This is a genomic window from Lysinibacillus sp. GJ-1, from assembly GCF_021166035.1.
GTDB classification, from domain to species: domain Bacteria; phylum Bacillota; class Bacilli; order Bacillales_A; family Planococcaceae; genus Lysinibacillus; species Lysinibacillus sphaericus.
This window is the reverse complement of the sequence record NZ_CP088912.1, coordinates 4,379,143-4,436,166: the sequence shown is the minus strand read 5'-3', so window position 1 is coordinate 4,436,166 and position 57,024 is coordinate 4,379,143. Positions and strand designations below refer to the sequence as shown.

Annotated in this window: 65 protein-coding genes, 3 pseudogenes and 2 other annotated features (1 of these 70 only partly in view); of the genes and pseudogenes, 49 read left to right on the top strand and 19 right to left on the bottom strand. The window is 37.7% G+C overall.

The genetic code is table 11. The features are described from left to right. Positions 1–22 precede the first annotated feature (22 nt). The 3 genes from LO754_RS22060 (at position 23) to LO754_RS22050 (ending at position 1,386) form a co-directional block, all read left to right on the top strand. Complete coding sequence (locus LO754_RS22060) at positions 23–463, top strand: VOC family protein (protein WP_025220789.1); 441 nt, start codon at positions 23–25, stop codon at positions 461–463. A 45-nt stretch (positions 464–508) separates the two neighbouring features. Next, positions 509–1,123, top strand: a complete 615-nt coding sequence (locus LO754_RS22055; protein ID WP_231785265.1) for a methyltransferase domain-containing protein — start codon at positions 509–511, stop codon at positions 1,121–1,123. Between the two features lie 104 nt (positions 1,124–1,227). Then, the gene (locus tag LO754_RS22050; protein WP_069508156.1) at positions 1,228–1,386 is read left to right on the top strand and encodes a DUF1540 domain-containing protein; all 159 of its coding nucleotides are present in this window, start codon (positions 1,228–1,230) and stop codon (positions 1,384–1,386) included. Positions 1,387–1,469: 83 nt separating this feature from the next. On the opposite strand, the gene LO754_RS22045 is transcribed toward LO754_RS22050, so the two are convergent. The 4 genes from LO754_RS22045 to LO754_RS23570 form a co-directional block, all read right to left on the bottom strand. Then, entirely contained in the window at positions 1,470–1,724 is a 255-nt protein-coding gene (locus LO754_RS22045; protein WP_024364004.1) for a hypothetical protein, read from the bottom strand. A 154-nt stretch (positions 1,725–1,878) separates the two neighbouring features. After that, the gene (locus LO754_RS22040) at positions 1,879–2,529 is read right to left on the bottom strand and encodes an SIMPL domain-containing protein (protein WP_231785264.1); all 651 of its coding nucleotides are present in this window, start codon (positions 2,527–2,529) and stop codon (positions 1,879–1,881) included. A gap of 33 nt (positions 2,530–2,562) precedes the next feature. Continuing rightward, on the bottom strand, positions 2,563–2,865 hold the full coding sequence (locus tag LO754_RS22035; protein WP_024364002.1) for a YunC family protein: 303 nt from the start codon (positions 2,863–2,865) through the stop codon (positions 2,563–2,565). Positions 2,866–3,094: 229 nt separating this feature from the next. After that, on the bottom strand, positions 3,095–3,217 hold the full coding sequence (locus LO754_RS23570) for a hypothetical protein (RefSeq protein WP_255313814.1): 123 nt from the start codon (positions 3,215–3,217) through the stop codon (positions 3,095–3,097). A 411-nt stretch (positions 3,218–3,628) separates the two neighbouring features. Between LO754_RS23570 and LO754_RS22030 the strand changes: the two genes are divergently transcribed. After that, positions 3,629–4,321: a polysaccharide deacetylase family protein gene (locus LO754_RS22030; protein ID WP_227665478.1), complete on the top strand. Its 693-nt coding sequence runs from the start codon at positions 3,629–3,631 to the stop codon at positions 4,319–4,321. A 74-nt stretch (positions 4,322–4,395) separates the two neighbouring features. Here LO754_RS22030 and LO754_RS22025 read toward each other — a convergent pair whose 3' ends face one another. Next, positions 4,396–4,662: a hypothetical protein gene (locus LO754_RS22025; RefSeq protein ID WP_024364000.1), complete on the bottom strand. Its 267-nt coding sequence runs from the start codon at positions 4,660–4,662 to the stop codon at positions 4,396–4,398. A gap of 109 nt (positions 4,663–4,771) precedes the next feature. Between LO754_RS22025 and LO754_RS22020 the strand changes: the two genes are divergently transcribed. Next, entirely contained in the window at positions 4,772–5,563 is a 792-nt protein-coding gene (locus LO754_RS22020) for a DUF2268 domain-containing putative Zn-dependent protease (RefSeq protein ID WP_231785263.1), read from the top strand. Between the two features lie 46 nt (positions 5,564–5,609). Here the strand turns inward: LO754_RS22020 and LO754_RS22015 are convergent, their stop codons facing one another. The 3 genes from LO754_RS22015 to LO754_RS22005 all read right to left on the bottom strand — a co-directional run bounded on the left by LO754_RS22015 (position 5,610) and on the right by LO754_RS22005 (position 9,330). Continuing rightward, positions 5,610–6,932 (bottom strand): citrate:proton symporter, encoded by a 1,323-nt coding sequence (locus LO754_RS22015; protein ID WP_231785262.1) that lies wholly within the window; start codon positions 6,930–6,932, stop codon positions 5,610–5,612. A gap of 98 nt (positions 6,933–7,030) precedes the next feature. Next, positions 7,031–7,741: a response regulator gene (locus LO754_RS22010; protein ID WP_231785261.1), complete on the bottom strand. Its 711-nt coding sequence runs from the start codon at positions 7,739–7,741 to the stop codon at positions 7,031–7,033. After that, positions 7,738–9,330, bottom strand: coding sequence for a sensor histidine kinase (locus tag LO754_RS22005; RefSeq protein WP_231785260.1), 1,593 nt, complete (start codon positions 9,328–9,330; stop codon positions 7,738–7,740). The genes LO754_RS22010 and LO754_RS22005 overlap by 4 nt, the downstream gene beginning before the upstream one ends. Positions 9,331–9,501: 171 nt before the next feature. Between LO754_RS22005 and LO754_RS22000 the strand changes: the two genes are divergently transcribed. The 4 genes from LO754_RS22000 to LO754_RS21985 all read left to right on the top strand — a co-directional run bounded on the left by LO754_RS22000 (position 9,502) and on the right by LO754_RS21985 (position 13,534). Next, the gene (locus LO754_RS22000; RefSeq protein ID WP_231785259.1) at positions 9,502–10,011 is read left to right on the top strand and encodes a DNA-deoxyinosine glycosylase; all 510 of its coding nucleotides are present in this window, start codon (positions 9,502–9,504) and stop codon (positions 10,009–10,011) included. 83 nt (positions 10,012–10,094) lie between these two features. Continuing rightward, positions 10,095–10,475 carry a hypothetical protein gene (locus LO754_RS21995; protein ID WP_025220782.1) on the top strand — a complete coding sequence of 127 codons (381 nt, stop codon included), beginning with the start codon at positions 10,095–10,097 and terminating at the stop codon, positions 10,473–10,475. Between the two features lie 481 nt (positions 10,476–10,956). Further along, positions 10,957–12,588 (top strand): ribosomal protection-like ABC-F family protein, encoded by a 1,632-nt coding sequence (gene abc-f, locus LO754_RS21990; protein ID WP_024360826.1) that lies wholly within the window; start codon positions 10,957–10,959, stop codon positions 12,586–12,588. Positions 12,589–12,748: 160 nt separating this feature from the next. Continuing rightward, a complete protein-coding gene (locus LO754_RS21985; protein ID WP_231785258.1) occupies positions 12,749–13,534 on the top strand; it encodes a hypothetical protein in 786 nt (261 codons plus the stop codon). Positions 13,535–13,673: 139 nt separating this feature from the next. Here LO754_RS21985 and pdxR read toward each other — a convergent pair whose 3' ends face one another. Next, positions 13,674–15,065: a MocR-like pyridoxine biosynthesis transcription factor PdxR gene (pdxR, locus tag LO754_RS21980; RefSeq protein ID WP_231785257.1), complete on the bottom strand. Its 1,392-nt coding sequence runs from the start codon at positions 15,063–15,065 to the stop codon at positions 13,674–13,676. 114 nt (positions 15,066–15,179) lie between these two features. Here pdxR and LO754_RS21975 point away from each other — a divergent pair, with 114 nt between their 5' ends. Next, positions 15,180–16,139 (top strand): proline dehydrogenase family protein, encoded by a 960-nt coding sequence (locus LO754_RS21975; protein WP_231785256.1) that lies wholly within the window; start codon positions 15,180–15,182, stop codon positions 16,137–16,139. A gap of 186 nt (positions 16,140–16,325) precedes the next feature. On the opposite strand, the gene LO754_RS21970 is transcribed toward LO754_RS21975, so the two are convergent. Further along, on the bottom strand, positions 16,326–16,709 hold the full coding sequence (locus LO754_RS21970; protein WP_024360822.1) for a DUF805 domain-containing protein: 384 nt from the start codon (positions 16,707–16,709) through the stop codon (positions 16,326–16,328). 575 nt (positions 16,710–17,284) lie between these two features. On the opposite strand from LO754_RS21970, the gene LO754_RS21965 reads away from it, so the two are divergent. Continuing rightward, positions 17,285–17,644: a YybH family protein gene (locus LO754_RS21965; protein WP_038510005.1), complete on the top strand. Its 360-nt coding sequence runs from the start codon at positions 17,285–17,287 to the stop codon at positions 17,642–17,644. Positions 17,645–17,698: 54 nt separating this feature from the next. Here LO754_RS21965 and LO754_RS21960 read toward each other — a convergent pair whose 3' ends face one another. Beyond that, complete coding sequence (locus LO754_RS21960) at positions 17,699–18,154, bottom strand: GNAT family N-acetyltransferase (RefSeq protein ID WP_108030782.1); 456 nt, start codon at positions 18,152–18,154, stop codon at positions 17,699–17,701. Between the two features lie 93 nt (positions 18,155–18,247). Between LO754_RS21960 and LO754_RS21955 the strand changes: the two genes are divergently transcribed. From LO754_RS21955 to LO754_RS21900, 12 genes are all read left to right on the top strand, one after another. Then, positions 18,248–19,066 carry an alpha/beta fold hydrolase gene (locus tag LO754_RS21955; RefSeq protein ID WP_231785255.1) on the top strand — a complete coding sequence of 273 codons (819 nt, stop codon included), beginning with the start codon at positions 18,248–18,250 and terminating at the stop codon, positions 19,064–19,066. Positions 19,067–19,109: 43 nt separating this feature from the next. After that, complete coding sequence (locus LO754_RS21950; protein WP_229387957.1) at positions 19,110–19,679, top strand: nucleotidyltransferase family protein; 570 nt, start codon at positions 19,110–19,112, stop codon at positions 19,677–19,679. Between the two features lie 20 nt (positions 19,680–19,699). Next, positions 19,700–20,176: a DinB family protein gene (locus LO754_RS21945; RefSeq protein ID WP_231785254.1), complete on the top strand. Its 477-nt coding sequence runs from the start codon at positions 19,700–19,702 to the stop codon at positions 20,174–20,176. Further along, on the top strand, positions 20,167–21,000 hold the full coding sequence (locus tag LO754_RS21940) for an AraC family transcriptional regulator (protein ID WP_231785253.1): 834 nt from the start codon (positions 20,167–20,169) through the stop codon (positions 20,998–21,000). Before LO754_RS21945 ends, LO754_RS21940 begins: the two co-directional genes overlap by 10 nt. A 306-nt stretch (positions 21,001–21,306) precedes the next feature. Then, positions 21,307–22,287 carry an ABC transporter substrate-binding protein gene (locus tag LO754_RS21935; RefSeq protein WP_305068876.1) on the top strand — a complete coding sequence of 327 codons (981 nt, stop codon included), beginning with the start codon at positions 21,307–21,309 and terminating at the stop codon, positions 22,285–22,287. A gap of 91 nt (positions 22,288–22,378) precedes the next feature. Then, positions 22,379–23,386: a FecCD family ABC transporter permease gene (locus LO754_RS21930; RefSeq protein WP_025220772.1), complete on the top strand. Its 1,008-nt coding sequence runs from the start codon at positions 22,379–22,381 to the stop codon at positions 23,384–23,386. A gap of 28 nt (positions 23,387–23,414) precedes the next feature. Beyond that, a complete protein-coding gene (locus tag LO754_RS21925) occupies positions 23,415–24,410 on the top strand; it encodes an iron ABC transporter permease (RefSeq protein ID WP_255702688.1) in 996 nt (331 codons plus the stop codon). A gap of 30 nt (positions 24,411–24,440) precedes the next feature. After that, positions 24,441–25,223 (top strand): ABC transporter ATP-binding protein, encoded by a 783-nt coding sequence (locus tag LO754_RS21920; protein ID WP_029747439.1) that lies wholly within the window; start codon positions 24,441–24,443, stop codon positions 25,221–25,223. Continuing rightward, entirely contained in the window at positions 25,220–25,999 is a 780-nt protein-coding gene (locus LO754_RS21915; RefSeq protein ID WP_231785252.1) for an alpha/beta hydrolase-fold protein, read from the top strand. Before LO754_RS21920 ends, LO754_RS21915 begins: the two co-directional genes overlap by 4 nt. A gap of 90 nt (positions 26,000–26,089) precedes the next feature. Continuing rightward, entirely contained in the window at positions 26,090–26,557 is a 468-nt protein-coding gene (locus LO754_RS21910) for a GNAT family N-acetyltransferase (RefSeq protein ID WP_231785251.1), read from the top strand. Between the two features lie 6 nt (positions 26,558–26,563). After that, the gene (locus LO754_RS21905; protein WP_231785250.1) at positions 26,564–27,238 is read left to right on the top strand and encodes a hypothetical protein; all 675 of its coding nucleotides are present in this window, start codon (positions 26,564–26,566) and stop codon (positions 27,236–27,238) included. Between the two features lie 70 nt (positions 27,239–27,308). Continuing rightward, on the top strand, positions 27,309–27,821 hold the full coding sequence (locus LO754_RS21900) for a YfiT family bacillithiol transferase (protein WP_024364614.1): 513 nt from the start codon (positions 27,309–27,311) through the stop codon (positions 27,819–27,821). An 85-nt stretch (positions 27,822–27,906) separates the two neighbouring features. Here the strand turns inward: LO754_RS21900 and LO754_RS21895 are convergent, their stop codons facing one another. Together LO754_RS21895 and LO754_RS21890 are read right to left on the bottom strand one after the other, a co-directional pair. Beyond that, positions 27,907–28,536 (bottom strand): exosporium glycoprotein BclB-related protein, encoded by a 630-nt coding sequence (locus LO754_RS21895; RefSeq protein ID WP_024364613.1) that lies wholly within the window; start codon positions 28,534–28,536, stop codon positions 27,907–27,909. A gap of 306 nt (positions 28,537–28,842) precedes the next feature. Next, positions 28,843–29,859 (bottom strand): hypothetical protein, encoded by a 1,017-nt coding sequence (locus tag LO754_RS21890; protein ID WP_231785249.1) that lies wholly within the window; start codon positions 29,857–29,859, stop codon positions 28,843–28,845. A 221-nt stretch (positions 29,860–30,080) separates the two neighbouring features. On the opposite strand from LO754_RS21890, the gene LO754_RS21885 reads away from it, so the two are divergent. The 4 genes from LO754_RS21885 (at position 30,081) to LO754_RS21870 (ending at position 32,464) form a co-directional block, all read left to right on the top strand. Then, on the top strand, positions 30,081–30,719 hold the full coding sequence (locus tag LO754_RS21885; RefSeq protein WP_024364611.1) for a BMQ_0737 family morphogenetic spore coat protein: 639 nt from the start codon (positions 30,081–30,083) through the stop codon (positions 30,717–30,719). 92 nt (positions 30,720–30,811) lie between these two features. Beyond that, the gene (locus LO754_RS21880) at positions 30,812–31,387 is read left to right on the top strand and encodes a hypothetical protein (RefSeq protein WP_025220764.1); all 576 of its coding nucleotides are present in this window, start codon (positions 30,812–30,814) and stop codon (positions 31,385–31,387) included. Beyond that, positions 31,380–31,682: a hypothetical protein gene (locus LO754_RS21875; protein WP_231785248.1), complete on the top strand. Its 303-nt coding sequence runs from the start codon at positions 31,380–31,382 to the stop codon at positions 31,680–31,682. The genes LO754_RS21880 and LO754_RS21875 overlap by 8 nt, the downstream gene beginning before the upstream one ends. Before the next feature lie 14 nt (positions 31,683–31,696). Further along, a complete protein-coding gene (locus LO754_RS21870; protein ID WP_108030793.1) occupies positions 31,697–32,464 on the top strand; it encodes a V-type ATP synthase subunit I domain-containing protein in 768 nt (255 codons plus the stop codon). A 253-nt stretch (positions 32,465–32,717) separates the two neighbouring features. Here LO754_RS21870 and rpmG read toward each other — a convergent pair whose 3' ends face one another. Further along, complete coding sequence (rpmG, locus tag LO754_RS21865; protein ID WP_004231780.1) at positions 32,718–32,867, bottom strand: 50S ribosomal protein L33; 150 nt, start codon at positions 32,865–32,867, stop codon at positions 32,718–32,720. 174 nt (positions 32,868–33,041) lie between these two features. Between rpmG and LO754_RS21860 the strand changes: the two genes are divergently transcribed. After that, positions 33,042–34,235, top strand: a complete 1,194-nt coding sequence (locus tag LO754_RS21860; RefSeq protein WP_024364607.1) for a GTP-binding protein — start codon at positions 33,042–33,044, stop codon at positions 34,233–34,235. 278 nt (positions 34,236–34,513) lie between these two features. Here the strand turns inward: LO754_RS21860 and LO754_RS21855 are convergent, their stop codons facing one another. Both LO754_RS21855 and LO754_RS21850 read right to left on the bottom strand, forming a co-directional pair. Beyond that, entirely contained in the window at positions 34,514–35,056 is a 543-nt protein-coding gene (locus LO754_RS21855) for an isoprenylcysteine carboxyl methyltransferase family protein (RefSeq protein ID WP_108030794.1), read from the bottom strand. Between the two features lies 1 nt (position 35,057). Beyond that, positions 35,058–36,140, bottom strand: coding sequence for a type III polyketide synthase (locus LO754_RS21850; RefSeq protein WP_229387939.1), 1,083 nt, complete (start codon positions 36,138–36,140; stop codon positions 35,058–35,060). 382 nt (positions 36,141–36,522) lie between these two features. Here LO754_RS21850 and rsgA point away from each other — a divergent pair, with 382 nt between their 5' ends. The 4 genes from rsgA (at position 36,523) to metG (ending at position 40,893) form a co-directional block, all read left to right on the top strand. After that, positions 36,523–37,593: a ribosome small subunit-dependent GTPase A gene (gene rsgA, locus LO754_RS21845; protein WP_231785247.1), complete on the top strand. Its 1,071-nt coding sequence runs from the start codon at positions 36,523–36,525 to the stop codon at positions 37,591–37,593. A 70-nt stretch (positions 37,594–37,663) separates the two neighbouring features. Next, on the top strand, positions 37,664–38,089 hold the full coding sequence (gene fosM, locus LO754_RS21840) for a FosM family fosfomycin resistance protein (protein ID WP_024364603.1): 426 nt from the start codon (positions 37,664–37,666) through the stop codon (positions 38,087–38,089). Between the two features lie 15 nt (positions 38,090–38,104). Then, positions 38,105–38,758 carry an HAD hydrolase-like protein gene (locus LO754_RS21835; protein WP_108030797.1) on the top strand — a complete coding sequence of 218 codons (654 nt, stop codon included), beginning with the start codon at positions 38,105–38,107 and terminating at the stop codon, positions 38,756–38,758. A 93-nt stretch (positions 38,759–38,851) separates the two neighbouring features. Beyond that, positions 38,852–39,112 (top strand) — a binding site (T-box leader). A gap of 146 nt (positions 39,113–39,258) precedes the next feature. After that, positions 39,259–40,893: a methionine--tRNA ligase gene (gene metG / locus LO754_RS21830; protein ID WP_231785246.1), complete on the top strand. Its 1,635-nt coding sequence runs from the start codon at positions 39,259–39,261 to the stop codon at positions 40,891–40,893. A gap of 199 nt (positions 40,894–41,092) precedes the next feature. Here metG and LO754_RS21825 read toward each other — a convergent pair whose 3' ends face one another. Next, the gene (locus LO754_RS21825) at positions 41,093–42,664 is read right to left on the bottom strand and encodes a 2-isopropylmalate synthase (RefSeq protein WP_231785245.1); all 1,572 of its coding nucleotides are present in this window, start codon (positions 42,662–42,664) and stop codon (positions 41,093–41,095) included. Positions 42,665–42,727: 63 nt separating this feature from the next. Then, positions 42,728–43,010: a binding site (T-box leader), on the bottom strand. A 199-nt stretch (positions 43,011–43,209) separates the two neighbouring features. On the opposite strand from LO754_RS21825, the gene LO754_RS21820 reads away from it, so the two are divergent. Further along, a complete protein-coding gene (locus LO754_RS21820; protein WP_231785244.1) occupies positions 43,210–43,965 on the top strand; it encodes an HAD family hydrolase in 756 nt (251 codons plus the stop codon). A gap of 85 nt (positions 43,966–44,050) precedes the next feature. Here LO754_RS21820 and LO754_RS21815 read toward each other — a convergent pair whose 3' ends face one another. Then, positions 44,051–45,745 (bottom strand): methyl-accepting chemotaxis protein, encoded by a 1,695-nt coding sequence (locus LO754_RS21815; RefSeq protein ID WP_024364598.1) that lies wholly within the window; start codon positions 45,743–45,745, stop codon positions 44,051–44,053. A gap of 318 nt (positions 45,746–46,063) precedes the next feature. Between LO754_RS21815 and LO754_RS21810 the strand changes: the two genes are divergently transcribed. The 6 genes and pseudogenes from LO754_RS21810 to LO754_RS21785 all read left to right on the top strand — a co-directional run bounded on the left by LO754_RS21810 (position 46,064) and on the right by LO754_RS21785 (position 49,897). Next, complete coding sequence (locus tag LO754_RS21810; RefSeq protein ID WP_231785243.1) at positions 46,064–46,552, top strand: DUF1648 domain-containing protein; 489 nt, start codon at positions 46,064–46,066, stop codon at positions 46,550–46,552. A 101-nt stretch (positions 46,553–46,653) separates the two neighbouring features. Beyond that, positions 46,654–47,058, top strand: a pseudogene (locus tag LO754_RS21805) (GNAT family N-acetyltransferase). A gap of 556 nt (positions 47,059–47,614) precedes the next feature. Beyond that, positions 47,615–48,049: a DUF1801 domain-containing protein gene (locus LO754_RS21800; protein WP_024364595.1), complete on the top strand. Its 435-nt coding sequence runs from the start codon at positions 47,615–47,617 to the stop codon at positions 48,047–48,049. Continuing rightward, positions 48,046–48,423: a VOC family protein gene (locus tag LO754_RS21795; protein WP_025220755.1), complete on the top strand. Its 378-nt coding sequence runs from the start codon at positions 48,046–48,048 to the stop codon at positions 48,421–48,423. Before LO754_RS21800 ends, LO754_RS21795 begins: the two co-directional genes overlap by 4 nt. A gap of 18 nt (positions 48,424–48,441) precedes the next feature. Continuing rightward, positions 48,442–48,894, top strand: coding sequence for a nucleoside deaminase (locus tag LO754_RS21790; RefSeq protein ID WP_024364593.1), 453 nt, complete (start codon positions 48,442–48,444; stop codon positions 48,892–48,894). Positions 48,895–48,916: 22 nt separating this feature from the next. Continuing rightward, the gene (locus tag LO754_RS21785; protein WP_231785242.1) at positions 48,917–49,897 is read left to right on the top strand and encodes a GNAT family N-acetyltransferase; all 981 of its coding nucleotides are present in this window, start codon (positions 48,917–48,919) and stop codon (positions 49,895–49,897) included. 66 nt (positions 49,898–49,963) lie between these two features. Here LO754_RS21785 and LO754_RS21780 read toward each other — a convergent pair whose 3' ends face one another. Then, complete coding sequence (locus LO754_RS21780; RefSeq protein WP_024364591.1) at positions 49,964–50,401, bottom strand: RrF2 family transcriptional regulator; 438 nt, start codon at positions 50,399–50,401, stop codon at positions 49,964–49,966. A gap of 193 nt (positions 50,402–50,594) precedes the next feature. Between LO754_RS21780 and hmpA the strand changes: the two are divergent. The 10 genes and pseudogenes from hmpA to LO754_RS21730 all read left to right on the top strand — a co-directional run. Further along, positions 50,595–51,756 (top strand): annotated as a pseudogene (gene hmpA / locus LO754_RS21775) (NO-inducible flavohemoprotein). Between the two features lie 197 nt (positions 51,757–51,953). Next, positions 51,954–52,213, top strand: a pseudogene (locus LO754_RS21770) (metal-sensitive transcriptional regulator). Positions 52,214–52,257: 44 nt separating this feature from the next. Then, a complete protein-coding gene (locus tag LO754_RS21765; protein WP_024364588.1) occupies positions 52,258–52,599 on the top strand; it encodes a rhodanese-like domain-containing protein in 342 nt (113 codons plus the stop codon). Between the two features lie 12 nt (positions 52,600–52,611). Further along, positions 52,612–52,908, top strand: a complete 297-nt coding sequence (locus tag LO754_RS21760; RefSeq protein ID WP_231785241.1) for a rhodanese-like domain-containing protein — start codon at positions 52,612–52,614, stop codon at positions 52,906–52,908. Between the two features lie 77 nt (positions 52,909–52,985). After that, a complete protein-coding gene (locus LO754_RS21755) occupies positions 52,986–53,540 on the top strand; it encodes a sulfurtransferase TusA family protein (protein WP_231785240.1) in 555 nt (184 codons plus the stop codon). Between the two features lie 16 nt (positions 53,541–53,556). Then, positions 53,557–53,952 carry a DsrE/DsrF/DrsH-like family protein gene (locus LO754_RS21750; RefSeq protein WP_069508050.1) on the top strand — a complete coding sequence of 132 codons (396 nt, stop codon included), beginning with the start codon at positions 53,557–53,559 and terminating at the stop codon, positions 53,950–53,952. Positions 53,953–54,112: 160 nt separating this feature from the next. Further along, entirely contained in the window at positions 54,113–55,240 is a 1,128-nt protein-coding gene (locus LO754_RS21745) for an MBL fold metallo-hydrolase (protein ID WP_025220750.1), read from the top strand. A gap of 47 nt (positions 55,241–55,287) precedes the next feature. Next, positions 55,288–55,515, top strand: a complete 228-nt coding sequence (locus LO754_RS21740) for a sulfurtransferase TusA family protein (protein ID WP_024364583.1) — start codon at positions 55,288–55,290, stop codon at positions 55,513–55,515. A gap of 143 nt (positions 55,516–55,658) precedes the next feature. Continuing rightward, the gene (locus tag LO754_RS21735) at positions 55,659–56,435 is read left to right on the top strand and encodes a sulfite exporter TauE/SafE family protein (RefSeq protein ID WP_024364582.1); all 777 of its coding nucleotides are present in this window, start codon (positions 55,659–55,661) and stop codon (positions 56,433–56,435) included. A gap of 10 nt (positions 56,436–56,445) precedes the next feature. Beyond that, positions 56,446–57,024 carry the 5' portion of a DsbA family oxidoreductase gene (locus tag LO754_RS21730; protein ID WP_025220749.1) on the top strand. It continues 129 nt past the right edge of the window, so only the first 579 of its 708 coding nucleotides appear in the window; its start codon is at positions 56,446–56,448; its stop codon lies beyond the right edge, outside the window.

The following is a 57,024-nucleotide window of genomic DNA, read 5'->3' as shown; positions in this document are numbered from 1 at the left end:
ATTGAGAAAAGGGGGTTATTGCATGAATCGTTTAAATTTAATTACATTGGGTGTAAAAAGTATGGTTGAGTCGCTTGCATTTTATCGTGAAGGGCTTGGTTTTGAGGTGGTTGTCTATGGAGATGAAACAAATCCTGATGTGATTTTCTTCAATAATGGAGGAACAAAAATTTCTCTATTTCCTATAGAACGATTAGCAAAGGATATAAATGAAGAAAACCCACCAAAAGCAGGCACCGACTTTACGGGCTTTACGCTTGCCTATAATGGAAAATCTAAAGAAGAAGTCGATGCAATCTTTTCCCTAGCAAAAAAAGCTGGAGCAAACATTGTCAAAGAGCCTGAAACGGTGTTTTGGGGAGGGTATAGCGGTTATTTCCAAGATCCCAACGGTTATTATTGGGAAGTTGCATATGGAGATACGTGGGAATTTGATGAAACGGATATGTTAATTATTAAATAATAAATAGTGTGCGTAAAATTTAACTAGTTGGACAGAGGGGTTGAGATGGTGCAGCAACCATTTTGGGAGAAAGAGTACTTAGCAGATACGCATTTCGCTTTTGGTAATCCTAGTGAGGAAGTAGTGGAATGGGCAAAAAAATTACCAGCGGATGCACGCATTTTAGATATAGGATGTGGCGATGGTAGACATGCCGTTTATTTAGCACAGCTGGGGTTTAAGGTAGAAGCCATTGATATTTCAGAGGCAGGTATTGCTAAAATAAATAGATACAAAGCGTCGCACCAGCTACATAATTTACAGGCAGATGTTCAAGATATTACTACATATCAGTTTAGTGATACGTATGATTGCATCATTTCACATGGCCTATTTCATTTTTTAGCGCGCGAAGATTGGCATCGCATTATTCAGTTAATGCAAGATTATACCAAGATAGAGGGCATCAATATTATTACTGTATTTACAGACGAAGTTGACATTCCAGAAGATTTAGCACCGTTTGTCAAAGGCATATGTCAAGAAGGTGAGATTAGAGAATTATACGAGCAATGGTCCATTGCATTTTATCGCTCCTATCAATTTGAAGATCAGCATGAAAATAATATAAGACATTGTCACGCAGCCAATAAACTAGTCGCTATAAAAAGAGCATTGTAAATACAGTGATAGTTTTACTTTAGGTTAATTTTGGGTTTATTTCTTAGCTGAAGTATTGAATACACCAATTTTGTTAAGGATAACAAAAGAGGAGGTGTGATACGATGGCACAACAGATTTTATGTGAAGTCAATAACTGCACGTATTGGGGCTCTGGAAACAAATGTACGGCAGAAGCTATTTACGTTGTTAGTCAAAAGGGTCAGCAGGCATCCAATAGTGAAGAAACAGATTGCAAAACATTTACACCTGAAGAGCATTAAGGACGGTAGAAGCCGGGGCACAAGAGAAAAAGTGTTAGATTGATTGAGGTCATTCTAACACTTTTTGCGATGGCGAAAATTTTCTAATGTCGTAATTGGTACATATCTATTTTGTCTCTCTTGAACAATAGGGTATGTGCATTTTTTACTTTTTCCTCTACATAATCCAATGAATAATTGCCAAATGCATCCGTTAAGTCACCAATGGCGCGCGATAAATTATCAATCACAGGAATTAATGTATCAAGCTCCATTGGTTCTTTCCTAGTGTTCATTTCATCCATAATTTCATGAGCAAGATGTTGAATTATTCGCAGGCGTTTGTTTTCAGCTTGCATCATATCCTCCTTTAAACAGCAACTTTTTACACTCAATAAATATATGAAGGTCGTTTACAGTTCATGAGTGATTACTTTCGCTTGAACGTATATGGCACACATAACAAGACAAGGAAAAAGCCAGACTTCATCAAATGGAGTCTGGCTTTGTTTTTTAGTATTGTAATGTAACGCGAACAGCTGCACTAATGGTTAGTTGACCTTGCTCAATGGGGGTTGTCATAGATGAATCAGCCATTGCCATTGATTTATAAAGCACAGGGGCATGATCGTTTTCTTCGATGATTTCAATCGGTTGTGGCTGTACAGATAAGTGCATCGTTTGAGCGATTGTTTTCGCCTTCATTTGTGCATTATGAAGTGCTAAGCTGAGAGCCTGCTGATAGTATTCATCCGCATGCTCAATTTTAAATTGGATGGAGGAAATCTGATTTGCACCATTTTCGACAGCTGTATCAATAACAGCTCCTACTAGATTGGTATCAGGTATTTTTACCGTGATAGCATTTACTACTTCATAGCCTTTAAACATTTGTTTACCTTCTACACAATCATAAATAGGTGTAATCGTATAGGCGGCGGTCTGAATGTTTTCTCTTGGGATAGATAACGCCAAAAGAGCATGAATAACACGATTCATAGAGCTAGCATTTTGGTGCTGCGCTTGTTGTACACTTTCGCCTTGTGTCGTGACCTCTATTTGAAGCTGGACATAACTAGCGTTAGCGACTACTTTTCCATTTCCGCTAACAGTCATTATTCGCGATGTGTGGGGTACTTGTGCCTGGGCATGTGTGTAATACATTTGAATCCCACCTCCCGACTGGTTTCTAGCATGTTAAATCATTTTTAACAATGCTTCTACACCAGTCATTCCTGCAAATATACCTAGTTGCTCCGCTTCAAATGTAACAGATTCAAGAGGGGCGGTTAATAGCTCATCTATCGTCTTCACGCCAACCGCTCGACCTGCCACAATTTTTCGATCTAATAAGCGACTATTTAAAAGACCGACATCTAATGCACCACACATGATGTAGCCTGTATCATTAGATATAGTTAATAACGTTGTTTTTGGTAAATGCACAATCACAGCAGTGAAAAAATGACCTTTAATCATAATAGGTTCAATTGTCACCATGAACATCACTCCTTTTCTCTCTATACATATGGCAATAGATAAAAAGGTGTTCAATATTTCTACTAAAATTCTAAAGCGAAAAAAATCCACTGCGCTTTTGCGTGCACGAAGTAAGCCGCAACCTTCGCTAGCGTGAGGACTGTTGCGTCTTACGTAGGGTGCATTTTTGCAGAAAGCTACGTGGATTTTAATTTCTCAATAGATAAATTGTGTCAGTGTCAGGCACTGATTATTTTGTATATGAAAGCATAGCTGTTTGTTTTATATTTTTTAGCGCTAATTTAGCCTCATCTTGCGTAGTGTACTCGAACATACGGAATGTATCTTGCTCAAAAACAGTAATAACCCACATTGTAAAATCCCCTTTGTTGTCAATTTGTAGTATAACAGTTGTGTTATTTTGAATAATTGTTATATATCAGTTATGCCCTTTATTTTACACTGATTTTCAAAAAAATAAAGGGCTAAATGAAAGGTTTCACATTTCGTTCAAAATTTGACGTTGCGTAAATGAAAATTATTTAAAAATAAAGGTGGGCGAAATAAATTTAAGTAAAAAACTGTGAATGATGAAGAAATTGTTTGTTAATTGGTTTTTTAACATATCTTTTTAAAGGGTTTAAGTAAAAACAGGTAGCACCTCAATAGTATAATTTAGCGGCTTTCGTAAATAGTAAGATGAGCTGAAATATGCGAATGAAACATGGGAGGTGATACTGTGATACGTAAAAATGTATTGTTTTTGACGGTTTGCTTATTATTCATGTCGATATGTTTAACAGACATGCGTACCTCTGCAGAAAAAGGACGTAGTGAATATGAGAAGACTGGTGAAGTTGTTTGGGATATAGATACAAAGGATAAAATCGTTGCCTTAACTTTTGACGATGGTCCACATCCAAAATACACCGCAAAAATACTAGATACTTTAGCTAAGTATGAAGCAAAGGCTACATTTTTTATTATTGGTCAAAATGCAGAAAAGTATCCAGAGCTTGTTTCACGAACTTATAAAGAGGGGCATGAATTAGCCAATCATACGTACTCTCACCCGTATAAAGTTTCAATTCCTGATTTACAGGAAGAACTAAGGCAGACAAACCAGATGATTTATAGTATTACTGGCTTTTCTCCTGTTTTATTCCGTCCTGTGGGTGGCAATTATACTGAAAAGATGATCAATACTGCTGTAAACAACGGTTATAAAGTAGTCATGTGGTCTTGGCATCAAGATACACAGGATTGGAAAGAGCCAGGGGCGAATAAAATCGTCCAAAAGGTGTTAGGGGGAACAAAACCAGGAGATGTGATTTTGTTTCATGATGGAGGCGGCAACCGCACTCAAACGATTAAAGCCCTAGAAGAAATCATACCAACCTTAAAAAAACAGGGCTATACATTTGTAACAGTATCAGAATTAATTGAAAAAAAGCAGCAACAAGAGAAAATTCAATAAAAAATAAGCCATTTCATTATATTGAAATGGCTTATTTTTCTCTATAAGAAGCGGATATTCTAGGTATTTATAGATTAGAAAAATAATAAAGGTGCCAACGCAATACCAGCAATTGCTCCAAATGCAAAACCAATGCCAAGTCCAGCACCAAATCCTGGTCTAAATCCCCAACCCCAAAGACCTAAGCCGTATCCTCTATATTGTCTATCAGGTAGAACCCATACCTGTTTTCTATCCACTTTCGTTATTTTTCCAACATGAACATTGCCAGATGTATCAGTAATTCTTACACGTTTACCGTGATATTTACAGCAAAGATTATAACAATCAGTTGGATTCACAAGAATCTCCTCCTTTCTACGTCCTTACAAGTTAATATATGCCGTTGCATACATTTATCACTAGCCGATTGTCTATTGGAAACATAAGCTATCGTAAGGGGGTGCGTGAATGTCGGTAATATCAACAGATGATTGGCTACATGAGTTCAAAACTAGTCGAAAATTGATGCATAGTAGAGAGTTTGAAGATTTACAATGTACGATTCTTTGTAGCCGATTACTAGACCATTTTAAAGATGGAACGCCACAACAAATCCAATTTGAACTACAACAACAAGGGTTGTTTCGAGCGCATGAAAATATCGATATAAAAAGCCTGCAAGCGCAAAATGCTTGGCAAATTATACGAGAGGAATTGTTCTATTTAAAGAAGAAATGGAGCGGGCATGATATACCCATCTATATTTTTCCTCTAACACAGGAGCAAAGTGTCACAAATAAAAATGGAGTTGCCTATCCAGATGCTCTATTTTTATTTTTAGGAGAATTAGAAAGGCAAGAGTTACAGGCGTTATTTGCACATGAGTATAATCATGTTTGTCGACTGCACTACTTAAACAAATCATTAGAGGAAGTAACGCTATTAGATTCATTAATTATAGAGGGCTTAGCTGAATGTGCAGTGGAGGAATTATACGGTGCCAAATGGTTAGCGCCTTGGTTGAAAGATTATTCTACGGACAAAATGTTAGCTATATGGAAGACATACTTTTTGCCTAACATGAATGTTAAAGGTTTAGATCATCATATTGAGTTTTTATATGGTGGGAGGCTTCCTTCACATATAGGATACTGTATTGGTTATGAAATGGTCCGAACATATATACAAAAGCATGCATCAAATAAGTTACATGAAAAACATTCTGAAGAAATACTTAAGGGTTCTATATTTTCGGTATAACTAAAAACCAGTTGTCGATACAAATCGACAACTGGTTACTGCTAATTTAAATGGTAATAATCCCTATTGCTATTGCAATGCCTAGTAAAACAATGCTTAAACCCCACATCCAAAAGAAAGAGTATTTTAGGTGTTTTCCCATCTCTAAACCAGATAAGCCTAAAGCTAACCAGACAGCAGGGGCAAGTGGTGAAACAAACGTACCAACAATATTACCAATAATCATGGCATATGCAGTGGAGAGAGAGTCAATACCAAAAGATAAACCAATCTGTTCAACTACAGGAAGCAAGGCGAAATAATAGGCATCCGTACTTAATAATAAATCAAAGGGTACACCTAATATACCGATAATAATATGCAAATAAGATGATAGTCCTGCCGGTAAAATATTGACAGCATTATTGGCAATAGCATTTAACATGCCTGTGCCATTTAGTATGCCCAAAAATAAGCCCGCTGCAATAATAATCGACGCCATCGTTAACGCATTCGGAGCATGTGTCCGCACGCGCTCCATTTGTTCTTTAGGTGTACGATAATTAATGGGCAGAGCAATAGCTACCCCGATTAAAAAGGCTAATGCTGCCGGTACAATACCCGCGACTAAAACCCCGATTACCATGACAGCAATTACTGCATTCACCCACAATAGTTTTGGTCGTCGTAAAGATTGGTCTACTTCGGATGACACAACACCTTGTGTAATATGTTGGTCGTCATGCGTAAAATCAAGTGTGCCGTATTGCTTCAGAATACGGTGCTTTTCTCTAAAGCCAAGGTATAAGGCTAAAGCTAACATTAATAGAACACCAATGATTTGAATGGGTATTAACGGATACCATAGTTCAGTGATATCCACCTCTAACACGGAAGCCACCCGCCCTAATGGACCTCCCCAAGGAACCATGTTCACCACTGCTGCAGCTCCAGCAATTAATAAAAGTAACAAGTATGGATTCATGCGTAAGCGTAAATATAAAGGCAATAGTGCTGGAATCGTAATTAAAAATGTAGAAGCACCAGACCCGTCTAGTTGAGCCACAACAGCAATTAGTACAGTTACAATAGCAACGACAACAATACGCCCCTTTGTAAGCGCAATCATTTTGTTGATCAATGGCTCAAATAATCCAACGTCCTGCATAATACCAAAGAAGATAATAGCAAAGATAAACATTACCGCTACGTTCATCACAGAACTTAGTCCGGAACTAAAGAATTCCCCTAATTCCTCGAAACGAAAGCCAGCGATAAAAGTAGCGATTATCGGTGGAATAACCATTGCAACAAGCGGCGAGACACGCCCACTTATTAATAAGGCAATAATGACGATAATGGTGATGAAACCAAGGATACTTAAGCTCAAAAAAACCCCTCCCTTTAATTGAGTATTCTGACTACTAAAAGGTAGCATGCTGTAAATAGGGAGGGAATAATATGGTCATAAGTTAGATAAGATACATACTATTCATTTTGTTCATAAGTTCCATAGTATATATATTTTCTTTCAGGTCTACCAATTGTTCCGTATATCGGTTTGATGTACAAAAACTGTTCACCAACTAAGTATTCTAAATAGCGGCGGGCAGTTGAACGACTAGAACCGATGATTTCACTCAATTGTGAGGCTGTAAGTTCCTTGGTTTTTATTTTTTCGAAGACCTCTTTAACTGCCTGTAATGTGTGTAAATCAATGCCTTTTACAAAGGTATCTTCTGTAGCAGTAGATTCACGATAAAATATGGAATCAAGGTCAACTTGCGTGAAGTTTGATGTGTGTTGAAATAAATGAAATGTATGCAAATATTTTTTAAACGCTTGATGAAGTCGTTGTTGTTCAAAAGGTTTAATTAAGTAATCTAAAATGCCTAAATCTATGACATCTTTTATTAAATCTCTTTCTGTTGCAGCAGAAATAACGATTATGTTGATGGCAGGATAATGATGCCGTATATGGTGTACTAAAGAGCTCCCTTCGACATCAGGAATATACAAATCGGTTAAAATAATCGCTGGTAAGTTGGTGGATTGTTTTAGCTTTTCAATCGTTTCTTGCCCAGTCCGTAAATTTTCAGTAACGGTAAAACCACCTATTGTATGAACATAATCTGCATGAATGTTTGCTACTCTAAAGTCATCTTCTATAATCCATACACTTGTGCAGGATGTTGTCATAAGCGCTTACCTCCTTTAGGAACGATTATTAAAAAGCACGCTCCTGATAAATCTCCAGCATCTAATAAAATATCTCCATTTATTTTTTCGAGAGCTTTTTTGCTGATTGTTAAGCCATGTCCTCGATCTAAGCCTTCCTTTGTTGAAAAACCTTTCGCAAAAATTTTATCGGTCAGCTTGTGGTCAATACCGGGGCCTTTATCTTGAATCTCCAATAAATAATGATTTTTATAATCGTTAATAGATAATTGAATTATTTTATCGGAGGACGGCAAGTTTTTTAAAGATTCAATAGCGTTTTGAAGAACATTGCCAAGTGCTGTAAGAATAGCATCCTCCTGAAGTTTAGATAATTTCATAGATGGGGGAATTTCCTTCAGCTCGAGTTTAATGCCCAGTTCCGTTGCTTCTGCCAGCTTCCCTTGAATTAATGCTAGGAGTAGAGGGGATGTGCCATTATTATTTAGAAAAGCTTGATGTTTAAGATGAATATTTCGTTGTTCTTTAATGTACTCAATTGCCTGATTGTAATGTTTAGAAAATAGCAAACCTAGAATAATATGAAGCTTATTCGCAAATTCATGTGTATAGGCGCGTTGCATATTGGCATACTGTTTGACTTGTTTCAGTTCATCAATAATTTTTTGGATGTCTACTTTTTTTCTAAATGTATATAAAGAACCTATTTTCCTTTTCTTTTCCACTAAAGGCGCTTTATTTAAGATGATAATATGTTCATTGAGTGTTAGCTCTAAGTTATGAATATGTTGTTCTGCAACGATTTTAGGTGTGAAAATGTGCTCGATTTTAGTTCCCATCCATGCTGAAATGGATTGATTGTGAGTAGAATCTAGCATTCCGTATGCACTTTTATTAATAGTGGTAATTTGATTTAAATGATCGACAGCAATAATCCCTTCTTCCGTCGTTTCTAAAATCACTTTGTTTTGTTGATATAATTTAGCAATTTGGATTGGTTCCATATTAAATAATAATTTTTTAATATAAAGAGAGATGGCGATTGCCCCAAGTATACCTATGAAAAGAATAATAATTGTGTAATTGAGCCACTTCATAAGATGGTCTTTGATGATTGTATCGATATGCGCGGTTAAAAAACCGACAGAAACAACACCGATAATGTTTTCGTCTATCATAATAGGGGCTTTACCTCGGATTGATTCACCTAAGGAACCAACCGTTTTAGAAATATAGGCTTGTTTATTTAGTAATGCAGCATCATTGTCCCCACCGACCATGGGATGTCCTATTCGATCTTTTGCGGGATGGGAATAACGAACACCTTGTGCATTGCCAACTACGATAAATGCTGCATTTATCTCCTCTCTTAAAGGTTCGACGATTGGTTGGATAATGTCACTTGGATTTTCATGCTCGAATGCTGTAATAATCTCCTCCATAGAAGCGATTGTTTTAGCAATATTCAATGCTTCCACGCCTATTTGCTTTTCTGTTGTATCTCGTATATGTTCTTGCAATAGATACATAAAGAGCCCACATATCATTAAAATTAAAATCGACATTAAAAAAATCATTTTAACTGTTAGAGACTGGAATAAACTTCTCATATTTCACCTCTAGATAGTTTTCGTTTGCCATCTTGTAAAAAGAGCGTATTTGGGAATAGAATAGCATACACCAAATAAAGAGTTCGAGTCATTTTATAGTGGCTAAATTAATCATAAAAAGAATTTTGCTGTAAATACTTAGCGTTACAATAAAAGCAAGGAGTGATGGCTATGTCAAATGAAGTGAAAAATGTACTGCCACCTGTTGTTGATGCTTCAACAAAGGTGCTTATTGTTGGCTCAATGCCAGGAAAGCTCTCATTAGAGAAACAGCAATATTATGGCAATCCGCGCAATCACTTTTGGGCTATTATTGGGCAAATTGTAAAGAGAACAATACCGGAAGATTATAAAATGCGAATAGAGTTGCTAAAGGAAAATGGGATTGGTCTTTGGGATACCATCGAATCGTGTGAGCGCAAGGGTAGCTTAGATGCCGCCATTCGCAATGAAAAATCAAATGATTTTAAAACGCTTTTTAAACAGTATCCAAATATAGAACTTGTGCTTTTTAATGGTGGGAAAGCTTTTGAAGTGTTTAAAAAGCATATTGGTGTTGAGGTTTTAGATGGACGAGCCTATCAAAAGATGCCATCGACTAGCCCAATCCCTGGAAAAAATATAAAATCCTTCGACGAAAAGTTAGCGGATTGGCGAGTGATGCAATCGTATTTAACGTAAACGAGGTCATATGGTAGGCTAATTGCTCAAGCGACTTTCGCCCCCTTACATATAGTGAAATATGTAAAAGGGGGGAGTTTGTATTGAATTTATATCCAAATAATAATTATGGGGAAAATTTCAGAGGTCCGAGTTGGAATGTTCCAGGTATTCCGCCAGTTGGACCACCACCAAATATGGGCCAACCACCAAACTTTGGACCACCGTCTTCTGGGCAAATGCCAATGAGTGCTCCACCAAACTTTGCTCCACCTATGCCCGCGTGGCATGGTGGCTCAAATGGCATTCAATCGTGTTTATTTAGAAACACGTATTTATGGATGAACAACGGAAGAAGTTTTTGGTTTTTCCCTACGGTCATAGGTAGGGAATTTATTGCGGGATTCCGATGGAGTAATAGATATGGATGGCGTTTCCGTACATTAACAAGAGACCATATTCTTTCGTTTGAATGTTTTAGATAATGGATTTAAATCGTAGGGATTCGAATGGAGCATGTAGAAAACTGCCGAAATTTAAGTGGGCATTGTGCCATAGCGATTTTCTAAAAGGCGCGAGATGAAAATACGAAGCGAATGTATTCTGTTTTTAAGTAATTGATGTTACAATAATTGTAACTAAACATGAAGGGACGATGGGTGGCTAATGATTAACTAATCTTATTTTTTGCACATGAAATGTATATTTCAATGAATCAAAAATAGGATTAGTCTGCCCATTTTCCATAAAGTGCACGATTGTAGGCTCAAACGCCTGCTATTGTTGAACGTATACTAAAAATGCAAATTACCGTACGAACGCGCTTGGTGTGGCATTTTTAGTATTGGAGCTTCTCATAATAAGGCTCAAACATTGAGCTTTTTTGTGTTTGATATTTCGCGACTAATCCTTCCAAAATAATTGGAGGGATTTTTTTGTCCCTCTATATAGAGAGGAACGGATGAAATGAAAGAACTTTTAAAAATACAGAATGTACAGTATGAGGTAGGAGACATACGGATTTTTGAACAGGTGACGGCAACAGTAAAACAAGGCGAAGTCATTGGTATTATAGGAAAGAATGGAGCTGGCAAATCGACATTATTACAGCTTATTCAAGGCATCCTAACTCCTACGGCAGGACAGCTAGTGCCGTTGCAGCATGTTAAAATGGCCTATGTGGAACAAGAGCAAGCAACTATCGACAGTTGGGAAGTAAGCGCAGAAGAAGCGGATTTACTTGCCAAATGGCATGTACCAAACATCGAGTTTGCAGCATTAAGCGGTGGAGAAAAGTTGAAAAGGCGACTAGCAAGAGGTTTTTCACAACATGCGCAATTACTACTGTTGGATGAACCGACAAATCATTTAGATGAAACAAGTACAGCGATGCTTATCGCTCAAGTAAAAAAATATGATGGTACAATTATTGTTGTTTCTCATGATCGTTATTTTTTAGACGAAGTTGCCACTAAAATATGGTCTTTGGAAGATGGTAAACTGCTCGAACATAGCGGGCATTATACAAGTTATATAGCGGCTAGAGAGCAACAAAGGCTAGCGCAACAACGCGCCTATGATAAGCAGCAAAAGAATATTGAACGGATTGAAGCGCAGATGAACGAGCTATCCTCTTGGTCGCAAAAGGCACATGCACAATCGACCAAGCAGGAGAGCTTTAAAGAGTTTTACCGAGTAAAAGCAAAACGAATGGATGCACAAGTAAAATCAAAGAAAAAGCGCTTGGAAAAAGAGTTAGCAAAGAACAAAGTTGAGCCGCCTAAGCAAGAAGAGGAAGTGCGGTTTTCAGTAGAGACAAACCAGCGAGTAGGCAAACGATTTTTAGAATGTAAGCATGTAACAAAATCTTTTGGTCAGCGTCTTATATTTCAAGATCTAACAATGACAATACAATTTGGTGATAAAATTGCCATTACAGGTCCAAATGGTAGTGGCAAAACGACTTTATTGAAGGTGCTGACAGGACAAGAAAAAGCAGATGGTGATTTGTGGATTTCACCGGCAGCTACTATCGGCTATTTAACGCAGGATGTATTCGATTTGCCATTGAATCTTACACCAGAGCAATATTTTCACAAGGAGACATTCGAGGAAAGAGGGAAAGTCCGCAATGTCATGAAACATTTAGGGTTTACTGCAAGTCATTGGACAGCACCTATTGGCAATATGAGTATGGGCGAGCGTGTGAAGTGTAAGTTGATGGCGTATATTTTAGAAGAAAAGAATGTTCTAATTTTAGATGAGCCAACGAATCATCTTGATTTGCCTTCAAGAGAGCAATTAGAGAAAACGTTGGAGCTATATACAGGTACATTGCTCGTTGTGTCGCATGACCGCTATTTTATTGAGAAAACAACAAATATTGTGTGGCAGCTTGAAAATAAAGGAATCGTGAAAAAATGGAGAGAGAGCATACCACAGCAACAAAATGATACAAGTGCACAACGGCTAAAGTTAGAAAATGAAAGACAAGAAATACTTGGCAAACTTAGCTTTCTAACCGCCAAAGATAAGGAATATGCTGTGCTTGATCGGAAATTTAATGAGTTGACGAAGCAAATTAATGAACTCCGCTAGTTTGACGTTTAAGACAGCAAAAAGTGGGGAACATTAACGTAATTTCAGTAAACAATTGCTCGCTTTTATAAGTTGGAGACTCTTATGAATGTCATAAATCTTCGGGCACACTCGAAAAATTAGGACGTAATAGATAAAAAGCAAATATTGAGGTGTCTAGATGAAAAAATTATTTTTTATAACTATACTAACGATTAGTATCATTAGCGCATGTACTGAAAGAGATACGAATAGTAAGCAAGATACACAACAAGACCATCAATGGAACGAAAATAAACTTTGTATTTCTGAAACAACATCTAAAGACACAGTCTCTTCTTTAACGCAGGCAGAAGCATTGAAAACAATAAAGGAGCAACTTGGAACAAAACTAGCCATTGTTTTGCCAACGAATGTTCCACTAACGGAAGGAGCTTTTTTAACCGCAACAACTAAAAGTGAAGAACAACAAACTGAAGTTCTATTTCTAGAAAGTAAAGAGTATCTTCCGGTTAATGATGTAAAGCTAAAAAATGCAACGGCCGCAACTGCGATTGCCAAACTTACTGTAAAGCTCTATGACAGTATAGATGAGGCAAGCGAACAGATTGCTTATGAAGAATTTAGTAAAAATGGAGGGCAACAAGTTCCGCTTGGCTTCAATATGACTGGTTATCAGGATGCAGGCGCAGGCTCGTTATGGATTGGTTGGAATGAAGGAAGATGGGCAATAGCAACTCATACCCGAACAGATAATCCAGAAGCTGGAGTAGAGCTGGCAAAACAAGCAGTACAATATTTAGAATCCCATACACTTCCAATCCCACACGAACACGGTATGGTACATTTAGATGTTTATAAAACAGGAAACTTAATCGTATGGCAGGATGGAAAGCTTGTCTATACGCTTGATTCCATTAAGGACCCGATGAAGGCACTTGCAATGGCAACAGCTTTTAAGCAATAATAAGTAACCCCTGAGCGCAAGTACGCTTAGGGGTTTTTAATGACTTATTAGCTTTTGTAATAGCCATGTTAATTATGCATTTTACCAATTCAAATGCGACAAGTTATGCGAACTTGGTGTTAAGAGCATTCATTTCTTTTTACTTATGAAAGATTGCACGAAATAAACGCGTTATGCCTTCTTGTATTTCATCTTTCTTTAAATGTCCGAATCCTAAAATAATTTGATTGTTATGTTTCCCTTTTCTAATGGAATGATCTTCTACGGGATATACTTTCACACCAAATTGCTCGATTTTTTGGAGTAATGCGCTTGAGAAATGAATGTTTTGCATTTCTACAACGAGGTGCAATCCAGTGGAATAGCCTAAAATTTTTATTTTATTTGAAAAAGTTGTATGTAAACAATCGATAAGAAAATCTCTATTATTCTTATAATACTTTTTCATTTTTGCAATATGTCGTTCTAAGTAACCCTCTTTAATAAAACGAGCAAGAATAAGCTGATCTATCGAAGGTGTGTGTAAGTCAGAAAACCATTTAAGCTGACGGCATTTTTCAACAAGGTCTATTGGGAGAACCAAATAACCAATTCTTAATGCGGGTGAAAGAATTTTACTAAAAGATCCAATGTAAAGCACACGATGGGGGTCTAATCCTTGCAATGAACTTACAGGAGGACCTTCATACCTAAATTCACTATCATAATCGTCCTCTACCAAATAACATTCTTTGTGCCTTGCATAGTTTATTAATTGAATTCTGCGTTGGATTGGTAAAGTACCCCCTAATGGAAACTGATGAGATGGGGTAATAAAGATGAATTTTGGCTGTCGATCTTGAGGTAGTAAGGCTGTTCGCATACCGCATTGATCGACAGGAATAGCATAAATAGAAGCTCCAGAAGATTTAAATATCGTTTGAATATCATTTGTAATGGGGTCTTCCATAATCGCTACATCATTTGCTAACAAAAATAATCGAGTGATAACAGTCAATGCTTGTGTAGCACCTGAGGTGATAACAATTTGATCTGGATGACAGTCAACACCCCTCGTTCTTAGTAAATAGTTGGCTAATTCTTCTCTTAATTCATATCGACCTTCGGGTTGATCGTAACCAAAAATGGCAGGATTCGTATCGTTCCAGATATTATGGGATAATTTAGCCCATGTTTTCCGGGGAAATAAGTCTAACGCAGGTATGCCCGAACGAAAATCAATTTTTGGTGCTGTTGTTTTGTCTTCTATCTTTTTTTGAACAGTTTCTTTGCTAGATAGAGTTAAGTGGGCGCCATCTGCAACAAATGTACCTGAGCCTCTATGGGAAACTAAAAACCCTTCTGCCACGAGTTGCTCATACGCTTCTAATATGACATTTCTGGAAACATTTAATTCAGAACAAAGTTTACGTGTTGAAGCCAATCTCTCCCCGCCTTGTAATGTTCCATTTAAAATTTTTTCACGAATTTGTCGATAGACCTGTTTATTTAATGGTATATCTAACGCTCTATTTATAGGTATCCATAACATGTTTGCTTTACTCCTTCTTAAAATTGGTACCGTCAAAATGTATAATAAGTGGCTCTATTTTTACCAATATTACCATGATAGAGTAATTTTAAATAATACACAGGAGATGAATAGATGAAAAAACCACAAGAGTTAGTTATGGAAGCATTGAAGTCGGCTGCAAGAAATAATCAAATGAAAGATGCATTTCAACAATCGAAAGAGCTGTATCCATTATTGTTGAAAGCCGCAAAAAGATATGTGGCAGGGGAAGTTAGAGCAGACGCCATTGCTGTAGCAGAAAATTTATTAGCGAAAGATTATCAAGTTTCACTGGAGTTTATAGGCGAAAATACTGTGCATCTTGAGGAATGTCAAAAGGCTGTGAAGGAATTTATGACGCTAATTGATGAAATGGGTACGCTGTCTTTGAAGCAAACCGTATCGTTTGATTTGTCGCATATAGGGCTGTCTATAGACAAGGAAATTGCTTATAAACACTTGCTTCAACTTGTTCAGCATGCTAATACGCATGGCATTATTTTAATGGTTAGTATGGAGGAATCTTCAAAGACAGATGCTATTCTCGACATTTATAAAAAGATAGCGGCGCAATACGACAATATCGGAATAACCGTACAAGCTCATTTATACCGCACTGAAATGGATTTACAAGAGCTTGTTCAATATCCTGGAAAGATACGAATAGTCAAAGGGGCATTTCAAGAGCCAAGTACTATTGCGATGGAGAGGTCAGAAGCATTGAATCGTCGCTATCTACAATTTATAGATCAGTTAATTAAGTGGAATCATCCTTTTTCAATAGCAACCCATGATGAAGCCCTTATACAAGAGATGGAACAACGTCACTATTTTCAACAATCAAATGTAGAAATCGAGATGCTTTATGGCATTCGTCCAGATTTAATTCGAAGTTTACAGCGAAAGGGATATAACTGTAAGGTATATCTGCCATATGGGCAAGAGTGGTATTTATACTTGTGTCATCGTCTTGCTGAAAACCCAGAAAACTTATATTTAGCAGTAACAGATATGTTAAGTACATCATTACTAGATAGCAATGAAGGCTATTGATGAAAGAAAATTATTCCAGAGGGTGTTTTGAAAGTTGAAACATAGGAGAAAAGTGCATTGAATGGATGGAATTTTACAATGACGTTATAGAATAATATGTATCGTTAAACGCCCGTGCAACCGCAAGGACGCTCATATGTTCATAGAATATTATGTTTTGCAAGTATGTTTAGACTATGTAGATACTCACACACTATATGAAGAATCCGACTGTAAAGGTTTTTGGCTTGGACCCCAACGATTTGTCTGTGGCTGACTATCAAGCACTGTAAATACAAATAGTACGATTGCTCCAAAGGGGATGAAAATGATTAAAATCCATGCTCCACTGCGCCCTATATCATGAAGACGGCGGACCGTCACAGACAAACTAGGAATCATAAAGATTATTCCAAACAACGTGCTGAGTATTCCCACCTCTGGTGAAAATTTGAGATTTAGCATCTCTTCAATCATTACTATTACAAATGAAATAATAATTCCGAAAAGGTAGTACATCCAATATTCTTGTCGTCGAGCGCGACCACTAAAATTGAATGTGTTCTTCAAGGCATGTACAAACCACTTCATCAAAATGTCTCCTTACTAGAAATCTAAAATAGTTTATATTTAAGAGAGAAGGATGTATAGAAAATTTAATTGATTCATCTAACATAGACTTTTCACTTAAGAAAGGGGTGTTGTTCCCAAAGGTTGTTAATCATTATTTTTAATGGTTGAAATTCAATAAATCAACTTCTTTCTTAATCTTAATAATGCTTGTTATGAAATAGGTTGCATTTTTTCCTTAATATGTATTATATGTTATACTAAATACAATATAAGTCAATTAGAATAATGTTGAAGAACTACTAGAATACCATGTATCTATTACAGTAGATACATGGTTAGAAAACCGTTTCTAGTGCTCATGTTTTTCTTTGCTATATAGTAAAATGGTTATTTAGAAGTAGATGGTGATAGTAAAATTGAGCTTAAACTAGTTTAAGGCGAAGATGTACATGAAAACAGAGAACGAAGAATAAAAGTGAGTTTTAGTATCAACAGTAAAAAATTGTTGAATGAATAATTCTTGAACAAGTAACTACTTTGTCAGAACACAACTCAGTTATACCCTACACAACTTCGCAGAAGGAGGTATAAAAATGGGCTATCAACAAGCTTTATCACGTTATATTGACGCAACAAATACACATGATTTTAACAACGTCAAAGCATTATTACATCCACAGGCGGTTTATTGGTTTACGGATCGAACATGCACGTCGCTAGAAGAAATAGAAGCTTATTTCAAGCATGCATGGCATGTTATTCAAGATGAGGTTTATCGTGCAACCAATGTACAATGGCTTACTGCTGATGAAAATGCCGCTACATGTATCTATACATACCATTATGAAGGCTATCACAACGGCACATTTGTATCAGGTAGCGGGAGAGCAACGAATGTTTTTACTGTTATGAATAATGAGTGGAAACTTATTCACGAACATTTAAGTAGCTAAGGTGACCTTAAAACCACTTGAATTAGTAGCAATGACAATTGCCTAGCACCCTTTTTAATCTAGCTTTGCCGCATAAATGCGAGAGCTTTCTCCCCAAGGGTGATAGCCAGTACCGATATAGGAAAAGCCATAGCGCTCATATAGACCGATATGATCTGTACAAAGATAGAGCTGTGGAAAACCATGTTGCTTTGCATCCTTTTTAGCTTGCTCTAATAGCAATGCACCATAGGCATGACCACGATGGCTTTCCTCAATATACACCGCACAGACCCAAGGATATAAATCCATCCGACTTATAAAGTCATTGGTAATTAAACCAGCACAGCCGATGATTTCATCATTATTCATTAATACATACCACTGTGGGAGCGGTACCTGTGCATCGATGCAATGGGCAATACAATCCTCATAGAGCATCATATTTTCCTCACTTGCCCATTTGCTCTGAATATAACGGGTCGCCATTTCAGCATAGCTTGGCTCCTTGCGTATGGAAATAATCTTCATTTTCGCCACCCCTTTGAAAAGTTAATAGATACGGTTATTATTGTAATTAATGGAAACATCAATAAGCAATAATAACTTGGGGAGGCTATAAACTTGCAGCAAGAAATCTATCAATGGGGACACGCCCAACATCCCACTTTAGTTTTTTTTCACGGTCTTGGTAGTACAGGTCTAGCATTTGGCGAACTAGCAAATTATTTACCAGCACATCATATCGTATCATTTGATTTACCTGGACATGGGTATGCATCAGCCTTGACAGAAGAAGCGGCTTATCTCCCATCAAATGTAATAGCATTAATCGAAAAGATGCTAACACAAAAGTTAGGTAATAAAAAATTTTATCTTATCGGACATTCTTTAGGTGCAGATTTGGCTTTACATTACGCAGCTACTTTTCCAAAGCAAATAGCTGGTCTTATTTTATTAGATGGTGGCTATTTAAGTTCACAAGATATGGGGATGACAGTAGAAATGGAGTTGCAGAACATTGAAAGTTTCTGTAACGATGTTAGATTCTCCTCTTGGGATGAATTTTTTCAATCGGAAAAAGAGGAGCTTTCGCGCTGGTCTGCTGAACTGGAAGCTGCTCCGCGTGCACAAGTAAAAGCATTGGATGGCGAAATTAGATTAGCTCTTTCCACGTTTACAGCACAATCGCTAATTAAAGGGCTTGATGCTGAACCCATTCGTCACAAACTTCAGCATGTGAAGTGTCCAACTTTATTGGTAAGTGCTACAAAACCTATTGAACTGGAACAAGTAAGAAATAAAAGTATAGCGGATTTCCAAGCAAAAGTAAGCAATGTTCAGGTAGAGCCTGTCCCGAATGCAGGGCATGATATTTTCCGCGATGCACCTGAGAAGGTAGCAGAAAAAATAACTGCATGGCTTGCTAATAATAATGGCTAAAGAATAATCGAAGCTGTACATTTAAAATAGGGGTTTAAATTACATGAAAAGGTTACGAACAGAAAGAGATTTAATAACGTTGATTGAATCTGATACGTGGATGATGGAAATTTTGCGCTGTGTGGAACAACAACAGTTACCCGACAGTTGGGTTTGTGCTGGCTTTATTCGTTCCAAGGTGTGGGATTATTTACATGACTATCAAGACAGAACGCCCTTAGCGGATATTGATGTTATTTATTTTGATAAGCAGCTAATTTCAGAAGAACAAGAGAAGCAATATGAACAGCGTTTATTGGAACTTTTACCAAAAGAACCGTGGTCTGTGAAAAATCAGGCGAGAATGCATATCGTAAACGCTAGTGAACCTTATCAATCTTCCGTTGATGGCATGGCACATTTTCCAGAAATCCCAACAGCGATTGGTGTAAGGCTTACAAAAGGTGTACTGGAATTGGCTGCACCTTATGGCATACAGCATTTACTGTCGGGTATTGTGGCACCGACCCCTTTTTTTTATAAACATACACATTTACATGAGATTTATCAAAAGAGAATTTATAATAAACAGTGGCAATCTAACTGGCCAAAACTATTTATAACGACACGATAGGCTAAAGGGGCGAAAAGAGATTGCAACAAGAAAAAAAGCAAATACTTATGCATTATGAAAAATCTATATTGTGGTTAGAGCACCTGTTAGATGTTACGGAGCAACAGTGGCGCATGCCAATCCAGCAAGGGAAGTGGACAGTAGCAGAGGTTATTGGACATCTAATTCCTTGGGATCAATTTGTATTAAACGAACGTTTGCCCTTTTTATTTTCAAGAAATCAGCTACCAAAGGGGACAAATGTAGAACAGATGAATGCTCAAGCTGCAAGTAGTAGCCGCTTACAAAGCAAAGCGCAAATAGTGCAGACATTGTTGAAGTGTCGGCGTTTACTGTTACAAGCGCTTCACGATTTACCGGATCAACAGTGGCAACAAAGTTTTAAGATTGGTTGCTCTGAACTTACACTTTACAGCTATTTTGCTGGATTGGTAGAACATGATCAGCATCATTTTTTACAAGTACAAAGTGTGCTAGGTGAAAAGCAATGGATATAAATATAAATCAAATCATTGATTATTATGCACAAGCAACTGTCAATTTTGTTGATATTTTCACAAATACAATGAAACCAGGACGAAAGGATACAGGACGTACTACTGCGCCTGGGAAATGTGGTTTAGTTTTCCCATTAGCTGGAAGTGCGTCTTTTAGTTTTAATGGGACACCTTATGCGATGGTGCCTGGAATGGTTGTCCATGCAGGACCACAAATGCCAATTGAAATTCAAGCGACTGGCGATAAGATATGGGAGTACGCAGTGGTTCATTATATACCATCAAAAGACATGGTGCCTTTCGCATTAGCCAATCAGCATTTTGCCATTCATACTGGAGATTATTCAAATATTATTAATCTTGTACAACAGTTAAAAGAAAGCTATGCCATGCCAGGGAGTATGGCGATTTTGAAATCTAAGGCAATATTTATGAATTTAGTGGAAGCTATCTTAATTTCAGCAAAGATGAAGATTCTTGACTCGGCAAATGAAATGATGGAACAAGTCGTTCAATACATACACGAGTACTATGCGAGACCACTATCGGTATCCAATATTGCGCAAGCATTCGGTGTCGAGCGTCGAAGATTAGCTTATCTTTTTGAACAACATACGGGCATGAATCCAAGTAGCTATTTAACAGAATATCGCATACGGCGGGCAAAAGACTTGCTAAGATATTGCAATTTTACGGTGGCAGAAATTGCTGAATGTGTAGGCTATGTTGATAGCTTTTATTTTAGTCGGGTATTTAAAAAAAACACAGGCATGTCTCCAACAGCATTTCGAAAATTAATGATGGAAGAAGCCAAATATGTATAAAGCAGACGAGGGAAACCGCCAATAAAAGCACATGAATCGCCAGTACACCTGCGCGCAACAAAAGTGTTAGATTGATTGCAGTCAATCTAACACTTTTTCTTTTTTAGTGCAGGCTTTTTGATAATTATTTTCGGCAAAAGTCCATATAGAAAACGAAATTGTCCATTCACAACTATTTTTCTCTTTGGTAGGATAGAACACGTAAATGATAATGACTATCAATTAATTAGTGGATTGCTATTGACTTATTAATGAAAATGATTATCATTATCGTTGATAGATGACCATGATGAGGAGAGATTTAATGTGAATAAATATATCAAAATGTGTGCGCCTGCACTTTTAGCACTATCCCTTGCTGCTTGTAATACCGATAAAGCGGCAGAGTCTACAGCAGTAAAAAATGAAGCGGTTACAAGTTCTACAGAAACACAAACAGAACAAGCAACAACACAGAACATTACATATTTAGGCGAAACGTATGAACTACCAGCAAAGGTAGAAAATATTGTAGCGGCAAGTTTAGAGTCTATGGAAGATGCTGCAATGCTGGGTATTAAACCAGTGGGTGTACTCGATATTGGTGGCAAAATTCCATCCTATCTTACAAAGGAATTAGCAGGAGCCCAACTTGTAGGCAATAAAATGGAGCCAAATGCAGAGGACATTTTAGCACTGGATCCTGACGTTATTATTGGGACATCCAAGTTCCCAGAAGAAACGGCGGAAAAGCTCAATAAAATTCAAACAATGATTCCTTACTCGCATATTTCAACAAATTGGAAGGAAAACTTAACATTGCTCGCACAGCTTACTGGGAAAGAAGAGGATGCTAAAAAAATCATTGCAGACTATGAAACGAAGGTTGCCGATGCTCAAATGAAATCAAAAGAGCAACTAGCAGACAAACAGGTGTTAATTGTTCGTTTGCGTGGTGGCGTTATGTATATCTATCCTGCGGGTGTTTACTTAAATCCTGTGCTTTATGAAGACTTAGGGGCACCAGTTCCTGAAATCGTAACAACGACGAAGGCACAAGCGGAACTTTCACTTGAAACGTTAGCGGATATCAACCCGGATGCAATTTTCCTGCAATTTGAGGAATCTGAAAATACAGATGCTCCGAAAGCATTAGAAGATCTGCAAAAAAAACCAATCTTTGCAAGCCTAAAGGCAACTAAAAATGAACAAATTTTTGTTAATGCCATTGAGCCTCTAGCTCAAGGTGGTACTGCTTGGTCTAAAGTGAAATTCCTAGATGTTGCAACGGAGAAATTACTTAAATAGATGAAATAGGCTGGTAGTAGAATTGGTGGAATCACCGGGCTATTACCAGCCTTTTCATAAGATAACGAATAAATAGAAAAAGGTGTCGCAGTTGAAAAAAACAAACATAGTATCATTTTCTATATTGGTAGCTTCACCTTTCCTCATTGCGATTGTGGCTTTAATGTCTATTATGTACGGGACAAAGGATATTAGTGCCTTAACAGTGTGGCAAGCCATAACAGTATTTGATCCTGCAAATATTGACCACCAAATTATAAGGACTAGCCGTATGCCTAGAATGTGCGCCGTATTGCTAGTAGGTGCGTTTTTAGCAGTAGCGGGTGCAGTTATGCAAGGTATTACTCGAAACTATTTAGCATCGCCATCCTTAATGGGCGTTAACGATGGTTCAGCCTTTGTTATTACATTAGCCATTGTATTCTTTCCTGGACTCCCAAACTATCAAATGATATTGCTATCGATGCTCGGCTCAGCATTAGGTGCTGGCATTGTTTTCGGCTTCGGTTCCCTTATTCGAGATGGGCTATCGCCAGTTCGATTAGCCATTATAGGGACGGTTATAGGGACATTTTTAAGTAGTATAGCGACAGCGATTGCAATGTATTTCCAAGTATCACAAACGGTTAGCGCTTGGTATAACACAAAGGTACATATGGTCGACAATAGTATGCTCTTACTATCCATTCCTTTTGGCTTAATTGGTCTAATGCTGGCGTTATTTTCGGCAAGGGCTATTACAATCACCGCATTAGGTGATGATATTGCTATAGGTCTCGGACAAAAAACAAAAGCAGTAAAAATGGTTAGTATGCTCGCCGTCGTATGTTTAACAGGAACTGCAGTTGCACTTGTAGGAAAAATTGCTTTTGTTGGGCTTGTTATTCCACACATTACACGTTTTCTTGTTGGCGTGGATTACCGTTTTATTATCCCATGTGCAGCACTAATAGGTGCATTCTTCTTAGCCCTTTGCGATGTGCTCAGTCGTTTCGTTAATTATCCATTCGAAACGCCCATTGGTGTATTAACTGCACTGGTCGGTGTTCCATTCTTCTTATATTTAGTTCGTAAGCACGGAGGTGAAAAGCGTGCATAGTAGAGCTTCCCGTGTAGTCATTACGGTCATCACTATACTTCTTTTATTAATTTTAGGGACAAGCTATCTCCATTTGACAAATGGTGTTTTTGATATGTCCGTAATGGATGTACTAAAAACACTCTTGCGAATTGAACCCAACCCGAAATTTGATCTTGTTATTTTTGAATTTCGTCTCCCACGAATAGTCATCGCGGCACTTGTTGGGGTAGGGCTAGGAATGGCGGGAGTCGTGTTACAGGGTATTACACGCAATGGCTTAGCAGACCCTGGAATTTTAGGCATTAATGCTGGCGCGGGTGCAGCAGTTGTTATTTTTATGTTTTTCTTTCAGTTACGTGTGGTCACAGCGGATATCAGTAGCTGGTTATCCATTTTAATGATGCCGATTTTTGGTTTTGTTGGTGGTACGATGGACGCGGCTTTAATTTTCTCCTTTGCGATGAAAAATGGTCATTTAGATATGCAACGTTTGATTTTAACAGGGATTGCTATTAATAGTGGTTTTGGCGCGTTATCGCTGTTTCTATCATTAAAAATGAATGCACAAGATTATGAGTCTGCTGCCGTTTGGATGGCTGGTTCTATCTACAATGCCAATTGGATTTTTGTCGTGTCGATGTTGCCATGGCTCCTATTGTTAGGTTTTTATGTTTATCGAAAATCGTATTTACTCGATTATTTTCAATTGGAAGAAGACAGTATTACGAGCTTAGGCATAGCGCTGGAAAAGGAAAAAATGAAGTTATTATTGGCGAGTGTCGGCTTAGTGAGTGCCTGTGTATCCGTTTCGGGGAGTATAGGCTTTATAGGGTTAATGGCGCCACATATTGCAAAACAGCTTGTCGGTATTCAACATCGTTATGTTATGCCGGTAAGTGCGCTTATAGGGGCTTGTTTACTAGTGCTAGCAGACTTTATTGGTAAGACGGTGTTTGCACCTTCGGAGTTGGCTGTAGGCATTGTTGTGTCCATTATTGGTATACCTTACTTTTTGTATTTGTTAGTAAAGTCAAAAGCTTAGGGGGGAAATCGTGTGCAAACTGCATTTAGAATGGAAAATTTATCTTCAGGTTATGAGCATGTCCGTGTATTTGAAGGGTTGAATTTAACGATAGAAGAGGGCAAAGTGACAACGATAATAGGACCAAATGGTTGTGGCAAATCAACATTATTGAAAACAATTGGGCGCATTTTAAAGAAGCAACAGGGAATCGTTTATTTGCAGGAACAAAATATGCAAAATTTATCGACCAAAGAAATTGCAAAAAAGTTAGCGATCTTATCCCAAACACCAATTGCTCCAGGACAGTTAAAGGTAGAGGAGCTAATTGCATACGGTCGTTATCCACATCGTCATAATGTCAATCGTTTAACGAAGAAGGATGAAAAAATGATTGAGTGGGCCTTAACAGTTACAAATACATTGGAGTATCGCAGTCGTGAGCTCGCACAACTTTCAGGAGGACAAAGACAGCGTGTCTGGTTAGCAATGGCATTGGCGCAAGAAACGAGTATTTTGTTGCTAGACGAGCCCACGACTTATTTGGATATGGCACATCAGCTAGAAGTGCTTGATATCGTAAAAAATTTAAATGAACAACATGGCTGTACGATTGTGATGGTTTTACATGATATTAACCATGCAGCGCGCTATTCAGACCATTTAATCGCTATGCGTCAAGGTGTTGTAGTGGAAACAGGTACTCCGCAGGAAATTTTATGCGCGGATGTGATGCGCAAGGTGTTTAATATTTCTGCGAGAATTATGGAAGATCCAGCAACAAACACCCCTGTATGTTATGGCTATGATGTGTTAAAGGAGGGAGACAAATGATTGTTGGACAAGTAGACAGTGTATCTGATTTTTTTTGCTATGAAATGACGTCGATGTTTACAGATTATACGTATTCGATAAATGTTTATGTCCCTCAAGGGCAAGCACCTAAAGAAGGCTTTCCTATAATCTATGTATTAGATGGTTCGTCCTATTTCCAGTACGTGAAGGAAGCCATCCGTCTACAAAGTCGTAACGCACCTAAAACGGGAGTATTACCTGCCATTGTTGTCGGTATCGGTCATCTAGCTGATATGCATGAACGCCGTTTCTACGACTTTACAGCACCTGCAAAAACGTATAGTTATCCTGCCAGATTTAAAGGCAAAGGTTATCATCAGCATGGAGGGGCAGAAAACTTTAGTCGCTTTTTACAGGAGGAATTAAAGCCGCGACTTTCTGCACAATTTCATGTAAATGAACAGCAACAAACATTATTTGGTCATTCGTTAGCAGGTTATTTCGCACTATGGCAATTATTAAATAATAGAGGTAGTTACCAACATTATATCGCTATTAGCCCCTCAATCTGGTGGAATGAACATGAGTTGTTTGCTAGAGTAAAGGCTTTTATGGAAGTGCATCAACATGTGAAGGAAACCATATTTATTGGCGTAGGAGAATTGGAAACGTTTATGGTAGAAGATGCGCGACAAATAGCGGATCAGTTAGAGAAAGTAATGGACATAGTCTTTTATGAGGCATTAAGCGAAAACCATGCATCTGTAGTCCCTACTGTTATGAGTAGAGCCATACGTTTTGTGCATAAAAATTAAATTTACAGCCGCATTATCTTAGGTAATGCGGTTTACTTTTGGATAAAAATACAATAATATGTATTTAAAATCAAAAAAGGTGTGATATAAGTGGGCGTTATTTTAGCAGATAGTCAACATGCACACATAGTGCATAAAGTCATGATGCAAGCTTTTAAAGAATATGAACATGCAACACCGCCGTCTAGCGCATTAAGCGAAACAGTTAGCTCAATTGAACTGGCACTACAAAATGGCGAGCAAGCTTTTATTAGTTATATGGAAAATGAACCTGTCGGGATGGTTCGATTTACATTGAATGATGAGGGGATATATTTCTTCCGATTATCTGTAGTTCCGGAAAAGCAAGGTCAAGGTTTGGCCAAGATGTTAATAGCTGAAGTTGAAAATTATGCGCGTGCTCAAGGCAAAAGTGTAAGCGAATGTAAAGTCCGTATGAGTGTACCACGGAATATTGCGTTGTATCGTGCATTGGGATATGTTATTACGAAAGAAACGATGGCAGAAAATCTTAACGGTATTTCTCTTCCTGTTGTAACAATGGAGAAGACACTGTAGGGGGGCATGTATTTGAAAAAAAGAATAGGCTGTTTGCATGCACATCATTCAAATATAGACTACATAGAGCAAGCATTTAATGGTTTTCAAGAGATAGAGCTAGTGCACTTTGTTGACCCGGGACTCATTCAGCATGTGACAAAGGGTGCTGATCATTTGTCCTTAAAGGTAAAAGAGCAATTGGAGTGGATAGCAAGCTGTAATATCGATGTCATTTTGATTACATGTACAAATTACATTGCATTGTTAAAAGAAGAGCAACTGTTATTATCTATACCGATTATAAAAATGGATGAACCTTTTTTTCAAATGATATGTGAAGAGACACAGCCCCAATTTATTCTTTTTACAAACCCTGCAACGGTAGATGGAACGATGGAGAGACTTTACCAATATGCGAAGCGCCATAAGAAGGCCATCAATGTGCAGGTGAAGGTACTAGACAATACATTTGACCTCATTATGCAAGGGAATAAGGCAGCGTATAACAATGCAATTATCCAATATTTCCGGGAAATAATGAATGATGGGCTGCGGATTGCTGTTGCACAGCTTTCGATGGTTGAGGCTGCACAACAATTTGAAGAGGAGTTCGGTGTAGCCATTACACACCCATTGCTATCGTTAGTGGAATTTTGGAGACTCGTTGATACAAAATGTGCAAATCCCGATAAAAAATAAAATGAAAATGAAATGAAACTTTTAAATTGGTAGTATAATGAATTTAGAAATAGAAACGGGGGCGAGCTAAATGAACGATTTACGCTATCCAATTGGACAATTTCGATTTCCAGAAGTAGTGACCGCACAGCATGTACAGAAATGGATTGATGATGTCCGTCTATTGCCGAGGCAATTAGCGGAAGCATTAAGTGGAGCAAGTGAACAATCATTAGCAAAATCCTATCGAGAGAACGGTTGGACAGTCACGCAATTAGTCCATCATCTAGCGGATAGTCATATGAATAGTTTTATTCGCTTTAAGTTAGCTTTAACTGAAGATACACCGACAATTAAGCCCTATAACGAAGAACATTGGGCAATGCTCCCTGATTCAGATATGCCAGTTGCGACTTCCTACAAGTTGCTAGAAAGTTTACACGAACGTTGGGTCTATTTGCTGACAAGTTTAACCGATGAGCAATTACAAAGTGCATTTCACCATCCAGACAACGGGGTCATGACGCTTGAAAAAGCACTCGCTCTGTATGCATGGCATGGAAAGCATCATCTTGCGCATATACACAATGCTCTTGCAAAATAGATAAAATAGGCGACTTTTTCTCACGTTTGAGAGAAAGTCGCCTCTTAATTTTTTTGTTAATGCATGCTACTAAACATGTATCAAATTATACAATTGTTATACCTGCACTTGCAGTACCAGTTAATACTTGTGCAACAGCTACACCAGTTGTAGTGATTGAGTACACCATTATTAGTTTGTCACCAGCAGAAACTGCTACCGGTGCAAAACTGCCTGAACCAAACGCTGTAGCACCTAATGCTATTGCTCCTGTAAATGCTGGAGCTAAGTTAACTGTAGCATCTGTAGCAGTATAAGTCGTACTTCCAGCAGGTGCACGATAGATTGTCGCAGTAACTGTAGTAGAGCCCACTAGAGCAATGGCAACTGTAGCAGAGAATGATGCAGATAAACCTGTAATACTACCAGCACGTGGTACTGTAAATGCTTCTGTTACAACGCCTGATAAGTCAAGCGTGTTACCTACAAGCGTTACACCAGGAACTGCAGTACCGAATCCGATAAGGGATGGTGTAGCGATTAGCCCAGTAACTAAAGAAGTTAACACAACAGGTGTAACCCCAGAAGAGAATGGAATAATGGAACCGCCTGTAGCTGGTTGTGATGGTGTGATACATGCAGCATCAACCGCTAAAAATGGACCTAATGCATGACATTCCATACCTCTAGATGAGCAACCACATCCGCTATTAGACATAGGATCATTTAAGAACATATTTACACCTCCTTTCTTCATTATTCTATTCATAGAGGAATAGAGTAAAAGGGCTATTAACTACATACATAAAGCTATTTTTATCTTCATTAAAAACTAAAGAAAGGTTTTAGGACGTAACATGATAGTCTATCGTCTATTTGATAAATGTCACAGCTAAAAATACGCAACCATCAATGTAAATGAGGGGAATGTGGACATGAAAAAGTCCAATAGGTATTGTGAATACTTATTGGACCGTTTCATATAGGAATTGTAATGGCTATTTTCATGGTATTGAATGGTTTTTCCTCCGAGGCGTTCAAACTAATTACGTCTACGAAATAGATTGAAAAATAAAGAATTTTTTTCTTTTTTCTGGTCTACTTCTATTACTTCTTCTATTGCTTCTTCTACCATTACCTTTTCAACAATTTCTAGTTGGTTGCTAGCTTCTTCATTCTTTGCTATAAGCGGCGTATGTTCTTCTATAACTAAATCATGGTTGTCGAATGTTTCAGCTTCCGTAGCAGGAGGCATAGTTGGAGTATCTACCGTTGCCTGAACTAATGACGAAGATTCTGTTAGCACCAAGTCATTAGCTATGGGCGCTGTTAAACTATTTGTTTCCAAGATGCTTACAGGGACTCCCTGTGTATCTGCTGCATTTTTAAAGTGAAAAGTCGATTCTGCTGTAGTGTTTCGATATAAACCGTTGTAAATATGACTTGGATGGGTATTAATTGATTGAAAATAATGTTGGTTAAAATGACGTTCTTCATGTTTTTTATCGGAATTAGGATTAGGTGGAAGATGCATGCCGGTGTTTATATTTGTTGCTTTGCCAGCCAAACTTTGAAGAAATTGATAAGTTGGTTCGGTCGTAGTTAATGATGGTTGTACAGCTGTTTGAGCTATTTCTTCTAAAAGCTTTTTTGTAGGGTTGGCAATATTTTTTAACGAGTTTTCATCAATATTCGTAAAATGAGTATCTATTGGCGGTGATGCTCCATTGTTATCAACCGTTATTATTTTATTTAATACGGCTAAAATTTCCTGATTCATTTCTTCTATTGTTTGATTAAGGGATTGTATCTGAATCGAAAGCTGCTTTACTTGTTCCTCGTATTCTTTAATTTGTAAGCTTTGCTTATCATCAATTGTTTCAGTTAAGCCCTCTATATGAGCGATTTGCGTTTTCAGCTCCTCAAACTCATTCTTCACAAATAGATAATCTTCAATTGATGTACCCGCTTTTAAAGTAGTTAACGTCTCTCTATAGGAATCAATTTTTTCTTTCAATTTTTCAATGTCTTGAGTGGAGTACAACTTCGAATCTTCCATTGCATTTCACCCCTTTCAGTCCATTAGTATTTTATTAAAAAACTCTACTTTCTGTTACAAAACCATGTAAACAGCCAAGAAGAAAGCAATGGTTCTATTCACTACACGACAACACCTCTCTTGAATAAATATCCTGTAAATTATTTGTTAGCCCATGCACTTAACGCTAAAAAACATATGCTACAAACGAAAGATAAAAAACTTATGGAGGTGTCAAAAGGATGCAAGATAATATGCCATCCCAGGCGCGCGAACTAATTTGTATAAATGTCGATAAGGTATATGACTGGATTGTAAAGGAAATGTCATTTGATATTTCGCCAACAGGTGCCATTACTTTCCCTGGTATAACACCAACGACAGTTTTAACAGGTGCAACTGTTACGTGTAGAGTAATTCCGGCTGCGACAAACCCAATCGTGATTCTTAATCGTGAGAATCGCCAATTCTCTATTGATGGATCAACAGTTTGTCTGCAACACTTGAATATTCAAAAGAACTTCATTCTTACAATTGTAGTTACTTTACCAAATGGTACTGTGTTTACAAGCAGTGAGATTCCGGTATCACGTTGTGAACAAGTTACATTATGTGCACCTAAAGGAACAGATGTTGAAATTCTTTATACAGATTTAGATTGCTTCGTGTGCACAACAGGTACGCTTACTGCTGGTACTGGAACAATTACATTTTCTGCGTTAACAATTACAGTAGCAGTATGTCAAAGTATTCAATCTACGTTCCCAGTTACTGTAGAGTTCTTAGCAAACTACTGCGAACCAAGAGCAGATTTACCATTCTCATGCCCAACTGCGGTTCGTCCAAAACAATGTTCCGTTATTTTCCCAACAATGGGGTAATGGTGCTAACACATAAGAAGTTGTCATAACATAAAGAGAGGATTATCCTCTCTTTTTTATTTTGGTTACTTATTATATAGGCAAGTCTAATTATGAGTATTCATCATGAGTCTGTGCAAGAAAAAATAAGGAAGCTGAAAGAACAAACAACATTATATGTCGATGAAATGAAAAGACTGGTGAAAGAGCTCGACCAGAAAAAGGAAGTAAGTAGCGTTAGTTATTTCACAACGTCACTTAATATTTCATATGATGCTGATCAAGAAAGCCTATGTCTTGGCTCTTATCATATTCGCAATATCGGTAATCAACCACTAACAAATCCGTATATTTGTATAAAGCTGCCTGATGATTCTCCTTTTTCATTTTCAGGAAGGTATGTTTATGAGCATTTTAATCAAAATTTAAAAGTTTCCGGTAGCTGGGAACGAATACATGATACTTCTAACAAAACAGAATTTTGGCTTAAACCAATAGGGAAACCAACAATTGAGCCAAATGAGACGATTTCATTTACTAATTTCCAAATTAAATGGTCCCATCATTTATCTTATGCAGGTACAATAACGGGATTTACATATTGTGATGAGCTACAAGACGGTGTCTTAGTAATAAATCCTATTAATCTTAATGGAATGAGCAGTGTAAAGGAGGGGCAAGATGAGTGAATTAGAGGAACAAAAATTAGAGGTAGGGCTTGAGCAAATCGTACGTCAATATATGAAGGATCGGCTGATAAATGTCTCAGACTTTATACAGGAGGAAGATAATAGTTTTGCTTTTCTAGAAAAAAACACGTTGCAACTATTGCTTGCCTCCTTGCTATCCGGGGACAAGAGAGTACTAGTAGAGAATGGCAATGGGCAATTTGAATTGAGTATTGTAAAGCAGCTAGATGAAATGATTGAGGAAACGAAAGTGCAGTTTGAGGAAGTAATGGATCTTTTGAAAAAGCTATCGTGATAGGAGGTACTAACGTGGATAATCAAAGCGTTAAAAATAACGATCCTATACAGCTACAGCAAATGATTATTTTTTTAAGAGCAGAGCTTGCGAAATATAAAAATGAAATAAATCGACTTAGAGATAGCGATTATTATTCACTCGTACTAAGACTAGAGCGAGAAAATGTCCGACTAACAAGACAAAATAAAGAACTTTCAATGGATCGTATGAAGTTAAAGAGAACGTTTGAAAGGGAGTCAAAGACCTATGAAGAAGATAGACAAAAAAGAGAGAGTCAACGACAAAAACATATTGCCTCGATAGACCTACTGTTAAAAGAAATAGAGCGCTTACGTACAGAAAATAAACAGTTACAGTATACAAGGAAGCAGACCCATCAGGATATAGCAGTAGATGATAAGCGTGCTATAGAGAATCTCGAAATACAGTTAAGTACATTTACGAAAGAACTCAATGCAAAAGTGAATTCGATAATGGATACTTTACAGCAAGATGACACAACTAATGTCTATGATTATTTAGTTAAAGAACTAGCAGAGAGAAACGATGAAATCCATAAATTGTCCATAGAGTTAATGGAAATAAAAAATAAAAAAACAAGTGCGGAAGCCGTATCGAATGAAAAAACCCTATCCGAGTTAAACGCTAAGATTGAAAAAATAATAGCTCAATCGATTGATTTTGAAGAGCAACTAGAAAAGAAAGTACGTATACTGGATGACTTAGAGCAACAATTAAACCAGCTCGTTATAGAAATCAATGCCAATCAATCGATGTAAAATAAGTGCTGGCATCATTTAAGCGGTATGTGGAATCAGGATGGATGTATCCTCTTATGTAAAATCAAAAAATATAGGGGCTCACTAGTAGTTGATTATGGAGGACATAGAAGTGCTACTCAAAATACTCAAATGGAAGCCGCAACTAACGTGAATCAGCGAGTTGCGGCTTATTGTGTGCCTGCGTACGAACATCATGGCACAGCCTGAAGCTATTTTTTCTATAAATGTTACGCAAAATTAAGCGCTGTTATTATTTTGTTTCTCGGTGTAATGTAACACGCTTCAAACGGGGTGAATATTTCTTTAATTCCAGTCTTTCAGGATTATTTCGTTTGTTTTTAGTTGTAATGTAATTTTTATCGCCTGTTTCAGTGCAGGCTAAAGTAACTTGAACACGCATATTATCGACTCCTTTTAAATCGTAATTATTACGCTTTAGATAATATATTGTTTACATACTAATGTCAATGTTTTGCGTTACAAAAAGTTATGCATTGCATTTTTATATTTTTTATGATTAAATTACAAACTATAAATAGTAATCATTACGATTTAGAATGATGGAGGTTATAAAATGACAAATAAAATTCCAGTGACTGTATTAAGTGGTTATTTAGGTTCGGGTAAAACGACGATAATGAATCATGTGTTACAAAATGAAAAAAACATGCGTGTAGCTGTTATTGTCAATGATATGAGTGAAATTAATATTGATGCAGAGTTGATTGCAAATGGTAGCGGTATTTCTCGGACAGAGGAAAAATTCGTAGAGCTTTCCAATGGCTGTATTTGTTGCACACTACGTGAGGATTTACTACAAGAAGTAGAGCGTCTCGCAAAGTTAGGGAATATTGATTATATTTTAATTGAGTCGACAGGTATTAGTGAACCAATACCAGTTGCACAAACCTTTAGTTATTTAGACGAGGAGCTCGGTATTGATTTAACGAAGTTCTGCAAACTCGATACAATGGTAACTGTAGTCGATGCTAATCGTTTTTGGCATGATTTTCAGTCAGGTGAAAGTCTATTGGAACGTAAGGAAGCAGTTGGTGAATTAGATGAACGCGATGTAGCAGATTTATTAATTGACCAGATTGAATTTTGTGATGTTTTAGTGCTGAACAAGTGTGATCTCGTAACAGAAGAAGAGCTTGAAAGACTAGAACGTATTTTGCGAGCACTACAACCTGAGGCAAAGCTTATTCGTACCGTTAATGGGGTAATAGAGCCAAGCGAAATTTTAAATACAGGAAGATTCGATTTTGAGAGAGTATCAGAATCGGCAGGCTGGTTAAAAGAGCTAGAACTTGGTCATGAAAATCATACACCGGAGACAGAAGAGTACGGTATTGCTTCATTCACTTATAAGCGTAAAATCCCTTTCCATCCAATGCGCTTTGTAGAGTGGTGTGATAACATGCCAGAATCAATTGTCCGTGCCAAAGGTATTATTTGGAGTGCGAGGCATCAAGATGTGGCATTATTACTGTCACAAGCAGGTTCGTCTGCGAAAATTGAACCTGTTTCTTATTGGGTAGCAGCTTTACCTACAGCACAGCAACAGGATGTCTTTTTACAAAGCCCAGAGGTATTGGACGATTGGGATGAAGAATTCGGTGACCGTATGACACAGTTAGTCATTATAGGAATAGACTTAGATCAAGAAGAAATTACAAAAGAGCTTGATGCATGCCTTTTGACAACGAATGAGTTTGCGGAGCCTTGGGAACAGCTAGAGGACCCTTTTAATTGGGAGTGGAGTTAAAGAGGCTAAATAGTGGGTTGCCTGTTCAGCTTACTTTTAATGATAGGAGTTAACGAGCTATAAGGTTTAATCAAAGTGAAGGGTTGCTCGACGCCTATGGAATAGCAAGAGACTTAAGCCACGCCCGCAAAAAAGCGAGCAACCCGTAACGGCAATCAACTTGCACATAGAAAATAACTAGGAGACTCGGCGCTTGCCTATGAAAAGCTTAGTGTTCGTGCTCGCTGGATTTAGTAATAATGCATGGAATTACTGTAGGAGAAACTGGATCTACCACATTACTTTTGTGGTAGATCCTTTTTAAATACATGATTATAGTCAGTCGCATCTCGTAATGCCTTTTCTTCTATTGGGATTCTTACTGATAGCATTGTAATGTTTAAGAGTGTAAAGCAAAATGCTGTAAAATAAGCTTGAAACATAATAGGCAACAGCAGAATTTCTAAACTAACAACGGCATAATTAGGGTGACGCATAAATGTATAGGGTCCCTTTCTGACAACTTCTGCACCTGGTAAAATTAAAATTTTCGTATTCCAAAAAGGTCCTAATGACCGGATACACCAAATACGTAAAGCTTGCACTAAGAGGAATAATAAGAAAAGTAACGGAAATAAGGGCGATGGTCCAAAATTATTGGAAACAACTTCAACAATCAAAAATAGAAAAAAACTAACATGCATGGCAACCATATAGGAATAATGTGATTCACCTACTTCATAGGCACCTTTTGCAAGCATCCATTTTTCATGGCGTTTGGCTATAAAAACCTCTGTTAATCTTTGTAGAATTACAAGAATTAAAATAAAGTAAAATAGCATACTACTCCCTCCATTTAAGTAATACAGCTTCCGCACAGAATCCAGGGCCGAGGGCGACAAGCAACCCAATATCATCTATCTGCCCTTCGTTTAACATAAATTGTTCGAGTACATATAATACGGTAGGCGAGGACATATTACCGTGATTGCGTAATATTTCCCGAGAAATGTCGGTTTTTTGTTGAGAAAGATAGAGCGCATCCTCATAGGCTTTTAACACCTTTTTCCCTCCAGGATGTGCAATAAAATGATCGAGCTGTTCGCTGAAAAGGTGTTGTTCGACTAAAAATTGTTCAATGAAAGGACCTAGCCAATTCGTAATAATCGCTGGAATACTTTTTTGGAAAACGACATGAAGCCCGTTATTTTTTATATTCCAGCCCATCACATTTTCTGAATCAGGCATCCACTTCGAGCCAGTTGTAACAATCGAAGGAACTGCTTTCTTCGTCTGTATTGCTGCATCGTCTCCGCAAACAAGTATGCAAGCTGCACCATCTGCGAATAAGGATGCACCGATTAAATTACTTTTTGAAAAATCGTTTTGTTGAAAGGTTAAGCTACAAAGTTCAACACATACAACAAGCACCTTTGCTTGAGGATGTGCTTTGCAATAATCATAGGCACGACTTATGCCAGCTGCACCACCTGCACAACCTAACCCCCATAGAGGAATACGTTTTAATCGATCTGAAAAAGGTAGTTGATTCATAATTCTAGCATCGATGCTTGGTGTAGAGATGCCCGTACTACTTACGAAAATAATGGCATCTATTTCGTTAGGAGAAATCGGTGCTTCTAAAAATGATTCATTTTGTAAACAAGCTTGAATGACCTCAACGCTATATTGCGTTGCTAACGCTATATACAGATTGTTTCGCTCTTCGAAAGTATGCTCATTGCGGTGCCATTCGGCTGGTACACAGAAATGGCGAGTCTGAATGCCACCATTATCGAATACTTTTAAATAACGCTCTAATTTGGGGATTTTTTCGTAAAATAGTTCTTTTGTTAATGCCTCTGCATTCGCTTGCTGCAATGTGTAAGGTGGTTGATATGTACTTATCGAAATAATTTTTGACAATTCAACATCTCCTTCGTAAATAGGGGTCTTGTACATTATATGCAGATAGGAAGGGCATACATGCTTCATATAGATCAATTTGACAATTTTGAAAAAATTAGATATATTGGAAACATCTAAATTGGAAGTAGGTGATGTGACATGATGAATAGAGCCGTTTTTAACGAACTGCATTTCGGTTTGTTCAATTTCACACGCCTAAAATATACAATTTGACCTTGCTTTGTAGCGTGAAATACTACGATGTGGCAATGGCTATTTGTGTATTCCCTTAAACGTGCCTGTGAAACTTTGTAACTGCCGAAATGCAGTTGCAAAGTTTTTTTATGTTTGTAACGCATTAAGAGGCGTAATGGATAGACACATTTAGGAGGAATAACAATTGAATTTAACAACTTTAGGTTTTTCAACATATTTTCAAGAGCAATACACTGCATTTAAAGAGCAAACAAAGTTAGCAAATTGCGTACCTGCAAGGGTTGCTTTGGAGCATAAACATTCATACCGTGTGTTAGCTGAAGATGGAGAATGGTTAGCGACCATCGCTGGGCATTATGCGTATACATCGCTCGCGAGAGAAGACTATCCAGCAGTTGGGGATTGGGTACTAGTGGAGAAGATGGCGGGAGAAGAAAAGGCAATTATTCATAAATTATTTACCCGCAAGTCCGTTTTTTCTCGCAAGGTTGCAGGATTAGAAATTAAAGAACAAATTGTCGCGTCAAATGTGGATATCGTTCTTCTTGTCATGAGTTTAAATGCCGATTTTAATATTCGCCGTTTAGAACGCTATTTAGTAGCCGCTTGGGATTCAGGGGCTAAGCCGGTAGTTGTACTGACCAAGGCCTATTTATGTGAGGATATACCGAGCATGGTACGTGAGGTTGAGCAGGTCGCATTTGGAGTAGATATTTTTGTTACTAGTGCACGTTCAGGTGAAGGGATAGAAGCTATTCGCATGCTCTTTACGGACGGGGTGACGGGTGCACTGCTCGGTTCATCGGGTGCGGGAAAATCTACTTTAATGAATGCATTAAATGGAGAAGAGCTTATGAAAGTTTCAGCTATACGGGAAGATGATGCGAAAGGTCGCCATACAACAACACATCGGGAATTAATTGTACTGCCGAGTGGCGGTTGCTTAATTGATACGCCAGGGATGCGTGAATTGCAATTATGGGATCAAAGTGAAAGTCTATCTTCTAGTTTCCGTGATATTGAAGAATTTGCGACAGCATGTCGTTACAGGGATTGCACCCACCATAAAGAGCCGCATTGCGCCGTACAGCAAGCCATTTTAGATGGAACGCTTGAACCATCACGCTTACAAAGCTATTTTAAATTGCAAAAAGAACTTGCTTTTATTGAGCGGAAAACGAATGTGCAAGCAAAACTGAATGAGCAACGCAAATGGAAGCAAATTGCGAAAGGGTTAAAGAAGGGAAAGAAATAGTCGAGAAACGTTAAGGAGCAACTTCGCAATGACTGCGGAGTTGCTATCTAATTGTTTGAGGAGATGTATTATGGCTATACAAACTATTAATCATTTTTTATTTTCTGTTTCAGATCTAGCGCAATCTATAGCATTTTACCAAAATATTTTTGATGCGAAGCTTTTGGTGAAAGGGAGAAGCACAGCCTATTTTGATGTAAATGGGCTATGGCTTGCGTTAAATGAGGAAGCGGATATTCCACGTAACGAAATTCACCAATCCTATACACATATTGCTTTCTCTATCGATGCAAAAGATTTCGATACGATCTATGAAAAGCTTGTACATTATAAAGTCAATATTTTAGAGGGTAGGGTAAGAGATGAGCAAGATAAACAATCTATCTATTTCACTGATCCCGATGGTCATAAATTTGAATTCCATACAGGTACTTTGCAGGATCGCTTAGCTTACTATAAAAAAGAAAAACCGCATATGGAGTTTTTCAATGATTAAAAAAGGAGTGGTAATATGAAAAAAGCAATTATTTTTGATATGGATGGCACATTATTTCAAACAAATCTTATTTTAGAGCCGGCTCTTTCTGCGACATTCGATGTGCTACGTACAAAGGGATTATGGCAGGGGGAGACACCCATTGCCCAATATCGTGAAATTATGGGGGTTACATTGCCTGTTGTATGGGAAACATTATGCCCTATGCACACATTAGAGGTGCGTGAAGCTAGTAATGTTTTATTTCATGAAAAGCTTATCGAGCTAATACGAAACGGCAAAGGCGCATTGTATCCAAATGCAGAGCAAACACTCGCTACTTTAGCAAACGACTATCATTTATACATAGCGAGCAACGGACAAAAAGAGTACTTGCAAGCAATTGTTGAAACATATAAGCTGAACCGTTTTATAGAAGGAACATATAGTATTCAATCTATTCCAAGTGGTCATAAATCTGATTTAGTAAGAAGTGTAATCGAAGCAAACGCCATTCAAGCTGGCACTGTTGTCGGAGATCGTTCGTCGGATATCCAAGCAGCACGAGATAATCAGCTATTTTCAATTGGTGTACGCTTTGATTTTGCTCAAGAATCCGAGTTACAAAAGGCACATATTGTGATAGATAATCTACAGGAAATACCATCTGCACTAGCGACTATTTTATAAAAATGTATCATTGTTCTTCATCCATCTATAGCAAGCTCGTAATGTTTACGTTGCATTCCATAAGGGGAAAGAGTAAAATAGTGCCAAACTATAATAAAAGCGTTGAGAAGGAAAAGTAAATTGGACAAGCATTTAATAGAGAGCCTCTGTTGGTGGAAATGAGGTAAATGAACCCTTTTGAAAATGACCTTTGAGCTTCGTACCGAAAGCTTTTTGCGAGTAGATTACGACGAGGTGGGCACTCGTTACAACAGCGGCAGTATCTCTTATATAAATGCAAGACGTACTGATTAAGGCAAATAGTGTAAGCTATTTGTAAATATAGGTGGTAACACGGGTATACTCGTCCTAATCAGTCATGATTAGGGCGTTTTTTTTATCTTCAAAAAGCGTTAGCTATTAAAAATTAGGAGAAAATTCTAATAAGGGACGAATGAAGATAGGAAAAACATGTTATCCGCATAACAAGAAATTTGGAAGATTGAGGGGAGTAACTTAAGATGACAATTGTAATTGGAGGAGCGTGGCCTTACGCGAATGGTTCATTGCATTTAGGGCATATCGCTGCATTATTACCAGGTGATATTTTGGCTAGATATTACCGACAAAAAGGTGAGCAAGTATTGTATGTTTCAGGAAGTGATTGTAATGGTACGCCGATTTCAATTCGAGCTGCACAGGAAAATACGACGACAGAAGCAATCGCAAACCATTACCATAACGAATTTACACAATGTTTTCATGACTTAGGATTTACGTATGATTTGTATACAAGAACGGATGCAAAGCACCACCATGATGCGGTACAGTCTATTTTTTTACAACTGCTAGCAAATAATTATTTATACAAAAAGAAGATTGAACATACTTATTGTGAAACGGATAAGCAGTTTTTACCTGATCGCTTTGTAGAAGGTATTTGTCCAAATTGCGGAGCGAAGGCACGTGGAGATCAATGTGATAATTGTTCACAAATTTTAGATCCACTCGAATTAATCGATAAGCGTTGCAAAATTTGTGGCAATGAGCCTGTTATCCGAGAAACAGAACATTTTTATTTTACTTTTAGTCAATTTCAAGGAAGACTTGAAACGTTTTTAGCTGAAGCCAAAGCAGATAAACGCTGGCGAGACAATGCACTAGGCTTAACTGAACGTTACTTAGCGGAAGGCGTACCAGATCGTGCTGTTACCCGTGATTTACCGAACGGAGTTGACGTACCCGTTCCAGGCTTTGAAGGAAAGAAAATTTATGTGTGGATTGAAGCGGTAGCAGGATATTTAACAGCTAGTATGGAATGGGCAAAACAACACAATAGAGCACTTGAAGATTTGTGGAATGAAGAAACCATTGCTTACTATGTGCATGGCAAAGATAATATTCCATTCCATACAGTTATTTGGCCAGCGATTTTGATGGGGATTGGGGCAAAAGCATTGCCAACACATATTGTCTCAAATGAATATTTAACATTGGAAAAACGAAAATTATCTACGAGTCAAAATTGGGCCTTGTGGGTGCCATATATTTTAAGTCGCTATGATGCAGATTCGATACGATATTTTTTAACAATGAATGCGCCGGAAAACCGAGATACTGATTTTTCTTGGCGAGAATTTATTTATAGTCACAATGGAGAATTGCTAGGAGCTTACGGCAACTTTGTCAATCGCACGTTGAAGTTTATTGAGAAGTCATTTGATGGTCAAGTGCCTCAGATGGATGTCGATGGGTCTGTAAGGAAACAAACGATTCAATTGTTTAGTGATGTCGGTGTGGCGATTGAAGCGGGGCATTTTAAACAAGCGTTAGAGGGGATTTTTGCATATATTCGCGCAGCCAACCGCTATTTTGACGAACAGCAACCATGGTTACAAGTAAAGGACAATTTGGAAGATTGCCATCAAACGCTCGCAACATGTGTTTATATGATTGCAAATTTAGGTCAAGTACTACAGCCATTTTTACCGTTCTCTACAGAGAAAATTCGGAACATGTTAGGCATAACCGAATTGCTGTGGCATGAGCAAGTAGAGCTACCTAAAAGCATTACCGAAGTAACACCGTTATTTGAACGGCTTGATGTAGGGCTAATTGAAGAAGAATACCAAAAGTTAGTAAATGACAGTCAATAAAATTGTTTAAGTGACTGGAATTGTATGAGTGACTGGCACTGTACTTTCCGCGGGCACACGATAAGCCGCCATATCCTCGCTAATGCGCGGTTATGGCGGCTTATGTTCTGTGCGGATTCCACTGAAGTCTCCACGGATTTTTCTTTAAAACATATGTGAATTGTATGAGAATTGTATGAGTGCCTGACACCTAAACAATTTAGTTCGTAACGGGTGTTAGGTTCGCTACAACAATGCTGTTGATAGCATTGATATAAGCCATTGCACTTGCTTTTAAAATATCTGTATCTGCCGCTTTTGCAATATATTTCGCGCCTTCGTGTTCAATTGTAATTTTTACTTTACCAAGCGCTTCTTTACCACGAGATACGCTGTTAATATTATATTCCACAAGTTTTACATCTATTTGTACAATATCTGCAATGGCAGAATACAAGGCGTCAATCGGGCCTGAACCGACTGCACTAGCTTTTAATACTTCGCCACCTTTGCGAATTTTTACACTAGCAGAAGGGAAGCTTGCATTGCTGACGACTTGTAAATCGACAATGTCAAAAAATTGCTCACTATAATGAGTCGCATTGGCATGATTTGCGTCATGCTTTTCATAATAACTTTCTACAATGACATATAAGTCGTGGTCGTAAACTTCTTTTTTAGCATCAGCTAATTTTAGGAAGCCGTCAAAGATACCTTCAAATTCTTCATTCGCTAGATTTGAAAAGCCTAACTTCTCCAGTGCATTTTTTACTGCATGGCGTCCTGAACGAGCCGTTAAAACAAGTTCCATATCATCCAGACCTACATCTTCGGGATGGACAATTTCATAGGCATCGCGAGATTTAAGCAGACCATCTTGATGAATACCTGAAGAGTGGGCAAATGCATTGTCTCCAGTAATGGCTTTGTTCACTTGTACATCTAAGCCCATAAAGCTAGAAACAAGGCGTGATGTGTTCATAATTTCTTTTGTGTTAATGCGCGTAGTTGCATTGTAGATAGAGCTGCGTGTTTTCAATGCCATGACAACTTCTTCGAGTGCGGCATTTCCTGCACGTTCTCCGATACCATTGATGGTACATTCGACTTTGTCTGCCCCGTTTTTAATAGCAGCAAGTGTGTTAGCTGTTGCCATTCCAAGGTCATTATGACAGTGGACACTTAGTAAAACACTGTCATTTAGATTTTTCATGCGGTCATTCAGCTTGTAAATCATAGCGCCAAATTCCTCAGGTTCAGCAAATCCAACAGTGTCCGGCACGTTAATCATCGTTGCGCCAGCCTTCATCACTGCCTCAATTGTTTTCCATAGGTATTCAAATTCTGAGCGAGAAGCATCCTCTGTTGAATACTGCACTTGTGGTAAAAGTGTTTTTGCATATTTCACAGCATCTACGCCAATTTGTAATATTTGATCTTTCGATTTACTGAATTTCTTTTCAACATGGATATCAGAAGTGCCAAGTACCATATGAATCATTGGATTTTCAGCATATTTTACAGCGTTGTATACCGAATCAATATCAGCCTGTACTGCTCGTGCTAAAGCTGTAATCATAATGTCATTCGTATTGCCGACCTTTTGTGCGACAGCTTTTACAGCATCAAAGTCACCTTGTGATGAAGCAGGGAAACCAGCTTCGATAATATCGACGCCTAATTTTTTGAGTTGCTGTGCAATCTCTACTTTTTCGTATAAGTTTAGTTTTGCCCCTGGCACTTGCTCGCCATCACGTAAAGTTGTATCAAACACCCAAATTTTTCTTCCCATTTTCAAACACTCCTTTTGTTGTAATTAATGAAAAAAATAAAAAAACCCGCCTCTATATCAAAATATAGAGACGAGTTATTGCTCGCGGTACCACTCTAATTGACCTTTTCTTTCAAGAAAAAGTCCCCTTATCGACAGCTATCACTGTCTATCCCAATAACGGTGGAAACCGACATCCCTTACGTTGAAACCGGCATTTAACTTACTAAGCATCGTATGCCTTATTCGATGAGGTTCAGGGAGTAGCTCATGGATGAGTTCAAAATGTGTGTCTACCGATTTTCACCAACCACCGGCTCTCTATAAGTACACGAGCATTTCTACTACTTCCAATCTTTGCTTACAATGTGTTGTTGAGAGTTATAATACGTGGATATTTTCAGTATGTCAACAATATTCTAAAAATTATTTGTTTTCTGTTTTAAAGACAAAATGTACTAATAGGTTTTGAATCAACGGATTTTCACACACTATTTTTAACAAATAAAGGTATATTTTATGAGATAATATGGGGGATTTTATATACATCGAAAGTAGGTAAAACAATGAAATTTGTATTTGATTTAGATGGCACGATTTGTTTTAAAGGTCAGCCTTTGAGTGCTGGTATTATAGCTGCATTAGAGAGTTGTCTACAGAATGGACATGAAGTAATTTTTGCCTCTGCTCGTCCGATTCGAGATTTGTTACCAATATTGCCCGAGTCGATGCATCAATTTTCGATGGTTGGAGGTAATGGAGCATTTGTTGCAGTCAATGGGGCCATAAAAGAGATAGTAGCATTCGAGGGACAAATTGTTGAAGACATTAAGCATATTATAACGGCTTATCAATTAGCTTATTTAGTGGACGGTGATTGGGATTATGCCTTTACAGGTAGTGAGACACATCCAATCTATCAAAATTTAGATCCACTCAAGCTAGCAAAGCAAGTGACATTGCAAGAGCTAAAGGACATCGTGAAAATTGTATTATTCCCTGGTGCACATCACTTAGAAATATTAACGCAGCTACAAAAGCTACCGATTTCGATATATGAACATGCATCCGAAAACATAATAGATATAAGCCCAAGCGGAATTAATAAGTGGACAGGCTTGGAGAAATTAGGCGTAGAACAAAATCAGTTTATCGCCTTTGGCAATGATGCAAATGATGCCTCCATGTTTGCAAAAGCATTAGACAGTGTTTGTGTTGGAGCGCATGAGGTAAGCCAGCTTGCAACATTACAAGTGCCAAGTGAAGAAACAGCAGTAATTGAAATGATCCAACGGTTAAATTGTTTGAGTGCCAGTCACTGAATAGGACACAAAAAAGCCGCAACAAACGGCGCGACAGCGACAGTTGCGGCTTATTGTGTGGGTGCCAGTCACCCACACAATTTTGCTATTGAACTTTAAATTTGGAAACTTGTGATTGTAATTCTTCTGCCATTGTCGATAAAGTAGCGGCAGAAGCTGCAACCTCTTCGATTGTTGCGAGTTGTTCTTCTGAAGCAGAAGCAACATTTTGCAAGTTCGAAGATGACGTTTGGGCAATTGTTGCAATGTCATCAAAGGATGCGTAAATTTGTTCAGCACTTGAGGACATTTCCTCTGAAACAGTTGTTGCTTCTTGTATTTGTTTGGAAACTTGCTCAATAAGGTCAACGATTTTTGAAAAGCCTTCCTCTGCCACTTTAACAACCTTCATCCCAACTTGAACTTCTTGTGTACCAGTATCCATCACAGTGACAGCACGATTTGTTTCCTGTTGAATTTCAGAAATTAAACCGGCAATCTGTTCAGCAGAGTTCTTCGATTGCTCAGCTAATTTTTTTACTTCATCAGCAACAACTGCAAAGCCGCGACCATGATCGCCAGCTCGAGCTGCTTCAATAGCAGCATTCAACGCTAGTAAATTAGTTTGCTCAGCGATATCAGTAATAATGCTAATGATATTGCCAATTTCTACAGAATGATTTCCTAGTTTTTTGACAACAGTAGCAGACTCCAAGACAGCTGTATTAATTGTATCCATTTGAGAAATAACACGCTGAAGCGAATCATTCCCTTTGTTTGCCTCAGTATTGGTTTCAATTGCCAATTCAGAAACAGCAGCAGTTGTCGATGCTAGTTGTTGAATGCCATTCGTCATGTTTTTCATAGCTTGCGAGCTTTCAGTTGCATTTTTTCCTTGGGCTTCAGAGCCGCTTGCCACTTCTTGCATAGCGGAAGTAATTTGTTCAGTCGCTTGAATAGTTTGATCTGCGCTAGCTGTTAATTCAGCCGCAGAGGCACTTACTTGCATCGTATTTTGACTGACATTGGTAATCAAGTTCTTTAAATTTTGAGCCATTTGATTAAAGGCTAATGCTAAATCACCAACTTCATCACGATTTTTAATGCGAATTTGCTCAGCCGTTAAATCACCTTCAGCAATCTTTTGTGCTGCCTTTGCCATACCTTTAATAGGACGAGAAATAATTGTTCCCATAATCATTGCAATTATCAGACTAATAAGTACGGCAAATATGCCAAGCAAAATCATTTGCATCTTAATGCCATCAATCTCATTGGAAGTAGCAGTTATTTTGGCTTCTACAGCTTCACTTTGGTAATTGGCAAGGTTTTCAACGCGCTCATCAAATTGTTTTAAAATAAGACGTCCTTGTGTGCTATCTAATTTTTCATATTGTTCGGTTTCACCAGCATCTTTTAATGAAAACATTCGATCGGCAAATTGCTGAACATTTTGCTCACTTTTATTGACGGCTTCTAACAGTTCAATTGATTTTTTGGACTCTAGTGTAGCCATTAAACTTTCTGATTTTGTTTTAAATTCTTCACGAGCGGATTTATTACCTTCACGATTTTGTTTATCGCCAAGTAGAAGGTATCCACGCATACTAACTATTTCTTGTTTTGCAAGTACTCTTAGTTCTTGTATACTAATAGACTTTTTAGTTTGTTCTTCGAGTAAATCTTGATAAGTGCCATTTACAGAATTAAGCTGTTTAAAATTTAGCGCAATCGTGCCTATTAAAACTAATATAACTATAAAAAAACCGAGAATTAATTTTTTATAAATCGTAAATCGCATGTTTGAAAAGTCCTTTCCTAGTAATTTTAGTAGAAATGTTACAAAAAGGTGAAATATGTATATATACCATTTATATCAGATTATATGGATTTTAAAAAGCAATATGAGTTTATTCATAGTAAAAAATATGAAATAAAGAGGGAATTAAGTTATAGATTATACTACTTAAAGCGGAGATTTATGTATTATTTTGTGTCAGTAGTGAATGAAAATACAGTGAATGGTATTAAGCTGTAATGTTTTTCATATAAATAATTGAAACTAAAAAGTTGAAACAACCGTATACATACCATAAACGTTAACCAAGGATGTGGGACAATGTATCGACCAATCTTAACATTACCAAAAACAAAGTATGAAAAATGTTTGGACGTTATTGGTAGCGGGTTATTTACTGTATCCATCCTATTTATTATTTTACAATGGGGTAATTTACCAGGAGAAATACCTGCACATTTTAATGCTAAGGGCGAGGTTGACCGATGGGGTTCGAAAATAGAAGTATTAATTTTACCAGGTATCGGAATTTTTATGTGGATATTTTTAGGGCTTCTAGCGCCACATATGCATAATTATCCAGCCCGATTAAATGAGCGCAACGTTGAGGCATTTTATTTAAATAGTCGTAGATTATGCAATGAAGTAAAAAACTTTTGTTTAATTTTATTTGCAATCATTTCTTGTGAAATAGTACTTGTTGCATTAGGAAAGATCGAAGGATTAGGCTGGTGGTTCTTGCCAGTGGTGCTAATTGGTACAGGTATCCCGATTTTGAAAGGTCTAATTGCTTCTTCAAAGATTAAATAAATAGTGCACGGATTAATTATAAATATGGGAGGTAATAGCTTGTTACTGTTCTATTGATTTTTTGCAGCTATCTAATAGTAAAAATATTAGGAGTTGAGAAAATGATTTATAAGAATTCACTCAAAGGTATATCTGCAAATATGTTAAATGGTTTTTTTGTAGACTAGGTGAATCCACCTAATCCCCAAACACATTTACGATTGTTGGAGAATAGCAGCAAAATAGTTTTGGCGATTGATGAGGATACAAATGAAGTAATAGGATTTATTACGGCGATAAGTGATGGTGTATTATCTGCCTATGTTCCATTATTGGAAGTATTACCTCAATACAAAAATAAAGGTATAGGTAAGGAATTAGTAAGTCGAATGCTAAAAGAATTGGATGAGATTTATATGATTGATTTATGCTGTGATGATGACCTTGTACCATACTATGAAAAATTTGGGATGAAGAAAACAAACGGCATGGTTTATAGGAACTATGCAATGCAAGCAGGAAGATAAGAAAAGAAAGAACAAAGCGCTTGGAGAATTGATCCAAGCGTTTTTTTGTATATATTTTGGACAATTGAAGTTAATTTAAATACTTTGTGATAAATTTAGGGTAAATTAAGACTTATGTCATTGGTTGATACATTTTTATTGTTAGCATTAAAACAGCAAGTAGCTAATGTGTAAGCGACTATGAATGTATGGTCCCTTTATTACGCGCTATACTGATAGAAAATCCAAATGATGTTGCTGTTTAAGACGCGCAAACGTCAGGATATCAAAAAGATTGGGCACGATACATTTAGAGTGCGAAAAAACAAGAGTCACAGCTAGCTCGTTTAGCGGAGATGCATGAAATCACAAGGGCTAGTTTTATACGAAAGAACACAACCGGAAGGCAAAGGGTTGAGCATAAGGTTCTCGGGGTAAAAGCTATATGCTGTAAAACTTTTGTCGATTGTTGTAGCAATGACACTGTCACTATTGCCAACTAATAATCTTCATACTACTATTAAGGAATATTTTTAATTCATTCTAGAAGCAAAATATTGAAAAGTGGGGGAATTTCATGCATGCATATATCGAACAAGTAGATGAAAAATGGCGAGATAGCTTTGCAAAGCTTGCGGACGTAGTAGCAACGAATATTCCTGATGGCTTTGAACAAACAATGACTTACGACATGATTAGTTATGTAGTGCCGTTATCGTCATATCCTAAAGGTTATCATGTAACACCTAATACACCACTACCATTTATTAGCTTAGCAGCGCAAAAGCGACATATAGCAGTTTACCATATGGGTATTTATGCAGATAATGCTTTATTATCTTGGTTTCAAGAGGAGTATGCAAAGCGTGTACCAACTAAGCTAAATATGGGGAAAAGCTGTATTCGTTTTACGAGTACAAAAAATATTCCATATGATTTAATTGGAGAACTTGTTTCCAAAATGACCCCTGCACAATGGGTTAATAGATATGAGGGAGAGTTGAATATATGAAAAGTGCTACTACATTTTTAATGTTCCAAGGACAAGCGCATGAAGCTATTTTGCAATATAAGCAATGGTTCCCAGAGTTAATAATTGAAAACTTGACTTATGTGGAGGACACACAACAGGTTGCAATGGCTGAAATCGATTTAAAAGGTCTGAAAATTATGATGAATGACAGTTCAATCAAGCATGCTTTTTCCTTTACCCCTGCAATTTCCATCTTTTTGACGTGTGAGACGATAGAAGAAATCGAAAGTTTAGTTGCACAAATAGTGGATGGTGGACAAGCGTTAATGCCGTTAAATAACTATGGGTTCTCTAAGCAGTTTGCTTGGATTCAGGATCGTTTCGGTGTATCGTGGCAACTTACGTATAATTAAATATCAGGGGGAGTATATATGAATCAATGGATGGAGCGAGCAGTCGAGCTTGCTCTTCAAAATATAGCACAAGGCGGTCAGCCATTTGGAGCTGTCTTGGTAAAGGGCGATGAAATCATTGGGGAAGGCGTCAATGAACTGCATTTGCGACCGGATAGTACAGGTCATGCTGAGCTACTTGCCTTAAGACGTGCACAAGAAAAACTCGGTTCTATCGATTTGCGAGGCACGGTTATGTATGCAAGTGGGGCACCTTGTCCGATGTGCTTCGGTGCAATGGCAATGGCGGGTGTCGACAAGGCTTATTATGCTAATTCACTAGCTGATGCAATGGCAGTTGGTTTAAGTCGCTCAAGTGAGGTTTATGCAGATTTGCAGAAAATTAATGAAGAGCGTGTGTTTCGCATGATTCATATGCCAGTAGAGGATATAGCAAAAAGTCCAATGCATGTTTGGCATAGTAAAACCTAAATACGTAAAAGGAGAAAAGAATATGGCAGTAACTTTAGTAAAGCATGACATAAAATATGCTGAAGCAATGCATGCATTGTCTTCAATGCCACAGGTTCGGGATGCGCTTGGGTTACCTGCTGGGAAAGTGGAAGATACCATTAATTTTATCAAACGTGAATGTGTAGACGAGGAAGAAGGAAAGACTGTTCCTCGTGTTGTGCTAAATGAGGAAGGTCGACTCATTGGTGTCACAGCATTGATGTTTATAGACCATATAAATAAGTGTTGTCACATAGGGTCATGGCTAGGATATGAGTTTTGGGGAAAAGGCTACAATGAGGAAGCGAAAAAGGCCAATTTAGAAATTGCTTTTTTTGATTTAGGGCTTGAACGCGTTTTCGCAGGAGCTAGAAAGATCAATATTCGCTCACAAAAGGCACAGGAAAAGTTGCCTTTTATTCGTCTAGGTGTAGAAAAAGAGTTTCCGCAGGAACATTCTTGGTTAGAAGTGAAGGAAAAGCAACCTTGCGTATTAAACGTTTTTGAACGTGTGGATTTTGTACGTTATTATACAACAATAGAAAAAGTGGAAGGTAGCCGAGAAAGCTACTTACCATATTTATTACTAGCGGATGAAAGTGAAATGGCCGTTCGCCAATATATGAATGATGGTGAACTTTACACCATTAAATGCGGTGAAAAATTGGCAGGCACAGCCTTGCTTATTCCACAGTCAGGCGCAACAATTGAGTTGAAAAATATAGCGGTTGTGGAAGCATTTCAGGGCAAAGGCATTGGGAAGGAAGCTTTGAACAAAATTTTTGCCCTTTGTAAAGGACAAGGATATGAAAATATTTTAGTTGGCACAGCAAATTCTAGTATTGACAATATTGCGTTTTATCAAAAATCAGGCTTCAGGATGGATACCATCGAAAAGAATTTTTTCAGTAAGTATCCTGAACCCATTTATGAAAATGGCATACGAGCATTAGATATGATTGTCTTTTCAAAAGCATTATAACAGGCAATGTCTAGAATAAGGCTGTCATAAAGAAATACCCGACCAACAATTGTTGAGCGGGTATTTTTATTTACCAAATAACAAGGCCATTAACTTTTCTTTGGAGTGTAAAAAATCGTCAAGAGAATAGCGATCAAGGACAGCCATATATGCTTGTAATGCCTCATAGAGGACACCTTTTAACTGGCATTCAGGTGCAATTTTACACAAGTTGTTTTCTTTGTCGAAACACTCAACAAGATGAAAATCCTCTTCTGTATGGCGTACAATTTCACCAATCGTAATGGACTTTGGATCGATTGCTAAACGGATACCGCCACCTCGACCGCGAATCGTTTCGATGTAACCAAGCAGTCCTAATTGGTGTGTCACCTTCATTAAATGGTTTTTTGATATATTATAGGCATCTGAAATTTCTTGAATGGTTGATAGTTGACCGTCTTCCTTCGCACCTAGATAAATGAGTGTTCGAAGGGAGTAATCTGTGTATAAAGTTAATCGCATTGGAACACCCTACTTTCTGTAATTCACTTCAATAATTATAGCATTTTTACCTTAAATTATTGTAAATCAGTACTTTTTTAAAACATGTATTTCAAATACATCAAATTTGTCTATTTTGTTAAAGATGTATTTTATATATTGCTTTAATGAATTGTAAGCGTTATATTGTAATCACGAAAGGATGGTATGCGATATGTTAAAACAAGAAACAGTACAAATTATTAAAGCAACAGTGCCCGTATTAGAAGTTCATGGGGTAGAAATTACTAAGACGTTTTATAAAAATATGTTTCAAGCTCATCAGAATTATTGAATATTTTTAACCACACAAACCAAGAAAAAGGCCGTCAACAAACTGCATTAGCAAATACCGTGTATGCAGCAGCAGTTCATATTGAAAATTTAGAAGCGATTTTACCAGCCGTTATGTTAATTGCTCATAAACATCGTAGTTTAGGAATTTTACCAGAGCATTACCCGATTGTAGGGAACATCTACTAAAAGCAATTAAAGAAGTGCTTGGTGACGCGGCAACAGATGATATTATCAACGCATGGGCTGAAGCATATGGCGTTATTGCGGATGTTTTCATTCAGGTAGAAGAAGATCTTTATCAAAAAGCTGAAAATAATGGTGGATGGCGTTTGTTTAAACCACTGAAAGTAAAAAAAGAAGTTGAAAGTGACCTTGTTACTTCTATTTACTTTGTGAATGAAGATGGATCGCCACTTCCAGCATATGAACCAGGGCAATATATTAGCATTTGTGTCAAAGTACCAGGGGAAGAATATTTATTAAACCGCCAATATACACTTTCACAAGCGAGTGCTGAGGATGGCTACCGTATTTCAGTAAAACGTGAAAGCGATCATACACCAAATGGTAAAGTATCTAACTTTATTCACGATGTGTTACAAGTTGGAGATTTAGTAGATGTAAGTGTGCCAGCAGGTTTATTTGTATTAGAAGAAACTGCAGCTCCAATTACATTTGTTAGTGGAGGAATCGGCGTAACACCATTAAACAGTATGCTACAATCTTTAAAGGATGATGCAGTGAATGAAGTGCATTTTATCCAATGTGCACGTAATGAAAAAGTAGTAGCATTTAGTGATGACATCCAAGCTAAAGTAAATACTCTTCCGAATGCATCCTACACAGCCCTTTATTCGGATGAGGATAAGTTATTGACGAAAGAACTATTGGCAGAACAGATTCCACATAATACGGACGTTTATATCTGTGGTCCTGTTGGTTTTATGGAGGCAGTTATTAAAAATCTCCATGAAATTGGTATTAAAGATGAAAAAATTCACTATGAATTCTTTGGACCTGCCATGCAATTAGCAAACTAAAATTATAATGAACTCTGTTATAAGCTGCATTTTACGCACTTGTAACAGAGTTTTTTTATGTCATGCGTTATGAAATCTATATGTAAAGCGCTTTAAGAAAAAAATAGATCTTTCATGTTGACATTATACCTAATGGGGTATATTATAAAACACGTAAGCAAGATGAATCACTTAATTCGAAGGGAGGCGTACACATAATGGCGTACGATGCTAAAACAGCAAATCGTGTAAAACGAATGGAAGGTAGAATTGTGGGATTTTACGCATGATGGAAGAAGAACAAAGCTGTAAAGATGTCATTACACAGCTATCTGCCGTGCGTTCTGCAGTTGATCGGACGATAGGTGTTATTGTCAGTGAGAACTTGCTGAATTGTGTTGCGACTGCTGATGGGGATTCAGAGAAAATGAATAGTGCCATCCAAGAAGCGATGGATTTGGTCGTAAAAAGTAGATAAATTTATTATACCCTTTATAGTATATAGATAGGAGGTAGTGATACTTGGAAGCATGGATTATGATCGCTATTGTAATTGGGTTTTTAGTTTGGCGTATGAAGCCAGCAAAAGGAGTGCAGTCCATATCAACAGCTCAATTAAAAAATGTGCTGAATGATAAAGATAAAGTATTCATCGATGTGCGAACGCCAGCTGAATACAAAGGTCGCAACATCCCACAATTCAAAAATATTCCGTTAGGCTCTAGCTTTGATAAAATACCGAAGGATAAAGAAGTTGTCGTTATTTGTCAGAGTGGTATGCGTAGTAGTCAGGCGTGTAAGCAATTGAAAAAACTAGGATATGAGCGCGTAACAAATGTCCGTGGTGGCATGAGCGCCTATTAGGAGGAAACTATTGTGAAGGAAATTTCAGCAAAAGAAGTACAACAAGCTTTAGCAGATGGACAGATGTTAAAAATAATCGACGTTCGTGAAGTGGACGAAGTGCAGGCTGGACATATTCCTGGAATAATGAATATGCCACTTGGCTTACTTGAGTTTCGCATGCACGAGTTAAATAAAAATGAACCATATATTATCGTTTGTCGATCAGGTGCTCGCAGTGGTCGTGCTACACAATTTTTAGAAAGCCAAGGCTTTGATGTAACAAATATGGTTGGTGGCATGCTTGCATGGGAAGGCGAAGTACAGTAATAGTCTATAGTGAGGGTATACCCTATTCTATATTTTTTTAGCAAAAATAATACCCTTATAGGTATAAGGAGGAAGTTATGAGTATTAAGGCAGATTTTCAACTAGATGCCAAAGGGCTATCCTGCCCGATGCCAATCGTAAAAACGAAAAAGGCAATGGCTGAATTAGCGGATGGTCAAATTTTAGAAGTTTCAGCTACAGATAAAGGCTCAAAAGCCGATATCGCAGCTTGGGCTGAGTCTGTAGGGCATCAGTATATCGGGACAGTGGAAGAAGATACTGTGCTTAAGCATTACATTCGTAAATGCGCGCAGGAGTCAGCTGATGAAAAAACGTTTGAGTCCACAATTGAGTTGGAACAAATCGTAGGAAGAGATGGACTTATCCTCGATGTGCGTGAAGAAGCGGAGTTCGCATTCGGTCACATTGAAGGGGCAAAATCCATTCCGATGGGTGAGCTTGAAGAGCGCCTTTCTGAACTCGATAAAGATCGTGAAATTTATGTGATTTGTCGTACAGGTGCTCGCAGTGATTTAGCTGCACAAAAGCTAGTAGCAAATGGCTTTACAAAAGTATTTAACGTCTTACCAGGTATGACATCTTGGACGGGCGAATTAATTAAAAATATTTAAATTGGAGGAATTTATTATGTCAAACAAAGTAGCAATTATTGCAAGTAACGGTGGTCTTTTTGATGCGTATAAGGTGTTCAATATCGCAACAGCAGCGGCAGCTTCTGACAAGGAAGTAGCAATCTTTTTCACATTCGAAGGATTAAATTTAATTCATAAGCAAGGCATGAATGCTTTACCAATGCCTGCTGGTACAGAACATTTTGCAGAAGGCTTTGCGAAAGCAAATGTACCTGCAATTCCGCAATTAGTAGAAATGGCACAAGAATTAGGTGTTAAATTTATTGCGTGTCAAATGACAATGGATGTAATGGGCTTAACAGTAGAAGATTTTGTAGACGGTATTGAGGTTGGGGGAGCTGTAACATTCTTAGAATTCGCTAAAGATGCAGCACCATCATTAACGTTCTAATTAAGTTGCAACAGATGTAGACGGCTTATCATGAGTGATAACCGAATGCTGAATATATTAAGTAGTGCATTGGATTTTGACTAGAAGATAACAATAAGCGGAGAGGCATGTCCTTTCCGCTAAAAAAATCAACGAAATAATACCTTAGGGGGTAAACGGAGTGTCAGTATTAAAATGGAGCGCTGCAGAAGTAGCGAAAAAAGTAATCGAAAACAAAGAATTATTTATTTTAGATGTACGTAATACAGATGCATTTGAAGATTGGAAAATCGATGGACACAAATTTGAATACCTTAATATTCCGTATTTTGAGCTATTAGATGGTGTCGAAGAAATTTTACCTAAAATCCCTACGGACAAAGATGTATTAGTCGTTTGTGCAAAGGAAGGATCTTCAATGATGGTGGCAGAGATGCTATCTGATGCTGGACGTACTGTTGCCTATTTAGAGGGCGGTATGAAAACGTGGAGTGAATATTTAGAACCGATTAAAGTAGGCGATTTAACAGGTGGTGGTGAGCTTTACCAATTCGTTCGTTTAGGTAAAGGCTGTCTATCTTATATGGTTATTTCTGAAGGCGAAGCAGCAATTATTGACGCTGTACGCTTCACGGATGTATTTACAAACTTTGCAAAAGAGAAAAACGTTCAAATTAAACATGTTTTTGATACACATTTGCATGCGGATCATATCTCAGGTGGACGCCATATTGCAGCACAAACAGGTGCAACATATTATTTACCACCAAAAGATGCAGAAGAGGTTGTATTTGATTATACGCCATTAGTAGATGGCAATGTGGTGCAAATTGGGGCTTCGAAAATTGATGTAGGTGCACTTTATTCACCAGGTCATACAATTGGCTCAACGTCGTTTGTTGTAGATAACAAATATTTATTAACAGGGGACATCTTATTTATTGATTCAATTGGTCGTCCTGATTTAGCAGGACTTGCAGAAGACTGGGTTGGTGATTTACGTGAAACACTTTATAAACGTTACCGTGAATTATCGGACGATTTAATTGTTCTACCTGCTCATTTTATGATTATTGATGAGCTAAATGAAGATGGTACTGTGGCAAAACGTTTAGGGGAGTTATTTGCTGAAAATCATGGTTTAAACATTGAAGATGCTGAAACATTCCGCAGTATTGTTACAGATAACTTACCACCACAACCAAATGCATATCAAGAAATTCGTCAAGTGAATATGGGGAAAATAACGCCAGCTATAGAGGAACAAACTGAAATGGAGATTGGCCCGAACCGCTGTGCAGTAAGATAAGTGCCAGTCACCCAAACAATTTACAAACAATTTAAAAGGAGATTAACATGAACTCAAATTTACAATTAGATGCAAAAGGTTTATCTTGTCCAATGCCGATCGTAAAAACAAAAAAGGCGATGGATACACTAGCTTCAGGTGAGATTTTGGAAGTACAAGTAACAGATAAAGGGGCTTTAGCGGATATCCCTGCATGGGCAAATGCAGGTGGTCACACGATTTTAGATAAATCGGAAGACGCGGGCGTCATTACATTCTTTATTCAAAAAGCGTAATGAGACGGGTGAGTGTTCAAGCAGGACACTCACCTTTCCACTTCATTCTACAATGCATTTTGCCGAATGCAGTAATAGCCTTGGTGAACTTAGCTTTTGCGTTAAGGAACAAGGTGTAAACGACTTGAAAGAAGGAAAAATAGATGGATATAACATGGGTTATTACGATATTTTTAATCGGCTTTGTAGGATCTTATATTTCAGGTATGCTTGGTATTGGAGGCTCGATTATTAAATATCCAATGCTATTATATATTCCACCTTTACTAGGATTTACTGCATTCACAGCACATGAAGTATCAGGTATTAGTGCTGTACAAGTGTTTTTCGCTTCGATTGCAGGGGTATGGGCATATCGTAAAGGTGGCTATCTAAACAAATCCCTGATTATTTATATGGGTGGGGCAATTTTAGCAGGTAGCTTTGTCGGTAGCTTTGGTTCCCAATATTTATCGGAGGCAGGCGTTAATATAGTTTATGGGATTTTGGCGCTTATAGCGGCAATTATGATGTTTATTCCTAAAAAGCAAATTGACGATAAGCCAATGAATGATGTTACTTTTAATAAGCCCGTAGCGGTAATTTTAGCATTCATAGTCGGTATTGGTTCTGGTATCGTAGGAGCAGCAGGTGGTTTCCTACTTGTACCGATTATGCTTGTTGTACTAAGAATTCCAACGCGTATGACGATTGCTACAAGTTTAGCCATTACTTTTATCTCTTCCATTGGGGGAACAATAGGAAAGCTAATGACGGGGCAAGTGGATTATTATCCAGCAGCCATCATGATTGTGGCAAGTTTAATAGCAGCGCCATTAGGAGCAAAGGCAGGGAAAAGTTTGAATACGAAAGTATTACAAGGGATATTAGCTGTCTTGATTCTAGCAACGGCTATTAAAATTTGGATGGATATTTTATAGGAGGATAACAATGAAAATTGAAGTGTTTTCTGACTTCTCATGCCCATTTTGTTATATAGGGAAAAGAGAGTTAGAACAAGCAATAAAAGAGGCTGGATATACTGATCAAGTAGAGATAGAGTACAAATCCTATCAAATTGATCCTACTGCACCGAAAGAGACGGGGCAAAGTTTTTATGAACATTTTATGGCTCAGCAAAACGTAACGCTTGAAGAAGCTGAACAAATGACAATTGGTATTACTGAACGAGCAAAGGAAGTTGGGCTCACATATCAATTTGCTGAGATGAAAAAAGTGCATACAGAGAAAGCCCACCGCTTGGCAAAATGGACGAAGCAATTTGGGAAAGAAGCCGCTTATATAGAAGCGTTAATGGCTGCTTATTTAATGGAAGGTAAAGACTTAAATGATGATGCCATGTTGCTAGCGGTTATTAAAGAGTTAGGCTTAGATGTTGCCGAAGCACAACAAGTATTGAATACAAATGAAGCTTTTAAGGAAGAGTTAGATAAAGATCGCTACGATGCGCAACAGATTGGGGTACAAAGCGTGCCATTCTTTGTTTTTGAAAATCGTTACGGTATTAAA

Bases quoted from the DNA above. Each gene is read 5' to 3' on its own strand.
- LO754_RS22060 (WP_025220789.1), top strand. From the start codon at position 23: ATGAATCGTTTAAATTTAATTACATTGGGTGTAAAAAGTATGGTTGAG.
- LO754_RS22055 (WP_231785265.1), top strand. From the start codon at position 509: ATGGTGCAGCAACCATTTTGGGAGAAAGAGTACTTAGCAGATACGCAT.
- LO754_RS22050 (WP_069508156.1), top strand. From the start codon at position 1,228: ATGGCACAACAGATTTTATGTGAAGTCAATAACTGCACGTATTGGGGC.
- LO754_RS22045 (WP_024364004.1), bottom strand. From the start codon at position 1,724: ATGCAAGCTGAAAACAAACGCCTGCGAATAATTCAACATCTTGCTCAT.
- LO754_RS22040 (WP_231785264.1), bottom strand. From the start codon at position 2,529: ATGTATTACACACATGCCCAGGCACAAGTACCCCACACATCGCGAATA.
- LO754_RS22035 (WP_024364002.1), bottom strand. From the start codon at position 2,865: ATGGTGACAATTGAACCTATTATGATTAAAGGTCATTTTTTCACTGCT.
- LO754_RS23570 (WP_255313814.1), bottom strand. From the start codon at position 3,217: ATGTGGGTTATTACTGTTTTTGAGCAAGATACATTCCGTATGTTCGAG.
- LO754_RS22030 (WP_227665478.1), top strand. From the start codon at position 3,629: ATGTCGATATGTTTAACAGACATGCGTACCTCTGCAGAAAAAGGACGT.
- LO754_RS22020 (WP_231785263.1), top strand. From the start codon at position 4,772: ATGTCGGTAATATCAACAGATGATTGGCTACATGAGTTCAAAACTAGT.
- LO754_RS22010 (WP_231785261.1), bottom strand. From the start codon at position 7,741: ATGACAACATCCTGCACAAGTGTATGGATTATAGAAGATGACTTTAGA.
- LO754_RS22005 (WP_231785260.1), bottom strand. From the start codon at position 9,330: ATGAGAAGTTTATTCCAGTCTCTAACAGTTAAAATGATTTTTTTAATG.
- LO754_RS22000 (WP_231785259.1), top strand. From the start codon at position 9,502: ATGTCAAATGAAGTGAAAAATGTACTGCCACCTGTTGTTGATGCTTCA.
- abc-f (WP_024360826.1), top strand. From the start codon at position 10,957: ATGAAAGAACTTTTAAAAATACAGAATGTACAGTATGAGGTAGGAGAC.
- LO754_RS21985 (WP_231785258.1), top strand. From the start codon at position 12,749: ATGAAAAAATTATTTTTTATAACTATACTAACGATTAGTATCATTAGC.
- pdxR (WP_231785257.1), bottom strand. From the start codon at position 15,065: ATGTTATGGATACCTATAAATAGAGCGTTAGATATACCATTAAATAAA.
- LO754_RS21975 (WP_231785256.1), top strand. From the start codon at position 15,180: ATGAAAAAACCACAAGAGTTAGTTATGGAAGCATTGAAGTCGGCTGCA.
- LO754_RS21970 (WP_024360822.1), bottom strand. From the start codon at position 16,709: ATGAAGTGGTTTGTACATGCCTTGAAGAACACATTCAATTTTAGTGGT.
- LO754_RS21965 (WP_038510005.1), top strand. From the start codon at position 17,285: ATGGGCTATCAACAAGCTTTATCACGTTATATTGACGCAACAAATACA.
- LO754_RS21960 (WP_108030782.1), bottom strand. From the start codon at position 18,154: ATGAAGATTATTTCCATACGCAAGGAGCCAAGCTATGCTGAAATGGCG.
- LO754_RS21950 (WP_229387957.1), top strand. From the start codon at position 19,110: ATGAAAAGGTTACGAACAGAAAGAGATTTAATAACGTTGATTGAATCT.
- LO754_RS21940 (WP_231785253.1), top strand. From the start codon at position 20,167: ATGGATATAAATATAAATCAAATCATTGATTATTATGCACAAGCAACT.
- LO754_RS21920 (WP_029747439.1), top strand. From the start codon at position 24,441: ATGGAAAATTTATCTTCAGGTTATGAGCATGTCCGTGTATTTGAAGGG.
- LO754_RS21915 (WP_231785252.1), top strand. From the start codon at position 25,220: ATGATTGTTGGACAAGTAGACAGTGTATCTGATTTTTTTTGCTATGAA.
- LO754_RS21905 (WP_231785250.1), top strand. From the start codon at position 26,564: ATGTATTTGAAAAAAAGAATAGGCTGTTTGCATGCACATCATTCAAAT.
- LO754_RS21900 (WP_024364614.1), top strand. From the start codon at position 27,309: ATGAACGATTTACGCTATCCAATTGGACAATTTCGATTTCCAGAAGTA.
- LO754_RS21895 (WP_024364613.1), bottom strand. From the start codon at position 28,536: ATGTTCTTAAATGATCCTATGTCTAATAGCGGATGTGGTTGCTCATCT.
- LO754_RS21890 (WP_231785249.1), bottom strand. From the start codon at position 29,859: ATGGAAGATTCGAAGTTGTACTCCACTCAAGACATTGAAAAATTGAAA.
- LO754_RS21885 (WP_024364611.1), top strand. From the start codon at position 30,081: ATGCAAGATAATATGCCATCCCAGGCGCGCGAACTAATTTGTATAAAT.
- LO754_RS21880 (WP_025220764.1), top strand. From the start codon at position 30,812: ATGAGTATTCATCATGAGTCTGTGCAAGAAAAAATAAGGAAGCTGAAA.
- LO754_RS21875 (WP_231785248.1), top strand. From the start codon at position 31,380: ATGAGTGAATTAGAGGAACAAAAATTAGAGGTAGGGCTTGAGCAAATC.
- rpmG (WP_004231780.1), bottom strand. From the start codon at position 32,867: ATGCGTGTTCAAGTTACTTTAGCCTGCACTGAAACAGGCGATAAAAAT.
- LO754_RS21860 (WP_024364607.1), top strand. From the start codon at position 33,042: ATGACAAATAAAATTCCAGTGACTGTATTAAGTGGTTATTTAGGTTCG.
- LO754_RS21855 (WP_108030794.1), bottom strand. From the start codon at position 35,056: ATGCTATTTTACTTTATTTTAATTCTTGTAATTCTACAAAGATTAACA.
- fosM (WP_024364603.1), top strand. From the start codon at position 37,664: ATGGCTATACAAACTATTAATCATTTTTTATTTTCTGTTTCAGATCTA.
- LO754_RS21835 (WP_108030797.1), top strand. From the start codon at position 38,105: ATGAAAAAAGCAATTATTTTTGATATGGATGGCACATTATTTCAAACA.
- metG (WP_231785246.1), top strand. From the start codon at position 39,259: ATGACAATTGTAATTGGAGGAGCGTGGCCTTACGCGAATGGTTCATTG.
- LO754_RS21825 (WP_231785245.1), bottom strand. From the start codon at position 42,664: ATGGGAAGAAAAATTTGGGTGTTTGATACAACTTTACGTGATGGCGAG.
- LO754_RS21820 (WP_231785244.1), top strand. From the start codon at position 43,210: ATGAAATTTGTATTTGATTTAGATGGCACGATTTGTTTTAAAGGTCAG.
- LO754_RS21815 (WP_024364598.1), bottom strand. From the start codon at position 45,745: ATGCGATTTACGATTTATAAAAAATTAATTCTCGGTTTTTTTATAGTT.
- LO754_RS21810 (WP_231785243.1), top strand. From the start codon at position 46,064: ATGTATCGACCAATCTTAACATTACCAAAAACAAAGTATGAAAAATGT.
- LO754_RS21800 (WP_024364595.1), top strand. From the start codon at position 47,615: ATGCATGCATATATCGAACAAGTAGATGAAAAATGGCGAGATAGCTTT.
- LO754_RS21795 (WP_025220755.1), top strand. From the start codon at position 48,046: ATGAAAAGTGCTACTACATTTTTAATGTTCCAAGGACAAGCGCATGAA.
- LO754_RS21790 (WP_024364593.1), top strand. From the start codon at position 48,442: ATGAATCAATGGATGGAGCGAGCAGTCGAGCTTGCTCTTCAAAATATA.
- LO754_RS21785 (WP_231785242.1), top strand. From the start codon at position 48,917: ATGGCAGTAACTTTAGTAAAGCATGACATAAAATATGCTGAAGCAATG.
- LO754_RS21780 (WP_024364591.1), bottom strand. From the start codon at position 50,401: ATGCGATTAACTTTATACACAGATTACTCCCTTCGAACACTCATTTAT.
- LO754_RS21755 (WP_231785240.1), top strand. From the start codon at position 52,986: ATGAGTATTAAGGCAGATTTTCAACTAGATGCCAAAGGGCTATCCTGC.
- LO754_RS21750 (WP_069508050.1), top strand. From the start codon at position 53,557: ATGTCAAACAAAGTAGCAATTATTGCAAGTAACGGTGGTCTTTTTGAT.
- LO754_RS21740 (WP_024364583.1), top strand. From the start codon at position 55,288: ATGAACTCAAATTTACAATTAGATGCAAAAGGTTTATCTTGTCCAATG.
- LO754_RS21735 (WP_024364582.1), top strand. From the start codon at position 55,659: ATGGATATAACATGGGTTATTACGATATTTTTAATCGGCTTTGTAGGA.